Here is a 56,356-nt window from a genome sequence, read left to right on the forward strand (position 1 = left end):
CGGCCGCTCTGTGCGAGCGTCCGGGCCGTCGTCGTGCCGAGGTCAGCGAGCGAGGATCACTCCTCGATCTTGCCCTCGATCTGCCGCTGGTAGGTGTAGGTGTTGTCGGCGCCGTACTTGTAGATGCCGATGAACGCGGACGTCGGGTCGTTCGAGTCGTTGAGCGGCCCGATGCCGGACTTGCCGACGTAGTTGATGTCGTCGCCGGCCTCGAGCGCCTTGACGCCCTCCTCGAACGACGTGACCTCGGTGCCGCCGTCGGCACCCGACACCGCACGGATGTTCTTCGAGATCGTGGCGCCGTCGGTGCCGTCGCCCTTGACCGCCGCGAGCGCGGCGAGGACCACAGCGTCGTACGACTCGGCGGAGTAGGAGAAGTCGTTGAGCTCGCCGCTCTCGTTCTCCGAGTACCACGTCTGCAGCTGCTCGCGGAAGGCGTCGTCGGCCTGCGCGCCGGGCAGCGTGCCCTGGACGCCCTCGAGGGTGCCCGGGTCGAAGTCGTCGCCGTAGTTGGAGAGGTTGCCGTCGACGAAGTACGTGGTGCCGTCGAAGTCCCAGCCCTGCGCCACGAGCTCGTTGACGATGGCGGTGGTCTCCTCGAACGCGACGATCGAGATGGCGTCGGGCTTCTGCGCGAGCAGGTCGGTCACCTGGGCGCCGAAGTTCGTCTCGCCCGGCGCGAACTCGTGGCCCTCGCCGTTGCCGCCGTAGACCGCCTCGCACCCACCGGCCTCGAGCGCCTCCTGGATGTAGTCGCGCAGGCCGTTGCCGTAGGCCTCGTTCTGCACGAGGAAGCCGACCTTGCAGTGGCCGTCACCCATGATGAGGTCGGCGTGCGCCGGCCCCTGGACCGTGTCGGGCGGTGCCGTCCGGGCGAAGAACTCGCCGTACCCCGACAGGTCCGCCGCCGTGTTCGCGGGCGAGATCTGCATGACGCTGGCCTCGGCGAACTGGTCGACCACGCCGAGCGACACCGCGGAGGACGCCGCGCCGATGGCGACGGAGACGCCCTTGCCGATGAGGTCGGTCGCCGTGCTGGTCGCCACCGAGAGGTCGGTGCTGTCGCCGGAGTCGCCCCACTCGACGCTGACGTCGTTGCCGAGGACGCCGCCGGCGGCGTTGATGTCGTCGATCGCCAGACCGACGCCGGCGATCTCCGGCGGCCCGAGGAAGGCGAGGGTGCCAGTGACCGGCAGGATCGTGCCGATCTTCAACGGCTCGGCCGAGCCGCCGCCGCCCTCGCTGCTGTCGCCGCTCCCGCCGTCGGACGAGGCGCAGGCTGCGAGGCCGAGGCTGAGGACTGCCGCGAGGGCCAAGCCCTTGGCGGCCGTGGTGCGTCGGATCATGCTGTTCCCCTTTTGGAGGTAGGACATTCGCGGCTCAACACCGCATTCAGTGCCGCTGAACGTAGCGAGACTGTATGTCGCCGACGTGTCGCGCGGGTCACTCCCTGCAGATCGTGACGAACCTGTTATCTAGGTCACACTCGGCCTCCCGCGGCCCCGCATCAGGCGCGGAACTGCGTGAACGACGCGGTGGCCGGGTCCGCCCCCGTGCGCCCCTCGGCACCGGCCTCCAGGGCGTCGATCGACGCCACCTGCGCGGCCGACAGCTCGAACGAGAAGACGTCCAGGTTCGTGGCCTGCCGCTCGGCGGACAGCGACTTGGGGATGACGATCCGCCCCTGCTGCACCGCCCACCGCAGCACGACCTGCGCGGGCGTGACGCCGAGCTCCGTCGCGGCGGCGACGACGGCCGGCGCGTCCAGGTCGGCCCCGCGACCGAGCGGCGAGTACGCCTCGACGGCGACGCCGAGCTCGCGGCAGCGCTGCTGCACCGCGGCCTGCTGGAAGGTGGGGTGCACCTCGACCTGGTTCACCGCGGGCACGACGTCGGTCTCCGCGACGAGACGGTCGAGGTGCTCGACCAGGAAGTTGGACACCCCGATCGCGCGCACGGCGCCCTCGGCGAGCAGCTTCTCGAACGCGCGCCACGTCTCGACGTACAGGTCCTTGCTCGGCACCGGCCAGTGGATCAGGTACAGGTCGACCTGGTCGACGCCGAGCGCGCGGCGGGAGTCCTCGAACGCGCGCAGCGCCTGCTCGTACCCCTGGTCGCCGTTGCGGAGCTTGGTGGTGACGAAGACGTCCTCGCGGGGGAGGCCCGACGCGCGCAGCGCCGCGCCGACGCCCGCCTCGTTGTAGTAGCCGGCGGCGGTGTCGACGTGCCGGTACCCGAGCTCGAGCGCCTGCTCGACGTTGGCCTGGGTGCCGTCGTCGGGCACCTGGAAGACACCGAGACCGACCTGGGGGATCTCGACGTCGCCGGACAGGGGCAGGGAGGGCACGGGGGAAGTGGTCATGACACCTTTGTATCGGCCGCCCCCGACCTCGCGTCCACCGGGGTGACCACCCTGTGGACAGCCCGTGCGGCAACACTGGTGCCCGTGCTCGCGCTCGCGTACCGTTGTCCCCGTTGCAGTGCCTCGCTCGATCCGGACGGTTCCCGTCCGCGCCACGGCGATCGCATCGGAAGGACTGGTGCGGTCACCCGGCGGACCTTGGTCTCAAGAGTTGACGACGATTCACCGTGATGCGCGATCTCGACGGTCGAGGTCGTCGACACCTCTTGAAGGAGTAAGCATGGCCACCGGAACCGTGAAGTGGTTCAACAGCGAGAAGGGCTACGGCTTCATCGCCCCCGAGGACGGCTCGGCCGACGTGTTCGTCCACTTCTCCGCCATCCAGTCCCAGGGCTACCGGTCCCTGGACGAGGAGCAGCGCGTGGAGTTCGACGTCACGCAGGGCCCGAAGGGCCCGCAGGCGGAGAACGTCCGCCCGCTCTGATCTCGCTCCCGGCCGGCTGACGCCGGCCGCGGGAGTCGCACGGCCCGCACCTCGCTCGTCGGGGTGCGGGCCGTCGTCGTTGGCGGGAACGCCCGCCCCGACGCGATCGTTGGACCGTCATGGGATTCCTCGACCGACTCCTCGGCAGAACTCACGACGAGCGCACGTACCACGGCGTGCCAGGCCGGCCCGACGACGCCCGGCCGCACACGGGTGAGGCGCCGGGGAAGCACGGCTACGCGCCGTACCCCGGCCAGCAGCCCGCCGGCCGGCCCGGCGCCGGCGGCCCCGCCGCACACCGCGACCCCGACGAGGTGGCCGTCGAGCGCTACCGCTACCTGCTGCGCACCGCGCCGCCGGACGCCGTCGAGCAGGCGCACGCCGAGGCGTTCGCCCGCCTGACGCCGGAGCAGCGGCGCCGCGTGCTCGAGGACGTCGGCTCGGGCCTCCCCGCGAACGAGCGGGCCACCTCCGACGACCCGCAGTCCCTCGCCCGCATGGCCACCCGGGCCGAGATGCGCCGGCCCGGCACGCTGGAGCAGTCGTTCCGCGGCCAGGGCGGCTCCGGCGCGCGTGGTCCGGGCTTCGGCTCGATGGTCGGCTCCAGCCTGCTCGGCACCGTCGCGGGCGTGGTCATTGGCTCGGCCGTGGCGAACGCCCTCTTCGGCCCGGCCTTCGGCGACCCGTCGCAGGACTTCGCCGGCGACGCCGGCTCCGAGGCGGGAGCCGAGGGCGGCGAGGCCGGGGGCGACGCAGGGGCGGACGCCGGCGGCGACGCCGGGTACTCGGAGGCCTCGGGCGGCGACGCCGGGTACGACGGCGGCGGCGACGCGGGCAGCTTCGGCGACTTCGGCGGGGACTTCGGCGGAGGCGACTTCGGCGGGTTCTAGACCGCCCGCTCGCACAGCCCGAGGAAGGCGCCGAGGCGGCCGAGCCCCTCGGGGGTGTGCGGCAGGTAGTCCGTGAGCTCGGGCGACCGCACGACGATCGCGCACCACTGCCCGCGGGAGACGGCCACGTTGACGCGGTGCCGGGACAGCAGGAACCCGGTGCCGCGCGGGACGTCGTGCGGGGAGGACGCCGCGAGCGTGACGATCGCGACGGGCGCCTCGGTGCCCTGGAACCGGTCGACCGTGCCCACCCGCACGCCGTCGAGCCCGGCGTCGTCGAGCGCGCGCCGCACGGCCCACACCTGGGCGTTGTAGGCGGCGAGCACGACGACGTCACGCGGCTCCAGCGGGCGTGCGGGCTGCCCGGCACCCGGGGTCCAGGCACGCCCGACGACGCCTGCCGCCTGCCGCACCACCTCCTGCGCCTCCTCGGGCGACCCGACGCCGCGGCCCACGTGCCGGACGGGCACGTGGTGCACTCCGGGGGCCACGCCGTCGAGCCGGCGCCGGGCCGCGGTCTCGTGGGCCCCCAGCCGCCCCTCGTACGCGAGCTGGGACACCGCCTCGCAGAGGGCGGGGTGCATCCGCCACGACCGCGCCAGGAAGTAGCCGAGCCCCGGCGGCAGCACGTCGCGGCCGTCCGCGAGCCAGCCGAGCGCCGACCGGTCGACGGGCTCGGGGTGACGCCCGCGGCTGACCTGCGGCAGCTGCTGCGGGTCCCCCAGGAGCAGCAGGCGACGTGCGGACCGGGAGACCGCGATCGTGGACGCGAGGGAGAACTGGCCGGCCTCGTCCACGACCAGCAGGTCGAGGTCGTCGTCCGGCCAGCGGCCGGGGTGCGCGAAGTCCCAGGCCGTGCCGCCGACGACGCCCGGGCCGCGGCGGGAGAACTCGGCCAGGTCGTCGCCCGGCAGCTCCGCGCACACCGCGGCGTCCGACGGGGCGTGCGGGGCCGTGTCGGACGGCCGCTTCCTGGCTACCCGCTCGGCGGGGACGCCGGCCTTCTCGACGACGGCGCGCAGCATGTTCTCCACCGCCGCGTGCGACTGCGCGACGACGCCCACCCGCCAGCCCTCGGCGACCAGCGCTGCGACGACGTGCGAGCCGACGTGCGTCTTGCCGGTGCCGGGCGGCCCCTGCACCGCGAGGTAGGAGCGGTCGAGGTCGCGCGTCGCGGCGAGCACCGCGGTGGTGAAGTCGCCGTCGACGACGTCGGGCAGCGCCCCTCCCCCGGTCAGACGCGGTGGCCGGCGGCGCAGCAGGTCCGTGGCCGGGCCGTCGGGCAGCGCGCGATCGGTATCCCACGCCGCGAGCGCGCGCGTCGCCACGTCCTCGAGCGCCTGCTCCTGCGGGTCGGCGCGCGGCCCGCTCGACGGGGTGAGCGCCATCGGCAGGGCGTCGAACGTCTCCGCGCCGACACGGACCTGCTCGCGCAGCAGCAGGACGTCGCGCTCACCCGCCTCGGTCTGCCGCCGGACGGCGTCGACGATCGTCGCGCCGCCGTGGAACCCGCGCACGGCGTTCGCCGGCACGGTCACCGCGACGGGCGCGGGGTCGTCGTAGAGGACGAACGGCACCGCGCCGGCACCCAGCTCGGAGCCCTCCGACAGCCGGCCGACCAGCTCCAGCACCCGCGCCGGCGCGCGCCGCCCGTCCTCGACGAGCCAGTCCTGGACCACGGTCGCGCGTTCCACGTGAAACGTGTTCCGGCGGCCCTGCCACTCGTCCGGCGGCAGCTCGAGCCGCGAGTAGTGCTCGTGCCAGAACGGCTTGCTCTCCCGGCGCCAGTAGCCCAGCGACGCACCGATCATCGCGAGCGCCTGCGCCTCGTCGTCGCGGGCGCCGCGGTCCTCGCCGACCCGCTCGCGCACCTCGGCCTCCAGGCCCAGCCGTCGCTCGCGCGACTCGCGCGTCGCCGCCTGCCGCGGCGTCTCCGGGGCGGGCTCGACCGGCTCGGTGGGCTCGACCGGCGACGGGACCGCAGCCTCGGCCGAGGGGGCGCCCTCGGCGGCCCGGGCGTCGACCACGTCGGCCGCCCCGCGCAGCCAGTCGAACAGCCGCAGGGTGGAGACGCAGTCGTACCGGTTGTAGTCGGCGATGTCGCGCAGCAGGGCATCGGCCTCGCCGCCGCGGCCGGCGTCGCGCAGGGCCGTGTACTCGGCGTAGGCGACGATGGACGCCGCCGCGGTGGTGACGTCGCCCGACCGCAGCTCGTCGCCCATGTACAGCGGCTCGAGCTTCTTGATCGACTTGGAGCGGTCGGAGATCCGCAGCGACGACCGCACGACGGCGTAGAGGTCCACCAGCACGCCGTCGCGCAGCAGCTGGTCCACCTCCTCCTCGTAGACGCCGTGCCGGGCGGCGATGGACAGCAGGTGCACCCGCTCGTACGACGCGTAGTGGTAGACGTGCAGGTCCGGGTACCGTCGCCGCCGCTCGGCGAGGTAGTCCACGAAGTCGACCAGGGCCTGCCGTTCCTGTGCCAGGTCGTGGGCCCAGAACGCGCGGAACGGTGGGGCCTCCCCCGCGGCCTCGGGCCGCTCGACCAGGCCGAACAGGTAGTCGAGCCCGGTCTGCTGCCCCCACTGCTCGCCCTGCGGGTCGGACCACAGGGGGTCGCCCTCGAAGTCGAAGAAGACGTCGCCCGGGCTGGGCGGCGGCAGCCGGCGCACCGCGGACGTGTCGGGCAGCTGCCAGCGGATCGTGGCGGGCTCGCCGTGGTCGTCGTAGCCCACCTCGCCGTCCCACTCCCCCGTGCCGAGCTGCAGCCGTGCCTGGTCGCGCACGCGCTCGAAGCCGCGGGCCGGCATCCCGGCGGGCGGGTCCTCGGCCTTCGCGAGCTCGTCGATGGTGGTGATGCCGCCCGCGAGGAGGCGTGCACGCTGCTGCTCGTAGACACCCCCGACGAGCAGGACGTCGCGGTGCGCGGCAGCCTCCTCGGCACAGGCGGGGCACCGGCCGCAGGCGGTGAACCGCTCGTCGCCCCAGGCCAGGGGGCCGTCGTCGGCACGGTGCGCGGCGACGACCTCCCGCAGCCGGGCCCGCCGCTGCTGGAGCACGGGCAACAGCTCGGCGAGCCGGTGGGAGCTGGTGACGCGGGTGCCGAGCACCAGGTGGACGGTGTCCGTCGGGTCGACGTGCGCGGCGGCGAGCTGGTCGGCGTACGCCGCGAGCTGCAGCAGCGCGGTCACCTTGGCCCGCCGCGCCAGCTTGGTCTCGAGGACGGCGTAGCGCGGCAGCGCGGCGGCGGCATGCTCCCCCGGACGCCCCGGACCGACGTCCAGGTCGCCCAGCGGGTCGCGGACCAGGAAGTCGGCCCGGCCGTGGAACTCGCCGTCGAAGAACGTCGCCTGCGCGACGACGTCCGCGCCCGCCTCGATCGCCGCGAGGGTCGCGCCGTGCGCCGCCTCCAGCCCCTCCCGCGTGAGCCGGGCCGGCGGCCCGACCTCGACGACGCCGCCCGGCCCGCCGTCCGAGCGCCCGAACCGGGCCACGTACTCGTCCAGCACCCGCCGCTCGTGCGCGTCGCCCAGGGCCGCGGTCCGCTCGAGCATCACGTCGGCATCGAGCTCGCGCCGCGGCACCCGGCCGAGCAGCTCGTCGAGGCGGCGCAGCAGCCGGAACTCGCACTCGGCGGCCACGACCAGGTCGCTCGCGGAGTGCACGACGGCGGGTTCGCCGCCGCCGTCGGTGGTGCGGTCCGCGTCCAGGAGGAACATGCCCCCGGTCTACCAGCGGCGACCGACAGTCCTTGGCCCGGCTCGTGGCCGGCACCGCTCGATCGCTTGCATGCAAGTTGGATGCAAGCGTAGGTTGCCTCGGGTGACAGAACCCTCCGCGACCCCCGCGCCGCCGCTCAGCGCCGCCGAGCGCGCGTACCAGCACACCAAGGCGAAGATCCTCTCGGGGGAGGCGGCCGGCGGCGTGCTGCTGTCCGAGGGCGACGTCGCGGCGGAGCTCGGCATCAGCCGCACCCCCGTGCACGAGGCGTTCCTGCGGCTCGACGCCGAGCGGCTGCTCGCCGTCGCGCCGCGGCGGGGGGCCGCCGTCGTGCCGATGGCCCCCGACGAGGCGCGCGACGTGCTCGAGATGCGCGAGGCCGTCGAGCGTTCGACCGCCCGCCGCGCGCTGGCTCACGGGCGCCCTGCGGCCGCCGTCGTCGGCGAGCTGCGCACGCACCTCGACACGCAGCGACGCGCGGCCGCCGCGGACGACGTCCAGGCGTTCGTCGTGGCCGACTCGGCGTTCCACGGCGTGCTCGTCCGGGCGTCGCGCAACCAGACGGCGATCCAGTTCATGGGGCTGCTGCGCGACCGGCAGCTGCGGCTCATGTTCCAGCACCTGCACGTCGGGGCGGACGAGGTCGCGGCCGCGCTCGCCGAGCACGAGGCGATGCTCGCCGCCGTCGAGCAGGGCGACGCCGACACGTACTGCGACCTGCTGCACGACCACGTCCGCCGGCACCGGGGCATCCTGTGAGGCGCCCGTGGCTCGGCGCGTTCGCCGCGCTGTTCGTCTCCTCGTGGGCCGGCAACCAGTTCACGCCCGTGCTCCTCATGTACGAGGAGGTGCAGGGGTACGGCGACGCCACCGTCAACGCGTTCCTCGGCGTGTACGTGCTCGGCCTCGCGCCCGCGCTGCTCGTCGCCGGGACGCTCTCCGACCGGTTCGGCCGCCGCCCCGTGATGCTCGTGGGGACCGTCTGCGGCATGGTCGCGAGCGCCGTGCTCGCGCTCGGCGTCCTCGGCCCCGTCCCGATCTACGTGGGGCGGCTGCTCGCCGGCATCACGGTCGGGACGGCGACATCGGTCGGCACGAGCTGGATCAAGGAGCTCTCGCAGGTGCCCTACGACCGGGGGGCGGACGCCGGCTCGGGCGCGCGCCGCGCGTCCCTCGCGTTCACGCTCGGGTCCGCCCTGGGCGCGCTCGTCGCGGGCGCGCTGGCGCAGTGGGGCCCGTGGCCCGAGGTGCTGCCGTTCGTGGTGCACCTGGTCGTCACGGCGCCGTTCCTGCTGGTCGTGCTCCGCACGCCGGAGTCGAACGCGTTCGGCGGCGACGCCGGGCCGTGGTGGCGCGGGCTGCGGGTGCCCCCGGCGGGCCACCTCCGGTTCACGCGGGTGGTCGCGGTCGTCGCGCCGTGGATCTTCGTCGTCGCGGCGCTCACCTACGGGTACGCGCCGGTCCTGCTGCGCGACCAGACGCAGGGTTTCGGCGTGGCGTACGCCACGTTGCTCACCGTGGTGGCGCTCGGCGTGGCCGCCGTGGTGCAGCCCGCCGCCAAGCGGCTCGACGCCGTCGACTCCGCGCGCGGGCTGGCCGTCGCCGCCGGGGCCCTCACGCTCGCGGTGGCGTGCGTCGGCGCGGTGGTCGTGTCCGGCTCCCCGTGGTGGGGCGTCGGAGCCGCCGTCGTGGGTGGCGCGGGCATGGGGATCGGCCTGTCGTCAGGGCTCCTGGAGGTGCAGCGCATCGCCGGGCCGCGCCACCTCGCCGGCCTCACGGGCGTGTTCTACGCCGTCGCGTACGCCGGCTTCCTCACGCCCGCGATCATGGCCGCCATCACCCCGCCGTTCACGACGACTCAGCTCTTCGTCGTCCTCGTGGCGCTCGGCGCGGTGTCCACGGGCGTCGTGGTCGCGCACTACCGCAAGCACCTCCCGGGGGCCTGACCGGCCGTCGTCGACCCCGTCCCGGTCCCTGACGCATCGCGGGCGCATGGACCGGGGAGGGCGGTTTCCGACATAGTGGGTGCCGCTCGACGACCAAGGAGTGTCATGGCTGTGCGATTCAACCCGCCCCCGGGATGGCGGGTACCCCCGGGGTTCCGGCCCGACGCGGGGTGGGTCCCCGACCCCGCGTGGCCGCCCGCACCCCAGGGCTGGGAGTACTGGGTGGACGACGCCGCGCGTCCGGCCCGCCCCGAGACCCCGGCCGAGGCGACCACCGTCATGGCCCCCGTGCCCGCCTCCGTCACGTACGCACCGGCCGCCGTGACCACCGTCGCAGCCATGCCCCCGCAGCCCCCGCAGCCGCCGTCACCCCCGGCGCCCACGGCGACGTACGGCGCCCCTGTCGCGACCGTCTCGGCCCCGCCGCCCCCGCCGCCCGCGCCGCCCGCGGCGATCCCGGCCGCCGCTCCCCCGTACGGCCACCCCGGCGCCGAGGAGGAACGCGGAGCCGTCGCGACCGTCTCCGCCGCGCTCCGCACCGTCGGTGACCGGATCCGCACCAGCAGCGGGCGGCGGGCGGCGCGCCAGGCCGCGGACGAGGCCGAGCTCTCGGCCGGTCGCACGCGCGCCGGCTCCCGCGGGCGCGGCAAGCGGGGTGGCCCGCTGATCGCCGGCGTCGCCGTCGCGTGCCTGGCCCTCGGCTGCATCCTCGGCGTCTCCATCTCGATGGTGCGCAGCTCGGACGCCGCGCAGGCGCTCGTGGACGCCGACCGCATGGAGGCCGCGGCCGAGCAGGCCCAGGCCGAGGTGGACCAGCAGCGCCAGGACCTCAGCGCCCAGAAGGACGACCTCCAGAAGCGCGAGGAGTCGCTGAAGGAGCGCGAGCAGGCTGCCGAGGCCGCGGAGACCGAGCTCGCGAGCCAGAAGAAGGCGTTCGAGGACCAGCAGACCCAGAACCAGCAGCAGGCCGAGCAGCAGAAGCAGCAGGAGCAGCAGCAGCAGGACTCCGCGTGGTTCTACTGGGACTGCAACGCCGCCCGCCAGGCCGGCGCCGCACCCATCCAGAACGGCCAGCCCGCCTACCGTGGCGCGCTCGACCCCAACGGCAACGGCATCGCCTGCGAGGACGGCGAGTAGGCGCGACGGGCCGGACGGACCCGCGAGGGCTCATCGGCCGACGACGACCTCCGCGCGGGCGCCGTCGGTGAACGTGAGCTCCGCGGTGGGGCGCAGCGACGCCTCCCCGGGCGCCCAGACCGCCCACCAGCCGTCCTGGACGGTGGCCTCGACGCGCTCGCCCGAGGTGGTGGTGAGCGCGAACGACGCGACGTCGGACCCGGCGCGCCCGTAGGCGGAGGTGAGCGCGCCGTCGCCGGTGTCGCCCTCGGACCAGGACGCGGTGCCGGTCTGGACGGTCGTGACGTCGCGCGGCCCGGGCTCGCCGGGCACGGACCTCAGCACGGCGTCGCCCGCGACGACGTCGGTCGCGCCGGAGGCCTGCGTGGTGACCAGGCACTCGCCGATGGCGCTGTCGCCCGTGAGCAGCACGTACGTGTAGTCGCCGCGCTGCTCGGCCAGGACCGGGCTGATCGGCACGCTCTCGACCTGCGGGCCGTCGTCGCCCTCGGTGATCCGGTGCGCCACCGTGCCGCACGCCTGCGCGTCGGCCTCCATCGCGTCCGGAGCCACGGTGGCGGGGACGGAGGTCCACGACGCGTACGCGGCCTGCGACCCCGGCCACCACACCGTGGCGACGCCGGCCACCGCCACCACGGCGGCGGCCGCGGCACCCGCCAGGACGGCGGGGCGCACGGAGCGACGGATCGGGGTGGCCCGCCGCGCCGTGCCGAGGATCGCCTGGAGCGCCTCGTCGTCGGGGCGGCCGGGCGCGCGGAGGTCGCGCGCCGGGTCGAGGTCGGCGAGGTCGACCATCATGGGGGACTTCATCGCGCCTCCTGGAGGTTGCGCAGGACGTCGGCGGTGTCGGGCTTCAGGCCCGAGTAGGCCAGCAGCCGCTTCCGGGCCCGGGTCAACCGGACGGAGAACGTGGACGGCCGGATCCCGAGGACCTTGGCGCCCTCGACGGCGGTGAGCCCGTCCCACGCGACCAGCGCGATGACCTCCCGGTCCGCGTCGGAGAGCATCTCCCAGGCCCGGCGCAGGTCGGTCCGGTCGGCGGCGAGGTCGTCGGTGCCCTCCTTGCCCGCCTCCGGCTCCCGCTCGAGCCGGACGCCCAGGGCCCGCCAGCGGCCGTGCGTGCGCAGGTGGGTCGCGAGCACGTTGCGGGCGACGCCGAGCAGCCACGGCTTCGGGTCGTCGGGCACGTCGCCGAGACGGCGCCAGGCGACCAGGAACGTCTCCGACACGACGTCGTCCACCAGCCCCGCCTCCACCCGACGCGCCACGAATCGTGTGACCACCTCGTGCTGCTCCACCCAGATCTGCGTCAGCAGCTCACGGGCGCGGGCGTCGTCCACGATGAAACCTTTCCGTCCTACCAGTGGAGTTGCCGCCAACCCCCCGAGTGCTACACCGTAGTCACCGCGGGGGTCGACGACGACGCCGCACCAGCGCGCCGGAGCCCAACCGAGGAGCGACATGAGCCGAGGCAGGACCGTCAGGAAGAACATCGCCGCAGGTCTGGGCGTCGCCGCTCTCGCGCTGGGGGTGACGCTCACGGCGGTCGCCCCGTCGCAGGCCGCGCCCACGGAGGAGAACCTGCCCGGCGTGCCCGCACCCGGCAGCCCCGCGGACGAGTGGGAGGCGTGGGCCGCGCAGGAGCGCGCCGCCGCCGAGGCCACCGACTGGGCGGCCGACTCGGAGGCTCGCGGGTGCACCCTGCAGGACGTCACGATCTCCGACGAGGTCGACCGCGACTACAACGTCGCGATGGGCGCGCCCGCCGACCTCGCGACGCACCGCGTCGACCTGCTCGAGGACTGCGGCGACGCCGCGACCGCCGTCGCCGGCGACACGGCCTCGCGGTCCGCGGCGTCCGGGGCGAGCACCCTGGCGCTGCCGTCCGGCAACCGGTGCGCGTCCACGTCCGGCCCGGGCACCATGTGCCTCTCGAAGAGCGGCAGCCGCATCTACGCGTCGTGGCAGTACCGCGGGTCGGGCTCCGTGACCGGGTTCCTGCGCATCTACCGCGTCTCGTCCGGCGCGAGCGGCTGCCCCACCGGCACCACCTGGCTGACCGGCGGCACCAGCACGTGGAGCAACGGCGACACCCGCACCATCTCCAAGACGCGCACCTCGGCCGGCGGCTACTCCGCGCACATCTGGAAGAAGGTCACCATCGGCCACACCGACTGGGGCGGCGTCTGCTCGGTGCTCTGACGCCCCGACCGACGACGGAAGGTGCCCGATGACGAGCGACCGGCTGGGCGTGGCGGTCTTCGTCGTGTGGACGGTGCTGCTGGTCGCCGTCCCCGTCGTCACGATCGTCGTCGCCGTGCGCCGACGCCGGCACGTCGGCGGCGGGCTCGTCGCCGTCACGGTGCTGGCGTTCGCCGTGCTCGGCGTCGGCTGGTGGCTGGTGCTGTCCCCCGTCCTGATCGACGGGGTCACCTGCATGTCGGGGTCGGCGGCTGCGGGACTCCTCGACGACAGCCTCGACATGACGGACGAGGGTGTCGCGCTCGCCGACCGCCTGGCGTGCCGCGACCTCGCGCGCCAGGTCGTCGGCGGGTGGGCCCTCGCCGCGGCGGCCGCTCTGGCCCTGTGGGTCGTCGCCGTGGTGCGCGCCCCGCGCCTGGCCCGGCCGGGCCCGCCCCCGTGGACGCCGGCCGTCTGACGGCGCGACCGTCCCGCCAGTGCCCCGTCAGAGTCCCGCCAGAGCCCCCGTCAGAGCACGTGGGCGAGGAAGTCCCGCAGGCGCGGCTCGGACGGGTTGTCCAGCACGTCGGCGGGCGCACCCTCCTCGACGATGACGCCGTCGTCCATGAAGACGACATGGTCGGCGACCTCGCGGGCGAACCCGATCTCGTGCGTCACGACGATCATCGTCATGCCGGAGCGCGCCAGGTCCTGCATGACGGCGAGCACCTCGCCCACGAGCTCGGGATCGAGCGCGGAGGTGGGCTCGTCGAAGAGCATGAGCTCGGGATCCATGGCGAGCGCCCGCGCGATCGCGACGCGCTGCTGCTGGCCGCCCGACAGCTGCGCCGGGTAGAACTGCGCCCGCTCACCGAGGCCCACCCGGTCGAGGAGCTCCAGACCCTGGCGGCGGGCCTCCGCCCTGGACAGCCCGCGCACCTGGACAGGCGCCTCCATGACGTTCTCCAGCGCCGTCTTGTGCGGGAACAGGTGGAAGCGCTGGAACACCATCCCGATGCGGGAGCGCTGCTTCGCGATCACCTTGGGGTGCAGGCGGTGCAGCACGCCCTTGTCGTCGCGGCGGTAGCCCATGAGGTCGCCGCCCACGTGGATGGACCCGGCGGTGATCTCCTCGAGCTCGTTCACGCAGCGCAGCAGCGTGGACTTGCCGGAGCCGGACGGCCCCAGCACCACGGTCACCGAGCCCCGCGGGACGTCGAGGGAGACGCCCTTGAGCACGTGCACGCCGTCGTGGCCGCGGCCGAACACCTTGTGCACGTCGCGGACCTCGACCATCACGGTGCCGGTCGCGCCCGCGCTCTCGCTCGTCGCGGTCATGGGGTCACCTCCAGGAAGGGGTCGTCCTTGGTGGTGCCGGACGCGCCGATGAGGTCCTGCTTGCGCGGCTTGCGGCCGGCCCGGGGGCCACGCCCGCCGGGCCCACCACGACCGGTGCGGCCGCCGTCGAACCCGCGGCCGTAGTACCGCTCGAGGTAGTGCTGGCCGATCATGAGCACCGACGTGATGAGCAGGTACCAGAGCGCGGCGACGATGAGCAGCGGGATCGGCTGGAAGATGCGGCTGCCGATCTGGTTGGTGGCGTACGTGAGCTCGAGCGTGAACGGGATCGCCAGCACCAGCGACGTCGTCTTGAGCATGGAGATGGTCTCGTTGCCCGTGGGCGGCACGATGACGCGCATCGCCTGCGGCAGCACGATGCGGCGCAGGATCTTGGCGTCCTTCATGCCGAGCGCCTTCGCGGCCTCCGTCTGGCCGGGGTCCACCGACGACAGGCCGGCGCGGACGATCTCCGCCAGGTACGCGGACTCGTTGAACGCCAGTCCGATCAGCGCCGCCCAGAACGCCGTGATGACGTCCTGGGTGGTGAAGGTCCAGAACTCAGGACCGAACGGGATGCCGAGGGACAGCCGCGGGTACAGCACCGACAGCAGGCCCCAGAACACGAGCTGCGTGTAGATCGGGGTGCCGCGGAAGAACCAGATCCAGAACCACGACACCGACCGCATCACGGGGTTGTCGCTGCGCCGCATCACCGCCAGCAGCACGGCCAGCACGATGGCGATCGCCATCGAGCCGAACGTGAGGACGAGCGTCCAGCCCACGCCCCGCACGACGACGACGTCGCGCAGGTAGAGCCAGACCGTGTCCCAGCGGAAGTTGGGGTTGGTGACGAGCGCGTTGACGGCCATCGCCACGAGGACGAGGACGACCACGGCCGACACCCACCTGCCCGGCCGGGGCACCGGCCGGGCGTGCAGGGGCTCCGGCAGCTGGCCGGACGGTCGGTCTTCCATGCGGTTCAGCCTGCCGGGTTCAGCTCGGCCGTGTCGAGCACGGCCGCGCCGGAGCCCCAGGTGTCGGCGACCTGGGCGAGCACGCCGTCGTCCATGAGCTTCTGCAGCCCGGCCTGGACGGCCTTCGCGAGCTCCTCGTCGTCCTTGGCGACGACGACGCCGTACGGTGCGGCGTCCGTGATCTCGCCCAGCGCCTCGACGGAGCCGCCGGTCTGCTCGACGGCGTAGGCGATGATCGGCGAGTCCGCGTACATGGCCTGGAGCTTGCCGCCGGCGAGGTTGGTCGTGACGTCGGACTGCGAGTCGTAGGGCAGCACGTCGACGGCCTCCTTGCCCTCGTCCGTGCACGCCTTGCTGAGCTCGGCCAGCTCGTCCTGCTGGATGGTGCCGGTCTGTACGCCGACGCTCACGCCGCACAGGTCGTCGGGCGAGACGCCCTCCGGGTTGCCCTTCGCCACGGCGTACTGCGAGCCCGCGGTGAAGTAGCTGACCATGTTGACGGTCTCGAGGCGCTCGGGCGTGACCGAGAACGCCGACATGCCCGCCTCGTACTTGCTGCCGATGGCGGGGATGATCGAGTCGAAGCCCGCGTTCTCGACCTGCAGCTCCAGGCCCATCGTCCTGGCGAGCGCCGTCGCGATGTCGATGTCGATGCCCACCGGCGTCGTGCCGTCCGCGTCGAGGAACTCGACCGGCGCGTACTGGAGGTTCGAGCCGAGCGTGAGCTTGCCGTCCTCGGCCACGGCGTCCGGGACCAGCGCGGCGACGGCGTCGTCCTTCTGGATCGCGTCGAGGTCGACGGCGGCGGAGGTGCTGTCCTCGGACGCGCCCGGCGTCTGGCCGAGGTCCTGCGAGGCCGTGGTGCAGCCGGTGAGGGCGAGGACGGCGACGGCCGAGGTGACGACGGTCGCCGCGAGGGTGTGGCGGGTGCGCATGGTGGGCTCCGAGGATCGTGCGGGGGGTCGATGCATGAGTATGCAGCCCGAGGAATTATTCTCCAAACCGCCTGGTGACGAACCCGACTCGCGGGGCCCGTTCCGGGGCATGCCTCCACCCTTACACTCGGACCGCACCCCGGCTCCCGCCTCCTGCGCGGTCCGGACCGGCGACGTCGCCGGTCGAGCGGGTGCCCCCCTTGTCGGCCGCGCTGCCGCGGCCCCGTCTCGCCTGCCCGATCTCGTCCCAGGAGTGATGCATGCCGCGCACCCGTCCGTCATCCCTCGCCACGCCCGCCTCGAGGCTCGCCCTCGGCGGCCTCGCCGTCGCCGTCGGCCTGTCGGGCTGCGCGACGTCGGCCGGCGGCGGGGGCGACGACGGCGGCGACGGCGCGCGCGTGGTGCTCGCCGACGCGCAGCCGCTGGGCGGCTACAACCCGGTCAACGGGTACGGCGAGCTGGGCGTCTCCCCGCTCTACGACGGGCTGCTGCGCCCCGCGTCGTCGGGCGACGACCGCCTGCCCGAGCTGGAGCCCGCGCTGGCCGCCGAGGCGCCGGCCGTGAGCGACGACAGCACGGTGTGGGACGTGACGCTGCGCGAGGGCGTGACCTTCTCCGACGGCACGACCCTCGACGCCGCCGACGTGGTCGCGACGTACGAGGCGGTGCTCGACCCGGAATCGGCGTCCGAGGTGGCGGGCGCGTACCGGATGATCGGGTCGGTCGCGGCGACCGACGACCGGCACGTCCAGTTCACGCTCACGCACCCGTACTCGGCGTTCGCGTCGCGGCTGACGCTGGGGATCGCGCCGTCGGAGCGGCTCGACGGCGGCCCGGCCCGCGACTCCACGCTCAACACCGAGCCGGTGGGCACCGGCCCGTACCTGCTCACGCGCCTCGACGCCGACCAGGCGGTGTTCGCCGCCAACCCCGGCTACTGGGACGGCGCGCCGCAGGTCACCGAGCTCGTCACGCTGTACCTGCCGGACGACAACGCGCGCGCCCAGCGGGTCCGGGCGGGCGACGTCGACGGCACGGTGCTGCCGCCCGTGCTGGCCGCGTCGTTCGAGGACGAGTCCGGGCTGCGGGTGCAGCCGGTGCGGACGGCGGACTGGCGCGGCGTCTCGCTGCCGGTCGAGAACGCGTTCGCGAGCGACCCCGCCGCGCGCCGGGCGATGAACCTCGCCGTCGACCGGGCCACGATCGTGGACGGCGTGCTCGCCGGCCACGGCAGCCCCGCCGCCACGCCCGTCAGCGCCGTCTACGGGGACGCGTTCGCCGCCGACGCCACGTTCCCCTTCGACCGGGCCCGCTCGGAGCGGCTGCTCGACGACGCGGGCTGGCGGCCCGCCGCCGACGGCGTCCGCGCCCGGGACGGCGAGCGGGCGGAGTTCGACCTCTACTACCTGGCGTCCGACAGCCTGCGCCGTGACATGGCGGCCGCCTTCGCCGCCGACATGGCGACGATCGGGGTCGACGTCACGCTGCGCGGCGGCGACTGGCCCGAGCTGGACCGGCACCTCACGGACGCCGCGATCCTGCTGGGCGGCGGCGAGCGCCCGTACGACCTCGACACCCAGCTGTTCGACGTGCTGCACACGCGCGCCGACGACACGTCCCCCTACGACAACCCCGGGGACGTCGAGATCCCCGGCGTCGACGCGCAGCTCGACCGCGCCCGCGCCAGCCTCGACCCCGGCGAGCGCACCGCCGCGTACCGGGCCGTCCAGGAGGCGTACGTGCAGCACCCGACGCACGTGTTCCTCGCGTTCGTCGAGCACACGTACGTGACGCGGGACGACGACGCCGGAACCGGCTGGGACCGCGGACCGCTGGTGCTGGAGCCGCACGCGCACGGCGTCTCGTGGGGCCCGTGGTGGCACGTCGCGGGCTGGCGGCGGTGAGCGGCCGGGGCCCGCGATGAGGGCCGGGGCCCTCGCGCGCCGGTCGGGCGACCTGCGCCGCGTCACGCTGCGCGCCGTCGCGTTCGGGGTGCCCGTGCTGCTCGCCGTCTCCGCGCTGGTGTTCGTGCTGGCCGAGCACTCGCCGCTCGACCCGCTCGCCGCGTACCTCGGCGCGCGCTACCAGGAGACGTCGGCGGCCGACCGGGCGGCGCTGAGCAGCACGCTCGGCCTCGACCTCCCGTGGTGGCAGGGCTGGCTCGCCTGGGCGGGCGACCTGCTGCACGGCGACCTGGGCTGGTCGCGCGTGTTCACGATGCCGGTCGCGGACGTGTTCGCGCAGCGGGTCGGGTGGACGCTGCTCCTGTCCGGGACGGCGCTGGCGATCGCCCTCGTGCTGGGCGTCGTGCTGGGGCTGGTCGCGGGCACGCGACCCGGCGGGCGGCTCGACGCCGCGCTCAGCGGGCTCGCCGTGCTGCTGCAGTCCGTGCCGCCGTTCGTCGTGGCGCTCGGCGCGGTGCTGGTCTTCGCGGTCACCCTCCGGGCGGCACCCGTGGCAGGCGTCGCCGAGCCCGGCGCCCTGCCGACCGTCGCGGGCGTGGCGGCGCACCTCGCCCTCCCGGCCGCGGTGCTCGCCGCGACGATGCTGCCCTGGATGCTGCTCGGCGTCCGCACCGCCGCCGCCCGCGCCGCGGCGTCCGACGCCGTGCGCGGCGCGCGTGCCCGGGGCCTGCCCCCGCGCACGGTGCTGACCCGGCACGTGCTGCCGGTCTCGCTCGGCCCGCTCGTCATGGTGGTGGGCGCGCGCGTGCCGGAGCTCGTCGTCGGGGCCGTGCTGGTGGAGGAGGTCTTCGGCTGGCCCGGCATCGCCGGCGCCGTCGTGTCGTCCGCGCAGGCGCTCGACCTGGCGCTCCTCGCGGCGCTGACGGTCGTGACGACGGCGGCCGTGCTGATCGGCTCCTGCCTCGCCGACGTCGCGCAGCTGCTGCTCGACCCGCGGGTGGTCGTCGATGCGTGACGCCCGCCGGTTCCTGCCGCCCGCGATCCTCCTCGCGCTCCTGGTCGCGTACGCCGTCCTGGTGCCCCTGCTCGCGGGCCCGACGTCGGTCGACTTCGGCGCCGCGCTGCGACCGCCGAGCCTCGCGCACCCGTTCGGCACCGACCACTCCGGCCACGACCTGTTCGTGCGCGTGGCGCAGGGGCTGCGCGTGTCGCTGGTTGTCGCGCTCGGGTGCGCCGCCGTCGCCGTCGCGGTGGGCGTGAGCGTCGGGGCAGCCGCCGCGGCGCGCGGCGGTCTGGTCGACGCCGCCGTGATGCGGGCGACGGACGGCGTGAACGCGCTGCCGCACCTGCTGCTCGGCATCGTGGTCGTCGCGTTCTTCCCGGGCTCGCTCGTCGCGATCATGGCGTCGATCGCGGTGACGCACTGGCCCCAGGTCGCGCGCGTGGTGCGGGCCGAGATGCTGGCGGTGCGGTCGTCGGCGTACGTCGACGCCGCGTACCTGGCGGGCGCCACCCGCAGGCAGGTGGCCCGCGAGCACCTGGTCCCCGCCGCGTCCCCGCAGGCGCTCGTCGCGCTGGTCATGCTGGTGCCCCACGCCGTCTGGCACGAGGCCACGCTGAGCTTCCTCGGCCTGGGCCTGCCGCCCGACCGTGCGAGCCTCGGCACCCTGCTCGAGATCGCCCGCGGCGACGTGCTCACCGGCGCCTGGTGGACGCTCGCCTTCCCCGCCGGCGTGCTCGTGCTGACCACGCTGGCCGTGTCCGGCGTCGCGCGCGCGGCCCGGCAGCCGGTCGAGCGCCGCGAGCGGGCGTCCGGCCCCCTGTCCGGGCCTGGAGGACGCCGGACGCCCGCTCACCGCCCCACGGCGACGGCGGACGACGCGCCCGTCGTGCGGGTGCGCGGCCTCACGCTGCGGCTGCCCGCGGGCGGGCGGTGGGTGCACGCCGCCACCGACGTCGACCTGACGCTGCGCGCCGGCGAGATCACCGCGCTGGTCGGCGAGGCGGGCTGCGGCAAGTCCGTGCTCGCGTCGGCGCTGTGCGGGCTGCTGCCGCCCGGCACCCGCGCCACGGGGTCGGTCCGGGTGGCGGGCGACGAGCTGCTCGGCGCGCCCGAGCGCCGCTGGCGGGACCTGCGGGGTCGGGTGGTGGGGCTGTCGATGCAGTCCGCCGCCGCCTCGTTCACCCCCGTGCGCACCGTCGGCGCGCAGCTCGCCGAGACGCTCGCGGCGCTCGGGGCGGCGTCCGAGGACCCGGAGTCGACCGTGCCCGACCTGCTGGCCCGCGTCGGGCTCCGTCCGGACGACGGCGACCGGTACCCGCACGAGCTCTCCGGCGGGATGGCGCAGCGCGCCGCCCTCGCCGCGGCGCTGGCCGGCGACCCGGCCGTGCTCCTCGCCGACGAGCCCACCGCGGGCCTCGACCCCGAGCTCGCCGCGCAGGTGCTGGGCCTGCTGCGCGAGGTCGCCGACGCCGGCGCCGCCGTCCTGCTCGTCACCCACGACCTGCAGGCGCTGGAGACGTCGGGCGTCGCGGACCGGCTCGCGGTCATGTACGCGGGCCGGGTGGTCGAGGAGGGCGGCACCGGCGCCGTGCTGCGCGCGCCGCGCCACGACTACACGGCCGCGCTGCTCGGTGCGCTGCCGTCGCGCGGGCTCGTGCCCGTCCCCGGCACCCCGCCCGAGCTGACGGACCTCGACCCGGCGACGTCGTTCGCCGACCGGCTCGGGGCCGACGGTCAGGCCGCGCACGTCGTCGAGGAGGGGGTGCCTGATGGCGCTCGTCGCTGACGGCGTGAGCTGCTGGTACCCCGCCGGCGCCCCGCGCCCGGCCGGCGCCCTCGTGCTGGACCGCGTGAGCCTCGCCGTCGAGCCGGGGCGGATCGTCGGGCTGACCGGCCCCTCGGGGGCGGGGAAGTCGTCGCTCGGGCGCATCCTGTGCGGGCTGCAGCCGGCGCAGGAGGGCGCCGTCCTCGTGGACGGCGAGCCCGTGCCGACGCGGCGGGGCCGCATGACCGGCGTCGTCGGGCTGCTGCACCAGTCGCCGCGGGCGGCGACGAGCCCGCGGCTGACGCTCGGCGCGATCGTCGCGGAGCCGCTGCCGCGCCGCGAGCGCGGTGCCTCGGCCGGGCGGGCGCGGGTGGCGGGCGCCGCGCGCCGGGTCGGCCTGACGCCGGACCTGCTGGGCCGCCTCCCGGCGCAGGTCTCCGACGGCCAGCTCCAGCGCGCCTGCCTCGCCCGCGCGCTGCTGGCCGCGCCGCGCTACCTCGTCGCCGACGAGCCCACCGCCATGCTCGACGCCGCCACCACCGCCGCCGTCGCGCAGGTGCTGCGGGAGCTCGCCGCCGCCGGCGCCGGCGTGCTGCTGGTCTCCCACGACCACCCGCTGGTCGACGCGCTCGCCGACGAGCGGGTGCTGCTGCCAGGTGACGTAGCCAGGTGACGTAGCGAATCGTCGTCGTCCTGCGCGCTGACGGCGACGAATCGCTACGTCGGCGGCGCGAGCCGCGCCGCGGCGAGGCGGGCGGCAGCGCGGAGCTCCTCGCGGCCGGCACCCAGCTCGGCGCGGACCGCGAGGCCGTGCCAGAGCGTCTGGACCAGCCCGGTCAGGGTCCCCGCGTCCGTGCCCGCCGGCGCGTCGCCGTCCACGACCGCCCGCTCGACCCGGGCGCGGAGCAGCGCCTCGTCGGCCCCCTGCGCCTCGACGACGAAGGCCCGGACGTCCAGCGTCGCCGACGTGTCCGCCATCGCGGCGCTCGTCGTGAGGCACCCGGGCTGGTCGTCCGGCCGGGTGAACTCGTCGACGGAGCCGACGAGGACCCGCTCGATCACCCCGGCCAGGTCCGGTTCCTGGACGGCGCGCGCGTAGACGTCCCCGTACCGGCCCGTGTGGGCGCGCACGGCCTCGTCGAACAGCCGCTCCTTGGAGCCGAAGGCGGCGTAGAGGCTCGAGCTGGAGATCCCGAGGGCCGTGGTGAGCATGCGCGTCGACGTGCCGGAGTAGCCGTGCCGCCAGAAGAGACGCGCCGCGTCCCGCAGCGCGAGGTCGCGGTCGAAGGTACGGGGGCGTCCGGCGGCTCGGGTGGGCACCTTGTGATTCTAGAGCGATCGATGCAGAATCCGAGTTATGGAGCGAACGCTACAGAAATGGGTGACCGTGCGGGACGGCGGCCGGGTCGCCGTCGACGTCTACGGGGAGCCCGACGACGACGCGATCGTGCTGGTCCCGGGGGTCCTGAGCGACGCCGCCGCCTGGGGCCCGGTCGCGCGGGCCCTGGAGAGCTGGGCGACGGTCGCCGTCGTGAACCGCCGGGGCCGGCACCCGTCGAGCCCCCTCCCTACCGGCTACTCGCTGCGGACCGAGCTCGACGACCTCGCCGCCGTGCTCCGCGGGTTCACGCGCGTCCGCACGCTGTTCGGCTGGAGCTACGGGGGCCTGATCGCGCTGCACCTCGCGGGCAACGAGCCGGTGCCGCACGTCGTCGCCTACGACCCGGTCGCCCGGCCGTTCGGGGCCGACGCGCTCGCCGCGCTCGGGCAGGCCGCGGCGGACGAGGACGACGACGCCACCGTCGAGATCGTCCTCGGCCGGGTCTCCCGCCTGGAGGCCCGGGACGTCGCGGCCCTGCGGGCCGACCCGACCGCCTGGGCGACGATGACGCGGCTCGCCGCACCGGTGCACGCCGAGACCGCAGCCCTGAACGCCACGGCCCTGCCGGAGGGGCTGGCGGGCCGGGCGGGCCGGGTCGACCTCGTCGTCGGCGGGGCCCACCGGGGCCGACCGCCGTACGGGACGACGTTCGACGACGTCCGACGGGTCGTTCCCCACGCGACGACGCACGTGCTCCCCGGGCAGGGTCACCTGGCACACCTCGACGCGCCGCGGCAGCTCGCCGCGTGGATCACCGGCACGGCGACGGTCACGACGACGTAGCGAGCAGGGTCGGCGGGTACGGTCACCCGGTGACCCCGGCCTCCATCGCGCTCGTGCTGACGGCGGCGGTGCTGCACGCGATCTGGAACGTCGCCGCCAAGAGCGTCACCGGCGACTCGCGCGTCTTCGTCTGGCTCTACGCCACCGCGTCGGCGGTGCTGTGGGTGCCGGTGGGCCTGGTGATCCTGGCCCGCGACGGCTGGCCCGACCTCGGCGCCCTCCTGCTCGCCGGTGCGGTCTCCGGCGTGCTGCACAACCTCTACGGTGTGGCCCTCAACACCGGCTACGCCCGCGCCGACCTGGGCATCGTCTACCCCACGGCCCGCGGCACGGGCCCGCTGCTGACGATGTTCGTGGCGCTGGTGGTGCTCGGCGAGCACGTCGACGCCGTCAACGTGGTGGGCGGCCTCGTCGTGATCGCGGGCGTGGCGGTGGTCGCGAGCTCCGGCGCGTCGGGCGTGGACGCGTCGCGAGGCCTCGCGGGGGTCCGCTGGGGTCTCGCGACCGGCGCCGCCATCGCCGCGTACACGCTCTGGGACGGGCACGCCGTCACGACGCTCGCCCTCGACCCGGTGGCCTACTTCGCGTGCAACGCCGTGTGGCAGTCGCTCACGCTGGCGCCGGTGCTGCGCGACCGCGGCCGCCGCGCGGAGGCGGTCCGCATGAGCCGGCAGCACGTCCGGGCGATCGCGCTGGTCGCGGTGCTGTCGCCGCTGGGGTACATCCTCGTGCTGGTCGCGATGCAGACGTCGCCGATCGCCCTGGTGGCGCCGGCCCGCGAGTCGAGCATCGTCGTGGGCACGCTGCTCGCGTGGTGGCTGTTCAAGGAGCCGCGGCCGGCCGTGAAGATCGTCGGGTCGCTCGTCGTCGTGGCCGGCATCGCGCTGCTCGCGCTCTGAGAGGTCGCGTCGTACCCGGTGTCAGGCCGCGACGAGCGGGCGCCACCGCGCCCACGTCGCGTCGACGACGGCGTCCGCCTCGTGCGCGTGCGGCGCCAGCACGCGCCCCAGCGCGCCCGGGCCGGCGAGGAGCGTCTCGCCCTCCCCGTCGGCGGCGTCCGGCCGCGTGCCGAGCAGCATGACGGAGGCGACGACGCGGTGCGCGCCGACGACGCCGGGCGAGGCGGCGAGCCACGGGTCGCGCAGGTCGAGGTCCTCGACCAGCAGCGGTCGGCCGTCCAGCCGCGCCCGGAACCGGGACCGCAGCGGCCCTCCACCGGGCTCGTCCGCGCGGCCGAGCACCAGCGTCTCGCTGATCAGCGCCCGGGCGCCGGCGGCGAGCTCGACGGCGGTGCCGCGCTCGACGTCGGCCCCCGCCGTCACGACGAACGGCGCGCCCTTCCACACGAACGCGCCGCCCTCGGCCACCGTCGCGTGCACTGCCCAGGACGCGCCGTCGCCGCCGCGCACGTCGTACGCGACGACGCCGGACGGCTCGATGAGCTCGAGCACGACGCCCGCGCCCACGCGCAGCTCGACCCGCACGTCGTCCCCCGCGAGCAGCAGGGCGAACGTGCCGACCAGCGCGACGCGCGCGAGCGGGCCGTCGACCAGCACCGGCCGCGGGCGCAGGTGCACGCTGCCGACGAGCTCGACGAGGCGGGCGCGCCCGTCCACGAGCTCGACGGTCACGCGCGCCGTGCCCGCCGTGCCTTCCGCCGCATCACGCGCCGTGCCGCGGTCGGTGCCGGTCGACGCGGTCACGCGTGCGCGTGCGTGGTGCCGTCGGCGTGGGTGTGGGGCGCCATCGGGCCCGGGTCCTGCGCCACGTGCCGGCCCGCGCGGAAGCTGCGCAGCACCTCGCGCGCCCAGTCGCCCAGGCGCGTCACGGACTCCGGGTCGCGCTGGCTCAGCGCGAGCACCTGGCGGCCGTCGCGGGCCGACGTCGCGTCCGCGACCATCTGCTCCGCGTCCACGCCGACGTACGGGGCGAGGTCGGTCTTGTTGACGACCAGCAGGTCCGCGCGCTCGATGCCGGGGCCGCCCTTGCGGGCCACGTCGCCGCCGCCCGCGACGTCGAGCACGAAGATCTGCGCGTCCACCAGCGCCGGGCTGAAGGTCGCGGTGAGGTTGTCGCCGCCGCTCTCCACGACGACGAGGTCGAGCGGCGCGAACCGCTCCTCGAGGTCCTCGACCGCCAGCAGGTTGGGCGTGACGTCGTCGCGGATGGCGGTGTGCGGGCACGCGCCGGTCTCGACGGCGTGGATCCGCTCGACCGGCAGCACGCCGGCGGACCGCAGGTAGCGCGCGTCCTCGTCCGTGTAGATGTCGTTGGTAACGACGGCCATGCTCAGCTCGTCCGCGAGCTCGCGGCACAGCGTGGCGAGGATCGTGGACTTGCCGACGCCGACCGGGCCGGCGACACCGAGGCGCAGCGCCCGGGCGGGTGCGGCGTGGTCGTGGGTGGGGGTGTGGTTCTCAGGCAACGAAGATTCTCCTGGTTCTGTGCTGATGGGTGAGCGACCAGCCCTCCGCCTGGGGGGCGGTGGTCGCGGGAAGGTCGTCGGGGTGCGGGACGGCGACGGCGGCGCGCACCAGGGCGGCGACGTCCGGCTCGGCGGCGAGCACCCAGCCCGCCGCGTCCGCCGGGTCGCCGGGCTCGAGCTTGAGCGCCGCGGACGCCACGGCCTGCGCGTCGTCGTAGAGGCTCGCCCGTGCGGTCGCCTCCGCGTCGACGCCGAGTGCGGCGGCCACGCACCCGAGCGCGACGGGCCGCAGCGGCGCCCGGCCCAGCGCGCGCAGCGCGACGGTGGCCGGGTGGTCCGGACGGAGCCGCTCGCCGAGGCGCGCCAGGCCGCGGCCGAGCACGCCCTGCACGTCGCGCAGGGGCGCGCTCGGCGTGCGGGCCGCGAGCGCCTCCTGGACGTCGTCGAGCCCGAACCCGGCGTCCGACGTCGCGGCACGGTGCGCGAGCACCGCCGCGGCGGCGTCCACGAGCCCGACGGTGCGCAGCCGGGCGCGCAGGTACCGGGGCACGTCGGCCTGCGTCATGCCGTCCGCGAGGCCGGGCTCGAGGCCCGCCGAGTACACGAGACCGCCCACCGGGAGCCGGCCGTCGGCGAGCAGCAGCGCGCCGAGGCCGGCCGCCCCGGCGGGGGCAGCGGCGGTCGCCATCTAGAACATCGAGTACCGCTGGGCCAGCGGCACCACGTCCACGGGCTGGGCCCGCACGGGCTCCCCGTCGATGCTGATGGCGAACGTCTCCGGGTCGACGTCGATGCGCGGCAGCGCCGTGTTGTTCGGCATGTCGAGCTTGGTGACGTCGCGGGTGGGCCGGATCGCCTCCAGCCGGCGCCGCAGCCCCAGCCGCTCCTCCAGCCCGTCGTCCAGCGCCGCCTGCGCCACGAACGTCACCGCCAGGCCCGGCGCCGACGACGCCTGGGCGGCGAGCGCCGGGCGCATGAACACCGGCTGCGGGGCGGGCACCGCCCCGTTCGGGTCGCCGAGAGGGGCCGCCACGATCGCGCCGCCCTTGATGACCGCGGCCGGGCGGATGCCGAAGAACGCCGGGTCCCACAGCACCAGGTCGGCCAGCTTGCCCGCCTCGACGGAGCCGACCTCGTGGTCGATGCCGTGCGCCACGGCCGGGCAGATCGTGTACTTCGCGACGTACCGGCGGGCTCGCTCGTTGTCGGCCGGCAGGCTGGAGCCGAGCGTGCCGAACCGGTTCTTCATCACGTGCGCCACCTGCCAGGTGCGGCAGATCAGCTCGCCGATGCGGCCCATGGCCTGCGCGTCCGTCGACGTGATCGACAGGGCACCCATGTCCTGCAGGACGTCCTCGGCCGCCATCGTCGACGCGCGGATCCGCGACTCGGCGAAGGCGAGGTCCTCCGGCACGCGCGGGTTGAGGTGGTGCACCACCAGCAGCATGTCGAGGTGCTCGTCCACCGTGTTCACGGTGAACGGGAGCGTCGGGTTGGTCGACGCCGGCAGGATGTTGCGCTCCCCCGCCGTGACGATGATGTCGGGCGCGTGCCCGCCGCCCGCGCCCTCGGCGTGGAAGACGTGGATCCCGCGCCCGCCGATCGCCTCCAGCGTGTGCTGCACGTACCCGGTCTCGTTGAGGCTGTCGGCGTGCAGGGCCACCTGGAGGCCGAACTCGTCCGCCGCGCGCAGCGCCGCGTCGATCGCCGCCGGGGTGGCTCCCCAGTCCTCGTGCACCTTGTAGCCGCCGGCGCCCGCGAGGGCCTCCTCGGCCAGCGCGTCCTGCGAGACGGTGCTGCCCTTGCCGAACAGCAGCACGTTGAGCGGCAGGTCGTCCAGGGCGCGGTGCATCATCGTCAGCGACCGGGCGCCCGGCGTCACCGTGGTGGCCTTGGACCCCTCGGTCGGGCCGGTGCCGCCGCCCACCACCGTCGTCGTGCCGGTGACGAGCGCCTCGCGCATCTCGATCTCGCTGAGGAAGTGCACGTGCGTGTCGACGGCGCCGGCGGTGAGGATCTTGCCCTCGCCCGCGATCACGTCCGTGCTCGGCCCGATCCGCAGGTCGGGGTGCACGCCGTCCATGACGTCGGGGTTGCCGGCCTTCCCGATCGCCACGATGCGGCCGTCGCGCACGCCGACGTCGGCCCGCACGATGCCCCAGTGGTCGAGGATCAGGACGTTGGTGATCACCAGGTCCGGCGCGCCCTCGGAGCGCAGCGTGACGCCCTGGCCCATGGACTCGCGGATGGTCTTGCCGCCGCCGAACGTCGCCTCGTCGCCGCCCGCGGTGAGGTCCTGCTCGACCTCGATCCACAGGTCCGTGTCCGCGAGGCGCACCTGGTCGCCCGTCGTCGGGCCGTACAGCTGCGCGTACGCGCGCCGGTCGATCTGGGTCACCGGTCCTCCTCCGTGGTCGTCGGGCCGTTCGTCGGGCCGTTCGTCGGGTGGGTGGGCGGGCTGGACTCAGGATCGGTGGGCTCGACGTCGGCCGGGTCGCCGTCGTGCGCCTCGACCTCGCCCACGCGCATCGGCGTGGCCGACGCGTTCTGCGGCTCCGGGACGTCCACGCCGGGCGTGCCGAACGGCACCACCGGTCGCGGCTCGCGCTCGACGGACTCCGGCTCGCGCGACAGGTCGCGGATCTGCAGGCCGGGCACGAAGCGCCGGCCACCGAGGGCGACGAGGTGCACCGTGCGGCTCACGCCCGGCTCCAGCCGGACCGACGTGCCCGCGGGCACGTCGAGGCGGAACCCGCGGGTGGCCTCACGGTCGAAGCGCAGCGCCGGGTTCGCGTCGGGCAGGTGCAGGTGGGAGCCGATCTGGACGGGGCGGTCGCCGCCGTTGAGGATCACGACGCTCTGGCGCTCGCGGCCCGCGTTCAGCTCGAGCGGCTCGGGGCGGGTGCGGATCTCGCCCGGGATCACTGGATCGGCTCCGTGATCGTCACGAGCTTGCGCCCGTCGGGGAAGGTGGCCTCGACCTGGAGGTTGGGGATCATCTCCGGGATCCCGTCCATCACCTCGTGGCGGCCGAGCACGGTGCGGCCGTCGTTCATCAGGTCGGCGACCCGTGCGCCCTCCCGCGCGCGCTCGATCACCCAGCAGGACAACAACGACACGGCCTCCGGATGGTTGAGGAGGACCCCTCGCTCTCGGCGGTCACGGGCCACCATGCCCGCGACGCTCAGCAGGAGCTTTTCCGTGTCGGACGGCAACAGCTGCATCAATCACCTCTCTGGAGTTCTCTCCTCTCTTACACGTTCGGTATACCCCCCGGCAAACCCCCGAGGTGCCGTGTGGCCAGCGTCTCCATATGCTCCGAAGATGATCAGGTTCCTGCTCCGCACGGCCGTGTTTCTGCTGGCGGCGACGGTAGGGGTGCTCGTCGCCGCAGGGATCTTCGCCGCCTTCGACCTGCAGACGTTCTCCATCAACTGGTCGGAGCCGCTCGGCTTCATCCTCGCCATCGTCATCTTCGCCGTGGCGCAGGCGATCATCTCCCCGTTCCTCACCAAGGCAGCCCGGAACAACGCCCCCGCGCTCGTCGGCGGCGTCGGCCTGCTCTCGACCTTCGTCGCCCTCATCGTGGCGGTGGTCTTCACCGACGGGCTCGACGTCGGCGGCGTCGCCGGCTGGATCATCGGCCCGGTCATCGTGTGGCTGGCGGGCATGCTCGCGGCCTTCGTCCTGCCGCTCTTCCTCCTCAAGGAGGGCGTGGAGAAGGTCCGCGAGAACCGCGACGACGACTGACCTGCCGGGCAGGTCAGGACGCGAGCAGGCGGCCCACCAGCCCGCCGTGCAGGCGGCCCTCGGGGTCGAACCGCGCGGCGAGGCGCCGGAAGTCGTCGAACCGGGGGAACATCGCCGTCGTCGTCGGCGCGTCGAGCGTGCTGACCTTGCCCCAGTGCGGCCGGGCCCCCAGCGGCACCAGCGCCTGCTCGACGGCGGGCAGCACGGCCCGCACCTCGTCCTCGCGCGGCAGCCACGTGAAGTGGAAGCCCACCGAGGGCTCGTCGAACGGGCTGAGCCACAGGTCGTCGGCGGCGACGGTGCGGATCTCGCTGGTCTGCAGCAGCGGCGCCACCGTCGGGCCGAGGCGGCGCATCGCCTCGATCGCGGCGGCCGCGTTGCGGCGCGGCAGCAGGTACTCCGACTGCACCTCGTCGCCGGCCGACGGGGTGAACTCCAGCCGGAAGTGGCTCAGCCGCTCGTGCCACGGCCCGTCCACGCCGAGCTGCTCGGTGCACGCCGACGGGTCCACGCCCGGCAGCGGGTGGACCGGCACGTCCGACCAGCGCAGGAAGTCGGGGGCGAGCCCGCGCACCTCGGGCCGGTCGGCGCGGGCCACGGACTTGAACCACACGTGGCGGACGGCCGGCTCGTCCCAGCTGGTGAAGGCGCTCACCGAGTACGCGGCGGACGTGATCGCGTCGAAGCTCGCGACGAACGTGTCCCACGGGACCTCCGCCGCGACGTCCTGCCGCACCAGGTACGCCGGGACCGTCCGCAGCTCGACGCGCGTCACGACGCCCAGCGCCCCGAGCGACACGACCGTGCCGGGGAAGACGTCGGGGTCGCTCGCGCGCGTGATGCGCCGCAGCTCGCCGCCCGGCGTCATGATCTCCAGGCCCTCGACCGCGCTCGCGAGGCTCTGGTTCGTGTCGCCGGAGCCGTGCGTGGCCGTGGCGACCGCACCCGCCACCGAGATGTGCGGCAGGGACGCCAGGTTCCCCAGCGCGCGTCCGGTGGCGTGCAGGGCGCGGGACACCTCGCCGTAGCGCAGGCCCGCGTTCACGGACACGACGTCGCCCTCGGCCCCGTCGTCACCGGTCAGCGGCTCCACCGCGGGGCGGCCGTCGTCGAGACCGTCCACCTGGACGTGCACGCCGTCCGTGTCGGCGACGTCGTTGAACGAGTGGCGCGACCCCAGCGCGCGCACCGGTCCGCCGGCGGTGAGCACGTCGGCGAGCTCCTCCAGCGACGCGGGGCGCACGACGGAGCGTGCGGAGTACGTGAGGTTGCCGGCCCAGTTGAGATGCACGGCACCACCCTGCCATCCGGACGGCGCGCGCGGCGGCCCGGTCCAGGTTCAGTCCAGGTACGCGTCGAGGTCCGCGACGGCGGCGTCCAGCGCGGCCCGCTCGGCCGGGGCCGGGTCACGCAGCCACTGCACGTCGACGCGCTGCCCGACGCCCGCCGGCCAGCGCCAGCGCCCGGCGACGACGCCGTCCACCGCCGCCGAGTGCACGTACGCCCCGGCGCGGTCCTGCGGCGGCAGGGCCGGGTCGAGCACGACGTGCCGGGTCTCGCGGTACGACATCAGCAGCTCGTCGTAGGCCTGCAGCAGGTCGGCGACCGGACCGTCCTCGGCCGCCCGGTCGGCCCCCGGGTCGGCCCCCTGGTCGGCCGGGGGCGCCCCGCCGGCCCACCGGGCGGCGGTGGCGGCCGTCGCGACGAGGGTCAGGCCGTCGAGGTCGCCCGTGCCCGCCACCTGGACCACCTCCCCCGCGTCCGTCAGCGCCGCGAGCGCCGGCGCGAGGTCGCGGACGGTGACGTCGGCCCACAGCCGCAGGTCGTTGAGGGTCGCGAAGCCGCGGCCGGGCAGGTAGCGGCGCCACAGCTCGACGACGGCCGCCTCGGCGTCGAACCGCTCGCCCAGCGGGCCGTAGCCGGCGGGCACGCGGTCGTCGAAGGTCGCGTACGACTGGTGCTGCAGCTCCTTGCCGACGGGCGGCGGCCCGCTGATCACGAGGCGCTGCAGCTCCGCGTGCATGAGCATCTGGGTGAACGCGAGGCCGGGCGCGTCGGGGTCGAGCACGCCACGGGCGACCAGCTCGGCCTTGATCTGCGCGCGCGTGCGCGGCCCGTCCGCGACCGCGGCGGCGACCGCGTCCGTGCCAGGGCCCAGGTCGCCGAGGTCCCACGACCGCTCGGTCGACGCCATCAGCCTCTCGACGCGCGGCGCGCTGAGCTCGAGCAGCCACCGCGCGTCGCGCGGCCGCACCAGGTGCCAGGTGGGGCGCAGCAGGTGGGTGCGCAGCAGCTCGCCGTCGGCGAGCGCCGCGTTGAGGGCGGCGCGGCCGGGGCGCGCGGACGGCGTCACCCGCCGCGAGAGGCCCCACAGCGCGGGCTGCAGCTCCTGCCCCTGCACCGCGAGGAGCGCGTCCACGACGGCGGGCGCGTCGGGCAGGCGCTGCTCGCGCAGACCGGTGGCGGCGAGGCGCGCGGCCCGGACGGTGCTCTCGTCGACGCCGCTGTCGACCTGGGCGGCCACCCGCTCAGCCGGCCCGGCCGGCGGGCGCCGCCTCCGCGAGGGGGATGCGGCCGCCCATGCCGACCATGTCCAGCACCTCCGCGACCGCCTCGGACGGTTGGTACAGGCTCACGGACGTGCCGGTCTCCTGGCCCAGCATGTACACCTGCAGGATGAACGCGACCCCGGACGAGTCGATGAACGTGACGTCCCGGGTGTCCAGCACGATGGGGTGCGCGCTGCCCCGCGCCGCCAGCGCCGCCATGGCGTCGCTCGCCGCCTCGCGCAGCGCCGCGTCGACCTCGCCCCACAGGGTGAGGACCGTCGCCTGGTCGGTGGTACGGGACGCGATCCCCGAGCTCGGGCCCGGATCGCTGCTGCTGTCGATGTCCATGTGGTCGTGATGCTCCCGTGCGTGGGGCCGTGCGGCCTGGGGACGCCGTCTGCGTCCTCTCTGTACAGCGAACGGCCCGCGTCGAGTGTTCCCCCGTCAGGCGGATTCGTCCAGCATCCTTTCAATCCTGGCGGGTCGACGCCGGTCCGGCCGGCGCCGCGCGGGCGGGGCCCGCCGGTCCAGGGTCGTCCAGGTCGGTGACGTCCGCGACCCGGGCGTCGAGGACGTGCACCAGCTCACCGCCGTCGACCGTCGCGGAGACCCCGTGCCCACCGCCCCCGACCGACACCGGCCCCGCCTCCGGGATGCGCGAGTCCGCGACCACCGGCCAGGCCGTGAGCGAGCCGAACGGCGTGATGGTGCCGCGCTCGTACCCGGTGACGTCGCGCGCCACCTCCTTGTCCGGCATCGACAGCCGCGACACCCCGAGCAGCGACCGCAGCCGCGGCCACGCGATGGTGCGGTCGCCCGGCACCAGCACGAACAGGAAGTCGCCGTCCCCGCGGCGCACGACGATCGTCTTCACCACCTGCGCCGGCGTGACGCCGCGCGCGGCCGCGGCCTCCGCGAGCGAGCGCACCGGGCCGTGCCGGACGATGTCGAACGCGATCCCCGACGCCTCCAGCGCCTCGCGCGTCCGCCGCTCTCCGGGGGTCTCGGTGGGCGGCTCGGCGGGCTCCCCGACCGTCACCCGGCGTCCGTCGCGTCCGCGGACTCCTCGGTGTCCTCGGCGTCCGGGTCCTTCGAGGAGCCGTCGACGGTGACCACGAGCGTGACGGTCGAGCCCGTCAGCACCACCGTCCCCGCGCCCACGGTCTTCGCGACCACGTCGTCGTCCCCGACACCCTCCACGGGGTCGGTGCTCACGTCGAACCCGAGCGCCTCGAGCTCCGCCCGCGCGTCGGCGACCGACTTCCCGGCGACGTCCGGGACGGACTCCGCGTCGCCCCAGGACAGGACGACGGTCGAGCCCTTCGGCACCGCGCTGCCCGCTCCCTTCGTGGCGACCACCAGGTCGCCGTCCTCGACGCCGTCCGCCGGGTCCAGGGCCACCACGAACCCGAGGCCCTTGAGCTTCGCCCGCGCGTCGGCGACGGTCCACCCGGTGACGTCCGGGACCTTCACCGTGGCCGGTGCCGGCGGGCCGCTCGAGACCACGAGAGTGACGGTCGACCCCTTCGACACCTTCGTGCCCGCGCCCCGCGTCTCGACGACCGTGCCCTCGGGCGCCTTCGGGTCCGGCTTCTCCTTCGTCGTCACCTTGAGCCCGAGCGCCTTGAGCTTCTTCTCGGCCGTGGCGAGCGTCTCGCCGGCGAGGTTCGGCACGCTCACCTTCGCGGGCGTCTCCGACCCGGAGCCCGACCCGCCGTCGCCCTTGCCGGAGCCCTCACCGTCGTCGGACCCCTTGCCCTTGCCCGAGCCCTTCGGGTCGGTGCCGGACGACTTCCCTGGCTCGTCGGCAGCCTTGTCCTTGTCCTTGGACCTGTCCTTGGACGTGTCCTTCGCGTCCTTCGAGCCGCCCGTGGACCCTGCCTTCGAGCCCTTGCCGGACGCGGCGCCCTTGTCCGCGCGCTCGGCGGGGGACGGGCCGCCGCCGGTCGCGACGTCGTCGGACTCCCACGCCCGGTCGGGCACGGGGCCGGCGGCGAAGAACTCGAAGTGCCACGGCTCGGGCTTCGAGCCCGTGAGGCGCGCCCACGACGGGTTGTCCCAGCCGTAGTCCGGGGCGTGCACGCGCATCCACGCGTGCTCGGCGGACGTGAAGGTGGAGATCGGGTAGCCCAGGTCGACGGCGAGGCCCCAGCCGTGGTTCGACGTGCCCGGCGTCGCCGCGAGCCAGCCCTTGGTGGCCTTGACGCGGATCTGGAGCTCCAGCGAGCGGTACGAGTCGGTCATCGGGATGGGCACCCCGAACTCCTTCTCGTACTCCTTGCTGAGCGCGGAGAGCTGCTCGGCGGCGTCGCAGCGCAGCATGTGTCCGGGAGCGAAGTCGAGCGGGCAAAGCGCCGACGTCGGGATGCGCCCGTTGGCGTAGCCCGCCGTGCTCCGGCCGTAGCGGTCGACGACCTCGAGCAGGCTCGCCGTCAGCGTGGCGCGCGCGGCGACCGTGCCGTCCGCCCCCGCCGGCAGGATGCCCGCCTCGAGCGTCGTGGTCGCCGGGTCCAGCAGCGTCGCCAGGCGGGTGGCGGCGACGACGAGGTCGTCGAACGTCACCTCGTCGCCGTCGTGCGCGCTCTCGTCGGCCGGCTTCCCGTCCGGCTGCGCGGCGTCCGGCTGCGCGGCGTCCGGCTGCTCCCCCGTGGCCAGGGGGGAGGGCTCGTCGGCGGGGTCGATCGCGACCTGGCGTGCGACGGCCACCGCCTCCGGCTCGGTCGCGTCCGGCTCGGTCGCGTCCGGCTCGGTGGCTGGGGCCGGGAGCACCGGCGAGGGCGTCTCGACGTCCGCGGCCGCGAACGGGCGGTCGGACGACCTGGCGGCCTGCTGCGCGAGGTACGTGCTCAGCAGCATGCCGAGCTCGGCGGCGGCCTGGTCCACGGCGGGCGTCACCCTCCGGCCCGCGTCCTGGCTGGCGAGCTCCGCACGCTCGAGGACGCCCAGCACCTCCTGGAGCGTCGTCGGGCCGGTCGACGTCGGCGTCCCGACCACACCCACGGAGACGCCCTCGCCCACCGGGCTGCCGGCCCCGACGTCGGGGGTGTGCTGGTCGGCGGCGAGGGTCTGGAGGCGGCCGTCGTTCCACGGGAGGCCGGCCACGGGGGCCGCGAGGAACCCCGTCGCGAGCACGCACGTCGCCGTCGCCGTCGCGAGCAACCTGCCGACACGCACGCCCCGTCCGGTGTCCTTCGGAGACCTCACGACGACGAACCTCCCCCATCGGCACTGCTCAGCGCTCGGATCCTGTCACACCCCGGGGTCGTCGTGTGACACGGGCGACAGGACCGTCCCTTTACTGTGCGTCACGCTCCACGCTCCTGCCACCCCTGCGACAAGAGTTCACGCACCGCTCATCCGCACACCATGACCGGAGCAACCGTCCGGCGCGGTGATACGGCCCCGCCCGCGGAGGTGCCGCGCGGCAGACTGGACGCATGACCACCGTCGACCTCAACAGCGACCTCGGCGAGGGCTTCGGCCGCTGGACCCTGGGCGACGACGAGGCGATGCTCGACGTCGTGTCGTCGGCCAACGTGGCGTGCGGCTTCCACGCCGGCGACCCGGCCACGATCCGGCGCACGGTCGGCCTGGCCGCCGTCCGCGGCGTGGCCGTCGGGGCGCACGTCGGGTACCGCGACCTCGCGGGCTTCGGACGACGCGACATCGACGTCCCGTCGGCCGAGCTGCGGGCCGACGTCGTCTACCAGATCGGCGCGCTGCAGGCCCTGGCCGCCGCCGAGGGCACCCGCGTCACCTACGTGAAGCCGCACGGCGCGCTGTACCACCGAGCGGCCGTGGACCGGCGGGTGGCGGACGACGTCGCCGCCGCCGTCGCCGCCGTCGACCCGGCCCTCGTGCTGCTCGGGCTGCCGGGCACGCTCTCCCTCGCCGCGGCCGAGGCCGCGGGCCTGCCCACCGCCGCGGAGGCGTTCGCCGACCGCGCCTACACGCACGCCGGCACGCTGGTGCCCCGCGGCGAGCCGGGCGCCGTCCTGCACGACCCGGACGTCGTGGCCCGGCGGATGCTGCGGCTCGTCACCGAGGGCGTGGTCGAGGCCGTCGACGGCAGCGTGGTGCGGGTGCCCGCGGACTCCGTGTGCGTGCACGGCGACACCCCGGGCGCGGTCGCGATGGCGCGGCGGGTCCGCGCGGTGTTCGACGACGCGGGCGTCACCCTCGCCCCGTTCGCCCCGGCGACGACGGGTGCCTGAGTGAGCGGGCCGGCGCGCGTCCTGCCCGTGCGTGTCCTGCCCGTGCGCGACGACGCCCTGCTCGTCGAGGTGGACGACCTCGCGCACGCGCTCGCGCTGGACGCGTCGCTGCGCGACGACCCCGTCGCCGGCGTCGGGCAGCCCGTGCCCGGCGCGCGCACGCTGCTGGTCCCGTTCGACCCGTGGCGGCTGCCCGCGGCACGCCTCGCGGACGAGCTGCGCGCGCGGGCGTCCGCGGCCGGTCGCCCGGCCGGGGACGGGGCCGGGGACGGGGCCGGGACGACGGCCGGCGGGCGGCTCGTCGAGATCCCCACGGTGTACGACGGCGAGGACCTGGCCGACGTCGCACGGCTGCTCGGGTGCGCCCCGGAGGAGGTGGTGCGGCGGCACACGGGGGCGTCGTGGGTCGTGGGGTTCGTCGGCTTCGCCCCGGGGTTCGCCTACCTGACCGGTGACGACGCCGGGCTCGTCGTGCCGCGGCGCGAGTCGCCGCGCACCCGGGTGCCCGCCGGCTCCGTGGCGCTCGCCGGCCCGTACTCGGGCGTCTACCCCCGCGCCAGCCCGGGCGGGTGGCAGCTGGTCGGTCGTACCGACGTCGTCACCTGGGACGCCGACCGCGACCCGCCCACCCCGTGGGCTCCCGGCGACCGCGTCCGGTTCGTCGCCGTGCGCGAGTCGGTCCGGGGCGCCGGGCCGGTCCACGGCGGCAGCTCCGGCCCGGCGCGGCGGACCGGACCGCCGATGCGAACCGGGGCCGCCGCGCCGACGTCGGCCACGGCGCTGGAGGTCGTGACACCGGGGCTGCTGGCGCTGGTGCAGGACCTCGGCCGCCCTGGGCTGGCGCACCTCGGCGTGTCCGCGTCGGGCGCGGCCGACCCGCGCAGCCTGCGCGCCGCGAACCGCGCGGTGGGCAACCCGGCCGGGGCGTCCGCCGTCGAGGCCGTGGGCGGCGGGCTGCGGCTGCGTGCCCGCGCCGACGTCGTCGTCGCGCTCGCCGGGGCGGACGCGGGCGCCGTCGTGCACCGCGGCGACCACCCGGACGACGCCCGCCGCGCACCCCTGGCGCGGGCGTTCCGCCTGCGCGACGGCGACGAGCTCGCGCTGGGCGCCCCCGCCCGCGGTCACCGCACGTACGTCGCCGTCCGCGGCGGGATCGACGCGTGGCCCGTGCTCGGCTCGCGCGCCACCGACACCCTCGCCCACCTGGGCCCCTCCCCCCTCGCCCCGGGCACGCCTCTGCGCGGTGGGCGCGCCTCCGGCCCGGGTGTCGGTGTCGGGCGGGGCCGGACGCCCGCGCACGGGATCCCGGCGGTGGCGGTGGACGACGTCGGGGCGCCGGAACCGGCGACGCTGCCCGCGCCGGGCGAGGTCACGACGCTCCCCGTCGTGCGGGGCCCGCACGACGACTGGTTCGCGGACCACGCCACGCTGCTCGACCAGGAGTGGCGGGTGACCGACCGCTCGGACCGGGTGGGCCTCCGGCTGGACGGCGCGCCCCTGACCCGGACGGCCGACGCGCGGGCCCGCGAGCTGCCCAGCGAGGGCTGCGTGACGGGCGCGCTGCAGGTGCCGCCGGACGGCCTGCCGGTGCTGTTCGGCGTCGACCACCCGCTCACGGGCGGCTACCCCGTGATCGCGGCCGTGGCGTCGACCCACCTGTGGCTGCTGGGCCAGCTGCCGCCGGGCGCGCTGCTGCGGTTCGTGCCTGCGCGCCCGCGCCGGTGAGGTCCCGCGGCTGCGGGCCTCAGAGCCGCAGGAGGTCCCGGGCGAGCGTCTCGCGGAGCCCGGCGGGCGGGTCGACGTAGCCCTCGTCGCGCAGCTCCTCCGGGAAGCCGCCGGCGGCGAAGGCGGTGTTGAGGTCGTCCACGAACCAGAGGGCCGGCCCCACGCGGCCGTCGACGCCCTCGCCGGGCAGCAGGATCCCGTAGGGGCCGTCACCGCTGATGTTCGCCTTGTGGAGCGCGTCGGGGGCGAAGTCGACCTGGAAGGCCTGCACCGGGTCGGGGTCGGCGCGCCACCGGCTCCACTCCTGCGCGTAGTACCCGCGCGCGCCACCGCCATGGGTGGAGTGCTCCAGCTCGACGACGAGCGGGTCGGCCAGCACGCTCTCGGGCCACCGCGGGTGGTCCCCGACGAGCCACACGTCGCCGACGTGCCGCACCCAGGCCGCGACCGTCATCGGGAACGGCGCGAGCTCCTCCTCCATCCAGGCCGCCAGGGCCTCCGCGTCGGGCCCCGGGGGCACGTGCGCGGGGCGGGGCGTCGCGTCGTCGTCGTTGCAGGCGGCGGCGAACCCGTCCGCCTCCAGCCGCTCCACCAGCACCTCGACGTTGCGTCGCGCGCGCAGCGCCATCTCGCGCGCCACGGCGAGCGCGTCCTCGCGGTGCGGCTCGTCGAAGACCCGGAGGCCCAGGGCCCGCAGGTCGCGCCACACGTCGTCCTGCTCCCCGGCCCGGTACCGCGCCACATGGCTCACCACGGGCGACATCCTGGCAGACCGGCGGAGCGCTCCCGCCTCATCCGTTCGGCTGATCTCCGTCGAGCCCGCCAGGCGATGTGGGCGGCCGGCGCCCGGAACCACGATGGATCCGACGCACCGACCTCCCGGGACGCGCACCACGGCCCCGGCCACGAGAGAAGGACAGCCCTCATGAAGCTCACGAAGTCGACGAAGCCCGCCACGCTCGCCCTCTCGGCGCTGATCGCGCTGGGTGCCCTCACCGCCTGCAGCACCGGCGAGGCCGACGCGGCGGGCTCCGGCACCGTCGCGGCGGACGAGGCCGCGACGGCGGACGAGGCGCAGACGCCGTCGGACGTGCTCGCGTCGACCGCGTGGGAGACCACCGGCGCGACCGACGCCGACGGCGAGGACGTCGCCCTCGACGATAAGAACGTCAGCACCTTCGTGGGCTGGGCCTACTTCGACGCCGACGGCACGTTCACGATGTACAACCTGGACGACAGCCCGAAGATGCAGGGCGACTGGACCGTCGACGAGGAGGGCACGACCCGCCACATCGTCGCGAAGGACGACGCCGGCGAGGTGCAGTTCGAGCGCGACTCCGACATCGTCACCCTGACCGACGAGGAGTTCACCTACCGGGTGTTCCCCGAGGAGGGGAACGCGGACGTCTACTACGACATCGTCCACACCCCGACCGACCACGAGGAGCCGGCGGCCTCCTGAACCGCCCCCGCCGCGCCCGCTGCCCACCAGGGGGGCGGGCGCGGCGTCGTGCTCACGGCCTCCGCGCGAGCAGGCTGAACGCGTTCGGGACGCGGCCGTCCCAGGCGGCGGCGTCGATGCCGTCGGGGCGCCAGAAGGGCTCGGGGTGCTCCTCGAGGTGCTCGATCTCGAACCCCGCGCGGAGGCAGTCCATGACGGTCTCGGCGAGCGTGCGCTGCCGCTCCACCGCGCCGTGGCCGGGGAACGTGTCGTTGACGTGCGACGCCTCGAAGTACCCCCGGTCCGGGCGCAGCCGGGCCTCGTCCTCGTCCCACGCCCACAGCGGCACCAGCGGGTGGGCCTCGTACACGAAGAACCACCCGCCCGGCCGCAGCGGCCGGCGCACCTCGGCGAGGAACACCGGCAGGTCCGCGACCCAGATGAGCGCGCCCTTGCCGGTGTAGACGAGGTCCGCGCACCCGTCGTCGAGCCCGCTGTCGGGGAGCGTCGCGCGCGTGTAGCGGCAGGGCAGGCCCAGCTCGTCGGCCCGGCGCTGCGCGCTCGCCACCGGCGCCGGGCTGTAGTCCAGCCCGTGCACCGACCGCGCCCCGAGGCGCGCGAGGGCCACGTCGTCCAGGCCGTTGCCGCTCATCGGGTGCACGACGTCGGCCCCGGGGACGATCTCCCCCAGCACGGCGACCTCCACGGGCAGCAGCTCGACCGTGCGCGCCAGCTCGAGGTGGTCCTCGTACTCGTCGGTGTACTTGCGTGAGGCGATGGCCCACGCGGCCCGGGTGTCGTCGTCGACGGAGTCCATGCGCGCACCCTGCCACGGCCGACCGGCGCGCGGCCCCGTTTTTCCGCGGCGGCGCCCTCGCCCGTAGGGCTTCCGTCAGGGTGCGCCCGGGCGCCGTATGGATCCCGTGAGGACGGGCCTCAGGCGCCTCCGGCAGGTGTTGCATCGACGTCGGCACCCGGGACGGGCGCCCGGCCCGACCCCCTTCCGGAGGCCGGCCGTCGAACTCGAAGTGGGGACGTGCTGGTGCTTGACGTCGTCTACGTGCTGGGCGTGATCGCCCTGTTCGCGCTGGTGGCCGGGATCGCGAAGGCGGTGGAGAAGCTGTGATCGTCGTCGAGCTCCTCGCCGCGGCGCTCGGCGTGGCCGCGCTGGTCTACCTCGTGGTGGCCCTCGTGAAGCCGGAGAGGTTCTGATGGGCTGGGTCGGGGCGGTCCTCGCGCTCGGGACCGTCGCCCTCGTCCTGGCCGCCGTCCACCGGTCCTTCGGGGACTACATGGCGACCGTGTACACCACCCCCCGCGACTGGCGCGTCGAGCGGGGCCTCTACAGAGTCCTGGGCGTCGACCCGCGGTCCGGCCAGACCTGGCAGGCGTACGCGCGCGGCGTGCTGGCGTTCTCCGTCGTCGGGCTGCTGATCGTCTACGCGCTCCAGCGCACGCAGCAGTGGCTGCCGACCTCGCTGGGGCTGCCGGCGCCGTCCCCGGACCTCTCGTTCAACACGGCCGCGTCGTTCGTGGGGAACACGAACTGGCAGTCGTACTCCCCCGAGCAGACGCTGGGGTACACCGTGCAGCTCGCCGGGCTGGCGGTGCAGAACTTCGTCTCCGCGGCGGTCGGCATGGCCGTGGCCGTGGCGCTGGTGCGCGGGTTCGCCCACCGCCGCACGGGCACGATCGGCAACTTCTGGGTGGACCTGGTCCGAGGCTGCCTGCGCATCCTGCTGCCGATCTCGGTGGTGGGCGCGGTGGTGCTGATCGTCGGCGGCGTCGTGCAGAACTTCGCCGGCTTCACCGACGTGACGACCGTCGCCGGCGGGGCCCAGAGCATCCCGGGCGGCCCGGTCGCCTCCCAGGAGGCCATCAAGCTGCTCGGCACCAACGGCGGCGGGTTCTTCAACGCGAACTCGGCGCACCCGTTCGAGAACCCGACGGCGTGGACGAACCTCGTCGAGGTCCTCCTCATGCTGGCGATCCCGTTCTCGCTGCCCCGCACGTTCGGGCGGATGGTGGGCGACCTCCGGCAGGGGTACGCGATCCTCGCCGCGATGGGCGTGATCTTCGTGGCCTCGTTCGCCGCGCTGACGGCGCTCGAGTCGGCCGGCAACGGCACCGCCCCGCAGCTCGCCGGCGGCGCCATGGAGGGCAAGGAGGCGCGGTTCGGCATCGTCGGGACCACGCTCTTCGCGACGACCAGCACGACGACGTCGACCGGCGCCGTCAACGCGATGCACGACTCGTTCACCGCGCTGGGCGGCATGGTCCCGATGCTCAACATGATGCTCGGCGAGGTCGCGCCCGGCGGCGTCGGGTCGGGGCTCTACGGCATGCTCGTGCTGGCCGTCATCGCGGTCTTCGTGGCGGGGCTGCTGGTGGGCCGCACGCCCGAGTACCTGGGCAAGAAGATCGGGCCCCGCGAGATCAAGCTCGCGAGCCTCTACATCCTCGTCACGCCCACGCTCGTGCTGGCGGGCACCGCGCTGAGCTTCGCGATCCCGCCGCTGCGCGAGAGCGTCACCTCGACGTCGATCTGGAACCCGGGCGTGCACGGCATGTCCGAGGTCCTGTACGCGTTCACCTCGGCCGCCAACAACAACGGCTCGGCCTTCGCCGGCCTGACGGCGAACACGCCGTGGCTGAACACGGCGCTCGGCGTCGCGATCCTGCTCGGGCGCTTCGTGCCGATCGTGCTCGTGCTCGCCCTTGCCGGGTCGCTGGCCCGGCAGGACAAGGTGCCCGCCACCGCGGGGACGCTGCCCACGCACCGCCCGCTGTTCGTCGGGCTGCTCGTCGGGGTCGTCGTCGTCCTCACCGCGCTCACCTACTTCCCCGTTCTCGCGCTGGGTCCCCTGGCGGAAGGGCTCGTCTGACCATGTCCACCCCACTGACCACTCCCCTCACCACCGCGACCGACTCCCCGTCGTCACCCGATCCCTCGTCCTCGACGACCTCCCGCACGCCGGGCGGGGCCTTCTCCTGGGCCCAGGTGCGGACCGCCCTGCCGGGCGCGTTCCGCAAGCTCGACCCGCGCCAGATGTGGCGCAACCCCGTGATGTTCGTCGTGTGGGTCGGCGCCGCGCTGACCACCGTGCTCGCCGTCGTCGAGCCGTTCCTCGGCGGGCCCGTGACCTCGGGCGGCACCGTCGTCCCCGGCTCCTTCACCGCGGTGATCGCGCTGTTCCTCTGGCTCACCGTGGTGTTCGCGAACCTCGCCGAGTCGGTCGCGGAGGGCCGCGGCAAGGCCCAGGCGGACACGCTCCGCCAGACCCGGACGGCGACCGTCGCGCACCGCGTCGCCGGGTACGACACCGCCGCCGACCCGGGTGCCCTGCGCGCCGCGCTCGACGACGTGTCGTCGGCCGACCTGGACCTCGGCGACGTCGTCGTGGTCTCCGCGGGCGACCTGGTGCCGGGCGACGGCGAGATCGTGCACGGCATCGCGTCCGTGGACGAGTCCGCCATCACCGGCGAGTCCGCGCCCGTGATCCGCGAGTCCGGCGGCGACCGGTCCGCCGTCACCGGCGGCACGCGGGTGCTGTCCGACCGGATCGTCGTGCGCATCACCTCGAAGCCCGGCGAGACGTTCGTCGACCGGATGATCGCGCTCGTCGAGGGCGCCAGCCGACAGAAGACGCCGAACGAGGTCGCGCTGAGCATCCTGCTCGCGTCGCTGTCGATCGTGTTCGTCGTCGTGGCGCTCACCCTGAACCCCATCGCGTCGTACGCGGCGAGCCCCGTGAGCGTGGCGGTGCTCGTGGCGCTGCTGGTGTGCCTGATCCCGACGACGATCGGCGCGCTGCTGTCCGCCATCGGCATCGCCGGGATGGACCGCCTCGTGCAGCGCAACGTGCTCGCGATGTCCGGCCGCGCCGTCGAGGCCGCCGGCGACGTCACGACCCTGCTCCTCGACAAGACCGGCACCATCACCTACGGCAACCGGCAGGCGAGCGAGTTCCTGCCGCTGGCCGGCGTCGACGCCCGCGACCTGGTGCGCGCCGCCGCCCTCTCGTCCCTCGCGGACCCCACCCCGGAGGGCGCGTCGATCGTCGCGCTCGCCGTCAAGGCCGGGGTGGACGTGGGCAGCGGCCACGAGAGCACCGCGGTGCCCGGCGAGGTCGTGCCGTTCACCGCGCAGACCCGGATGTCCGGCCTCGACGAGCCCGACGGCACGCAGATCCGCAAGGGCGCCGGCAGCGCGGTCATGGCGTGGCTGGCCGACGGCGGCGCTCCCTCCGCGCCGGTCGTCGCGGAGGTGGAGGACGCGGTGGAGCGGGTCGCGCGGTCCGGCGGCACGCCGCTGGTCGTCGCGGTCCGGGCGCCGGGCGGGGCCGGGCGCGTGCTCGGCGTCGTGCACCTCAAGGACGTCGTCAAGGAGGGCATCGCCGACCGCTTCGCCGAGCTGCGCGCGATGGGCATCCGCACCGTGATGGTCACCGGCGACAACCCGCTGACCGCCGCGGCCATCGCCGCCGAGGCCGGCGTGGACGACTACCTCGCCGAGGCGACGCCCGAGGACAAGCTGGAGCTCATCCGGCGCGAGCAGGAGGGCGGCAGCCTCGTCGCGATGACGGGGGACGGCACCAACGACGCCCCCGCGCTCGCGCAGGCCGACGTGGGCGTCGCGATGAACTCGGGCACGTCGGCCGCGAAGGAGGCCGGCAACATGGTCGACCTCGACTCCGACCCCACCAAGCTCATCGACGTGGTCCGGATCGGCAAGCAGCTGCTCATCACCCGCGGCGCGCTGACGACCTTCTCCATCGCGAACGACATCGCCAAGTACTTCGCGATCATCCCCGCGATGTTCATGGGCGTGTTCCCCGGGCTCGAGGCGCTCAACGTCATGGGCCTCAGCTCGCCGTCGTCCGCCGTCGTGTCGGCCATCGTGTTCAACGCGCTCGTCATCGTGCTGCTCATCCCGCTGTCCCTGCGCGGCGTGCGGTACCGGCCCATGGACGCGTCGAAGACCCTCGGGCGCAACCTCCTGGTCTTCGGGCTCGGCGGCATCGTCGCGCCGTTCGTCGGCATCTGGCTCATCGACCTCGTCGTGCGCCTCGTCCCGGGATTCTGAGCAGGACCGAGCAGGAAGAAGAAGAGGCACCCATGAACGCCACCACCCGCAGCACCGGCCGCACCCTCGGGGTCGCGGTCCGGGCGATGATCGCCCTCACGCTGCTGCTCGGCGTCGGCTACACGGCGGCGATCACCGGCGTCGGGCAGCTCGTGCTGCCGGCGCAGGCCGACGGCTCGCTCGTGCGCGACGGCGACGGCACCGTCGTCGGGTCCGCGCTGATCGGCCAGGGCTTCGCCGACGCCGACGGCGAGCCCCTGCCGCAGTACTTCCAGCCACGGCCCTCGGCCGCGGGCGACGGCTGGGACGGCACCGCGTCGTCCGGGTCGAACCTCGGCCCCGAGAACCCCGACCTGGTCGCCGCGATCGAGGAACGGCGCTCGGCCGTGGCCGCGCTCGAGGGCGTGGACCCGGCCGACGTCCCGGCCGACGCCGTCACCGCGTCCGGGTCCGGGCTGGACCCGCACATCAGCCCGGAGTACGCCGACCTCCAGGTCGCGCGGGTCGCCGCCGCCCGCGACCTGCCGGAAAAGGAGGTCACGGCCCTCGTGGCGAGGCACACTGAGGGTCGCGCCCTGGGATACCTCGGGGAGCCCGTGGTCGACGTGCTGGAGCTCAACGTGGCCCTCGACGAGCGCACGGCCGAGCTCGGGAGGTGAGCATGGGTCGCGGACGGTTGCGCGTCCTCCTCGGCGCGGCGCCGGGCGTGGGGAAGACCTACGCCATGCTCGAGGAGGGCAAGCGGCTGCGCGACGACGGCAGGGACGTCGTGGTCGCGCTCGTGGAGACGCACGGGCGTGCCGCGACGGCCGCGATGGCGCGGGGGCTGGACGTCGTGCCGCGCGCGACGGTCACCCACCGCGGCGTCGAGCTCACCGACCTGGACCTCGACGCCGTCCTCGCGCGGCGGCCGGAGGTCGCGCTGGTCGACGAGCTGGCGCACACCAACGCCCCCGGCCTGCGGCACGCGAAGCGGTGGGAGGACGTCGACGCCCTGCTCGACGCCGGCATCGACGTCCTCTCGACCGTCAACATCCAGCACATCGAGTCGCTCAACGACGTCGTCCAGAAGATCACCGGGGTGGCGCAGCAGGAGACCATCCCCGACGCCGTGCTGCGCGCCGCCGACCAGATCGAGGTCGTGGACCTCGCCCCGCAGGCGCTGCGCGACCGGCTCTCGTCCGGCGTCGTCTACCCGGCCGAGCGGGTGGACGCGGCGCTGTCGAACTACTTCCGCCTCGGCAACCTCACCGCGCTGCGCGAGCTCGCGCTGCTGTGGCTGGCCGACGAGGTCGACGCGGCGCTGCAGCACTACCGCACCGAGCACGGGATCGACTCCACGTGGGAGGCCCGCGAGCGCGTCGTCGTGACGCTCACGGGCGGCCCCGAGGGCGAGACGCTGCTGCGGCGCGGGGCGCGGATCGCGGCGCGGTCGGCGGGCGGCGACCTGCTCGCCGTCCACGTCACGAGCCAGGACGGGCTGCGCGGCGCGACCCCCGGCGCGCTCGCGCGGCAGCGGATGCTGGTCGAGGAGCTCGGTGGCACCTACCACCAGGTGGTGGGCGACGACGTCCCGACGGCGCTCGTGGAGTTCGCGCGCGGCGTCAACGCGACCCAGCTCGTCATCGGCGTCTCCCGCCGCGGCCGGGTCGCCGCGGCGCTGAGCGGGCCCGGCATCGGCGCGACCGTGACGCGCGAGGCCGGAAACATCGACGTCCACATCGTCAACCACGCCGCCGCCGGAGGGCGCGCCCGCCTGCCCCGGATGGGCGGCGCGCTGTCGGCGAAGCGTCGCCTGGCGGGCTTCCTGCTCGCGATCCTCGGCGGGCCGCTGCTGACGTGGGGCCTGGTGACGCTCCGCAGCGCGGAGTCCATCGTCTCGGACGTCCTCGCCTACCAGCTGCTCGTCGTCGTGGTGGCGCTGGTCGGCGGCGCGGGGCCCGCGGTGTACGCCGCGATCCTGTCCGGCATCACGCTCGACTACTTCTTCGTGGAGCCGATCCACACCATCACCGTGGGCGAGCCGCTGCACGTGGTCGCGCTCGTCCTGTACGTCGTCACGGCCGTGCTGGTGAGCGTCGTCGTGGACCGCGCCGCCCGCACGACGCGCGCCGCCCACCGGGCCGCGGCCGAGTCGGAGGTGCTGGCGACGGTCGCCGGCAGCGTGCTGCGCGGGCAGGACGCCGTCCAGGCGCTGGTGAGCCGGGCGCGGGAGGCGTTCGGCCTCGCCGGGGCGCGGCTCGTCGCCGGCGGCACGGTGCTGGCCGCGGACGGCGAGGACGACCCGGCGGGCCCGCGCACCACCATCGACGTCGGCGACCGCGCCGTCCTCGAGCTGTCGGGCGGCGACCTCGCGGCCTCCGAGCGCCGCCTGCTGCACGTCATCGCGGTCCAGCTCCAGGCCGCACTGGAGCGCAGCGACCTGGCCGAGGTGGCGAGCGAGGTGGACCAGCTCGCCGAGTCCGACCGCGTGCGCAGCGCCCTGCTGTCCGCGCTGAGCCACGACCTGCGCCGCCCGCTCAGCTCCGCGGCCGCCGCCGTGAGCGGGCTGCGCTCCGCCCGCGGCGCCCTGAGCGAGGCGGACCGGGACGAGCTGCTGGAGACGGCCGACGAGAGCCTGACGGCCCTGGCCACCCTCATCACCGACCTGCTCGACGTGAGCCGCCTGGAGGCGGGCGTCCTCGCCGTCTCGACGGCGCCCGTCGAGACCGCTGACGTGGTGCTGCCCGCGCTCGACGAGCTCGGCGTCGGCCCCGGCGAGGTGGAGCTGGACCTCGACCTCACGGCGCCGAGCGTCGCCGCCGACCCCGTGCTGCTCCAGCGCGTGCTGGTGAACCTGCTGGCCAACGCGCTGCGGCACTCGCCTGCCGGGCGGCGCGTGCGCGTCTCCACCAGCACGTTCGCCGGCACCGTCGAGATCCGGGTGGTCGACCACGGCCCCGGCATCCCCGCCGACCGGCGCGAGGACGTGTTCGTGCCCTTCCAACGGCTCGGCGACACGGACAACACGACCGGCCTGGGGCTCGGCCTCGCGCTGTCCAAGGGGTTCGTCGAGGGCATGGGCGGCACGCTCACCCCGGAGGACACCCCCGGCGGCGGCCTCACCATGGTCGTCGCGCTCCCCGCCGCGGGGACGACGCACCACCCCGAGGACCCCGACCAGCCCGACCACCCGGAGGCGAGCGCCCCGTGAAGATCCTCATCGCCGACGACGACCCCCAGATCCTGCGCGCCCTGCGGATCACGCTCACCGCGCAGGGGTACGAGATCGTCACGGCGACCACCGGGACGCAGGCCATCGCCCGCGCCATCGACCACCGGCCGGACGTCTTCATGATCGACCTGGGCATGCCGGAGCTGGAGGGCATCGACGTCATCCACGCCGTCCGCGGCTGGTCGGACGCCCCGATCCTCGTGGTGTCCGGGCGCACGGGCGCGGCCGACAAGGTCGAGGCGCTCGACGCCGGCGCGGACGACTACGTGACGAAGCCGTTCTCCATCGAGGAGCTCCTGGCCCGGATCCGCGCCCTCACCCGGCGCGTGGCGCACGAGGACTCCGACCCCGTGGTGCGGTTCGGCGACGTCACCGTGGACCTCTCCGCGCACAGCGTCACGCGCGACCGCGAGGGGCGGTCGGAGCACGTGCGCCTCACGCCCACCGAGTGGCAGATGCTCGAGCGCCTGGTGCGCAACCCCGGCAAGCTGGTCACCCGCCAGACCCTCCTCACCGAGATCTGGGGGTCCGAGCACGTGACCGACACCGGCTACCTCCGCCTGTACGTCGCGCAGCTGCGCAAGAAGCTCGAGCCCGACCCCGCCGCGCCGCGCTACCTCGTCACCGAGGCGGGCATGGGGTACCGCTTCGACCCGGACGGCGGACGGTCGTGAGGATCGGCCCCGTCCCCGTATGCGTTCCGTGAGGTCCGGGTCCCGCGCGCCCGAGCCGCAGTAGACCGGAGGCATGAGCCTCACGACGCTGTTCACCACCCTGGTCCACCCCCGGCACGCAGCGCTCGAGGGGTGGCCCGACGGCACCGAGCTCACCGGCGACGACGTGCTCGTCGACCGCACCAGCCTGGCCCGGCTCGCCGAGCACTACCCCACCCCGCGCGTCTACGTCCCGGTGGGCGCGGACGTCACGCGGGTCGACCGCTACTGGGGCGACGCCGCGCCGCGGACGGTCGTGCTGGCGCACGTGGTGGACGCCGTCCCCAGGCTCGGGGACGACGCGCGGCAGGCCTGGCTCGACGCCGACCTCGGCGGGTGCGCCGTCCTGCTCGACCGCGCGCGGCTCGTCGGCCGGTCGTCGCCGGAGCCGCTGCGCCCGTTCACCGTGCACCCGGCCCCGGGCCGCGGCGGGCCGGTCGTCCGCCTGCCCCGCGACCTGCGGCGCGGTGACGTGCTCGCGATCCCGTGCGCGGGGCTGGTCGAGGCGGCCGACCTCCTGCGGTAGCCCGTCCCGGGACACGACGGAGGCCCGGCAGGTGTCCCCTGCCGGGCCTCCGTCACGTGCTGTGGGGCGTCAGGCCTTCGCGCCGGCGCCGACCGGCTCGCGGGAGTCGTCCTGCACCCCGTCCTGCTCGGCCTCGTCCTCGTCGAACAGGTGCTCCGACGACGCGGCGCGGTACTGCTCGAGGTCGAGGATGCCCTCGCGCTTGGCGACGATGGTCGGGACCAGCGTCTGCCCCGCGACGTTCACCGCGGTGCGGCCCATGTCGAGGATCGGGTCGACGGCCAGCAGCAGGCCCACGCCGGCCAGCGGCAGGCCCAGGGTGGACAGCGTGAGGGTCAGCATGACCATCGCGCCGGTGAGGCCGGCGGTCGCGGCGGAGCCCACCACGGACACGAACGCGATGAGCAGGTAGTCGGTCACCGACAGGTCGATGCCGAAGATCTGCGCCACGAAGATCGCGGAGATCGCCGGGTAGATCGAGGCGCAACCGTCCATCTTCGTCGTCGAGCCCAGCGGCACGGCGAACGACGCGTACTCGCTCGGCACGCCGAGGTTGCGCTCGGTGACGCGCTGCGTCACGGGCATCGTGCCCACCGACGAGCGGGAGACGAACGCGAGCTGGATCGCGGGCCAGGCGCCCTTGAACCAGGCGACGACGCCGAGGCCGTTGGCCTTGAGCAGCACCGGGTAGACGACGAACAGCACGAGGGCGAGCCCCACGTAGATCGCCACGGAGAACGAGGCGAGCGAGCGCAGCGACTCCCAGCCGTAGGTGGCGACGGCGTTGCCGATGAGGCCCATCGTGCCCAGCGGCGCCAGGCGGATGATCCACCACAGGACCTTCTGCACGATGGAGAGCGCGGACCTGTTGAACGCGAGGAACGGGTCGGCCTTGGCGCCCGACTTCAGCGCGGCGATGCCGATGACCAGCGCGACGACGAGGATCTGCAGCACGTTGAAGCTGATGCCGGTCTCGGCGCTCAGCGCGCCGTCGGCGCCGGCCTCGACCGACGTCGAGGCACCCAGGCCGAGCACGTTGGTCGGGATGAGGCCGTTGAGGAAGTCCATCCACGTGCCGGTGCTGGACGGCTCCGCGCCGTCGGCCACCGACAGCGTGGTGTTGTGGCCGGGCTGGAACACGAGGCCCAGGCCGATGCCGATCGCCACGGAGATCGCGGCGGTGATGGCGAACCAGAGCAGCGTCTGACCGGCCAGGCGGGCCGCGTTCGTGACGGTGCGCAGGTTGGCGATCGACGCGACGATCGCCGTGAAGATCAGCGGCGGCACGATCGCCTTGAGCAGGGTGACGAACGACGAGCCGATGGTGTCGAGCGTCGTGGTCAGGCCGTTGGGCGTCTCGCCGTCGGCCTGCGGGCCGAGGGACAGCGCCAGCCAGCCGAGCAGCACGCCGAGCGCGAGGCCCAGCAGGATCTGGACCGAGAACGACGGGAAGCGCAGCCCCTTGCGTTCGCGCGGCTGCGCGCCGGGGACCTTGGTTGCGGAGGACACGGGAGGAACCTTTCGCCTCGGGCGCCGGAGGGCGCCGGGGTGTGGACGGCGGCAGCACGCTGCCGTCCGGGTGATCGGGGGGATGCACGGAGGTGCGGTGACACGCCACGGGCCCGTGACTCTCGGGCGGGTGCGTGTTGCGGGGCGTCGTCGGCGGCGACGACGGTCAGCGCGCGGTCAGCGACGCGGAGGGTTCACCGACACAGCGCACTGGCGACGCGACGGAAGTCGACGTCGAGACGCGCGGTGAGGTCGGTCCTCTCGGGGACGCTGACGGTCACGGGAGCTCCATGCACGATCGAGGAAGGGGAGGATCAGGCGATCGAATGATCGACATGATCGAACGAAGGTATCGAACCTACGAATATCGCACCCTAGCAGCGGCCCACCACGAATCACAGAAGATGCCCTGGGTATGTGAGGCACCTCATCGTGGTCGTACGGTCGGCAGGTGACCTCCGTTCCCCTGCCCCACGACCCGCTCTGGCCCCGCGCGGGCGGCTGGCCTGCACCGACGGGCTCGCGCACCGACCTGGCCCTGGTCGGCGTCCCCACCTGGCGCACCTCGCTGTCGACGACGGGCGCGCACGCGACGCCCGCCGCGGTGCGCGACGCGCTGCGCCGCTACAGCCCCGCGCTGATCACCGGGCCGGACGGCGTGCCGGTCGACCTCGGCGAGCTCGACGTCGTCGACCACGGCGACGTCGACGAGCCCGACGGCCCGGAGGGCGAGGCCCGCGCGCGGGCCGCGGTGGGGGCAGCGCTGGCGGGCGCCCGCGCCGTCGTCGCGCTGGGCGGAGACAACGCGCTCACCGTGCCGGTGGCCCTCGGCGCGTGGGGCGACGACCTCCCGACGGCCGGGCTGGTCACGTTCGACGCCCACTACGACCTGCGCGACGGCGTCTCCAACGGCTCGCCGGTGCGGCGGCTGGTCGAGGCCGGGCTGGACCCGGCGCGCGTCGTCCAGGTCGGCATCGCGGACTTCGCCAACAGCGCCGCCTACGCGCGCCGGGCGCGCGACCTGGGGATCACGGTCGTGACGCTCGACGACCTGCGCGCCCGCGGCAACGGCGCCGCCGGGCTGGCCGACGTCGTCCGCGAGGCCCTGGACGTCGCCGGCGCCGCGGGCGGGCCGGTGCACCTGGACGTCGACGTGGACGTCTGCGACCGCTCCGTCGCCCCCGGCTGCCCCGCGTCCGTGCCGGGCGGGCTCGCCGCCTGGGAGCTGCGTGCCCTCGTCCGCGCCGCGGCCGCCGACCCGCGCGTCCGCTCCGTCGACCTCGCCGAGGTGGACGCCACCGCCGACGCCCCCGACGGCCGCACCGTCCGCCTCGCCGCCCTCTGCGTGCTGGAGGTCCTCGCCGGCGTCGCCCTCCGCCCGAGGTAGCTCCCTTCCCGCCGAGGTAGTCCAGATCCTCGCGAGGTAGTCAGGTTCTCGCCGAGGTAGTTCGATCCGCGCCGAGGTAGTTCGGACTCAAGGGACAAAACCTCCCTTATCTTCCACGAACCGGGCTACCTCGGCGGGAAGGGAGCTACCTCGCGAGGATCTGGACTACCTCGGCGGGAAGGGAGCTACCTCGGCGGGTGCACGACGTCCCGGCCGGCGTGCCACACCCCGTGCACCAGCGGGACGCCGGGGCGGTAGGCGAGGTGCGTGCGGCTGGGGGCGTCGAGGACGACGACGTCGGCGCGGGCGCCGGGCGCGAGGTGCCCCACGTCGTCGCGCCGCAGGGCGCGGGCGCCGCCGGACGTGGCGGCCCAGACGGCCTCGGCGACGGTCATGCCCATCTCCCGTACCGCGAGCGCCACCATGAGCGGCATCGAGCTCGTGTACGACGAGCCGGGGTTGCAGTCGCTGGCCAGCGCGACGACGGCGCCGGCGTCGAGGAGGCGGCGCGCGTCGGGGTACGGCTGGCGGGTGGAGAACTCGACGCCCGGCAGCAGCGTCGCGACGGTCCCCTGCGCGTCACCGGACCCCGACCACGAGCCCGCGAGCGCCGCGACGTCGTCGTCGGACAGGTACGTGCAGTGGTCGACGGCGGCGGCGCCCAGGTCGACGGCGAGCCGCACGCCCTCCCCCGGGCCGAGCTGGTTCGCGTGCACGCGCACGCCGAGGCCCGCGGCGGCGCCGGCCTCCAGCACGCGACGCGACTGCTCGGGCGTGAAGGCACCCGTCTCGCAGAACACGTCCACCCAGCGCGCGTGCGGGGCGCAGGCGGCGAGCATGTCCCCGACGACGAGGTCGACGTAGGCGTCGGCCCCTCCGGCGTCGCCGGCGAACTCGGGCGGCACCACGTGCGCGCCGAGGAACGTCACCTCGTCGGTGACCTCGCGCGCGAGGCGCACGCCACGCTCCTCGTCGGCGACGCTCAGCCCGTAGCCGCTCTTGGTCTCGAGGGTCGTGGTGCCCTGCGTCAGCGCCTGGTCGACGTGCCGGCGGAGCCCGGCCCGCAGCGCGTCGTCCGACGCCGCCCGCGTCGCCGCGACCGTGGTGCGGATACCGCCCGCCGCGTACGGGCGGCCGGCCATCCGCGCCTCGAACTCCGCGGACCGGTCGCCGGCGAACACCAGGTGGCTGTGCGAGTCCACGAAGCCGGGGACCACCGCGCGCCCGTCCACCCCGACGACGCGGTCCGGCGCGCGGCCGAGCGCCTGCTCCACGCCGTCGGCGCACGCGCTCTCCGGGCCCGCCCAGGCCACGCGGCCGCCGTCGAGCAGCAGCGCGGCGTCGCGAAGGAGGCCGGTCGGGTCGCCGGCGTCGCCGAGCGACGGGTCGTTGGTCGTCAGCTCGCCGATCCCCAGGATCAGCGTGGCCGGGTGCGACCCGCCCGGGTGCTCCACCTCGCGCATGCCTACGACTCTCGCATCGGGACGCGCAGCCCGCCCCGCGACGCGGCGGCCGCGGCGTCCTCGTAGCCGGCGTCGACGTGCCGCAGCACGCCCAGCCCCGGGTCGTTGGAGAGCACCCGCGCGAGCTTCTGCGCCGCGAGGTCGGTGCCGTCCGCGACCGACACCTGCCCGGCATGGATCGACCGCCCCATCCCGACGCCTCCGCCGTGGTGCAGCGACACCCAGGTGGCCCCCGACGACGCGGCGGTGAGCGCGTTGAGCAGCGGCCAGTCGGCGATGGCGTCGGAGCCGTCGGCCATGCCCTCCGTCTCCCGGTACGGGGAGGCGACGGAGCCGGAGTCGAGGTGGTCGCGGCCGATGACGACGGGCGCGCTCACCTGGCCGGACGCGACGAGGTCGTTGAACGCCAGCCCCGCGCGGTCGCGCTCGCCGTGCCCGAGCCAGCAGATGCGGGCGGGCAGCCCCTGGAACGCGACGCGCTCCTGGGCGGCGCGGATCCAGCGGTGCAGGTGGTCGTCGTCCGGGAAGAGGTCGAGTACGGCCCGGTCGGTGGCGGCGATGTCGCGCGGGTCGCCGGACAGCGCGGCCCAGCGGAACGGACCCTTGCCCTGCGCGAACAGCGGCCGGATGTAGGCGGGGACGAAGCCCGGGAAGTCGAAGGCCCGGTCGAAGCCGCCGCGGCGCGCCTCGTCGCGGATCGAGTTGCCGTAGTCGAACACCTCCGCGCCCGCGTCGAGGAAGCCGACCATGCCCTCCACGTGCCGCGCCATCGACTCGCGCGCCCGGTCGGTGAACTCCTCCGGCTTGGCGGCCGCGTAGTCGTGCCACTCGTCGACGGGGACGCCGACGGGCAGGTACGACAGCGGGTCGTGCGCCGACGTCTGGTCCGTGACCACGTCCACCGCGACGCCCCGGCGCAGCAGCTCCGGCACGACCTCGGCGCTGTTGCCCTCGACGCCGACGGACAGCGCCCGGCGCTCCGCCTTCGCGGCCTCGACGCGCCGGACGGCGTCGTCCAGGTCGTCCGCGACCTCGTCGAGGTAGCGCTCGCGCACCCGCCGGTCCAGGCGCGACCGGTCGACGTCGACCACCAGGCACACGCCGCCGTTGAGCGTGACGGCCAGCGGCTGCGCGCCGCCCATGCCGCCGCAGCCGCCGGTGAGCGTGAGGGTCCCGGCGAGCGTGCCGCCGAACCGCTTCGCGGCCACCGCGGCGAGCGTCTCGTACGTGCCCTGGAGGATGCCCTGCGCGCCGATGTAGATCCACGACCCGGCCGTCATCTGGCCGTACATCGTCAGGCCCTGCGCCTCGAGCCTCCGGAACTCCGGCCACGTGGCCCAGTCGCCCACGAGGTTGCTGTTCGCGATGAGCACGCGCGGCGCCCACTCGTGCGTGCGCAGCACGCCCACCGGCTTGCCGGACTGCACCAGCAGCGTCTCGTCCTCGCCCAGCGTCGTGAGCGTGCGGACGATGGCGTGGAAGCTCGGCCAGTCGCGCGCCGCGCGACCGGTGCCGCCGTAGACGACCAGGTCGTCGGGGCGCTCCGCCACCTCCGGGTCGAGGTTGTTCATGAGCATCCGCAGCGGCGCCTCGGTCTGCCAGCTGCGGGCGGTGAGCGTCGTGCCGCGCGGCGCACGGACGGGGACGGGGGTCCCCCGGTCGTAGGACATGGCGTGGGACATCGTCGTCTCCTTCGGGAGGTCGTGCGGGGCGGTCAGCGGAGCGGGCCGACGGCGGCGCTCGCGACGGCGGTGACCTCGCCGTCGGCGACGAGCCGCGTCACGGCCTCGATCTCGGGGGCGAGGAACCGGTCCGGCCCGGGCCCGCGGACGGCGGTGCGCAGCAGCGCGTGCACGGCGCCGGTGCCCGCGGCGGGCGCCAGGCCCGTCTCGGGGGTGCAGCGCAGGTCGAGGGCGCGGGCGGTGGTCATGAGCTCGACGGCGAGCACGCGGCCCAGGCCGTCGACGGCGCGGCGCAGCTTGCGCGCCCCGGCCCAGCCCATGGACACGTGGTCCTCCTGCATCGCCGACGAGGGGATGGAGTCGACGCTCGCCGGCGCGGCCAGCCGCTTGAGCTCCGAGACGATCCCGGCGGCCGTGTACTGGGCGATCATCAGGCCCGAGTCGACGCCCGGGTCGTCCGCGAGGAACGCGGGCAGTCCCTCGTTGCGCGCGACGTCGAGGAACCGGTCGGTGCGGCGCTCGCTCATGCTCGCGACGTCGGCCACGGCGATCGCGAGGAAGTCCAGTACATAGGCGACGGGCGCGCCGTGGAAGTTGCCGTTGGACTCGACCCGGCCGTCCACGGTGACGACGGGGTTGTCGATGGCCGACGCGAGCTCGCGGCCCGCGACCGACGCCGCGTGCTCGACGGTGTCCCGCGCGGCGCCGTGCACCTGCGGCGCGCAGCGCAGCGAGTACGCGTCCTGCACGCGGGTGCACTCGGGCCGGCCCTCGGCGTCGAAGGTGCGGTGGCTCGCGACCACGGGCGACCCGGCGAGCAGCGCCCGCAGGTTCGCGGCGGACGCCGCCTGCCCCGGGTGCGGCCGCATCCCCACCAGGTCCTCGGCGAACGGCGCGTCCGAGCCGAGCAGCGCCTCCACGCTCGACGCCGCGGCGACGTCCGCCGTCGTGAGCAGGCGGTGCAGGTCGTCGAGCGCGAGGCACAGCATGCCGAGCATGCCGTCGGTGCCGTTGATGAGGGCCAGGCCCTCCTTCTCGCGCAGCTCCAGCGGCGCGATCCCCGCCGCCGCGAGCGCCTCGGCGGCGTCGACGCGCTCGCCGTCCGCTCCTCGCACCGGCCCCTCCCCGAGCGCAGCGAGGGCCACGTGCGCCAGCGGCGCGAGGTCGCCGGAGCAGCCGAGCGACCCGTACTCGTGCACGACGGGCGTGATGCCGGCGTTGAGCATCGCCGCGTACGTCTCCGCGACCACCGGGCGGGCGCCCGTCCGGCCGGTTGCGAGGGTGGCCAGCCGCAGCAGCTGCAGCGCACGCACCACCTCGCGCTCCACCTCGGGCCCGCTGCCCGCGGCGTGCGAGCGCACCAGCCCGAGCTGCAGCTGCGCCCGCTTGTCGGTGGGGATGTGGCGGCGGGCGAGGGCGCCGAAGCCGGTGGAGACGCCGTAGTGCGGGCGCGCGTCGTCGGCGAGGTCCTCGACGACGGCGCGGCTCGCGGCCATCCCCGCCAGCGCGCGGTCGGTGAGGTGGACCTGCGCGCCGTGGCGGGCGACCGCGACGACGGCGTCGACGGTCAGGGGGTCGCCGCTCAGCTCGACGACGGCACGGGTGGTGGTGACGGTCATGCGGCCAGCACACACCGTCGATGCCTCGTTGGACACGGGTTCCGGCGAGGTTCAGTCTGAGATCCCAGACACCTACCGCACCGAGGTAGTTCCGTTCTCGCCGAGGTAGTTCGAGGAGGGCGCACGATGGCGGACGTCCCCGCGGCGCGCAGCACGCTCCGGGTGCTGACGTACCTGGCCGCACAGGCGGGCCCCGTTCCCGCGGCGGCGGTCGCGCAGCACCTGGCCCTGCCGCGGTCCACCGTCT

At 75.0% G+C, this 56,356-nt stretch carries 52 protein-coding genes (1 of these 52 cut by a window edge); 26 read left to right on the top strand and 26 right to left on the bottom strand.

What is annotated here, in order from left to right; translation table 11 throughout:
• Positions 1-56: 56 nt before the first annotated feature.
• Both ACFQ80_RS03250 and ACFQ80_RS03255 read right to left on the bottom strand, forming a co-directional pair.
• Positions 57-1,346, bottom strand: coding sequence for an ABC transporter substrate-binding protein (locus ACFQ80_RS03250; RefSeq protein WP_430550920.1), 1,290 nt, complete (start codon positions 1,344-1,346; stop codon positions 57-59).
• A gap of 161 nt (positions 1,347-1,507) precedes the next feature.
• The gene (locus ACFQ80_RS03255) at positions 1,508-2,362 is read right to left on the bottom strand and encodes an aldo/keto reductase (protein ID WP_430562533.1); all 855 of its coding nucleotides are present in this window, start codon (positions 2,360-2,362) and stop codon (positions 1,508-1,510) included.
• Positions 2,363-2,642: 280 nt separating this feature from the next.
• Between ACFQ80_RS03255 and ACFQ80_RS03260 the strand changes: the two genes are divergently transcribed.
• Positions 2,643-2,846, top strand: a complete 204-nt coding sequence (locus tag ACFQ80_RS03260) for a transcription antiterminator/RNA stability regulator CspE (protein ID WP_079576569.1) — start codon at positions 2,643-2,645, stop codon at positions 2,844-2,846.
• 119 nt (positions 2,847-2,965) lie between these two features.
• Positions 2,966-3,736, top strand: coding sequence for a hypothetical protein (locus ACFQ80_RS03265; protein ID WP_430562534.1), 771 nt, complete (start codon positions 2,966-2,968; stop codon positions 3,734-3,736).
• Here the strand turns inward: ACFQ80_RS03265 and ACFQ80_RS03270 are convergent.
• Positions 3,733-7,455 carry a TM0106 family RecB-like putative nuclease gene (locus ACFQ80_RS03270; RefSeq protein ID WP_430562535.1) on the bottom strand — a complete coding sequence of 1,241 codons (3,723 nt, stop codon included), beginning with the start codon at positions 7,453-7,455 and terminating at the stop codon, positions 3,733-3,735. The two genes, ACFQ80_RS03265 and ACFQ80_RS03270, sit on opposite strands and share 4 nt — an antisense overlap.
• A gap of 103 nt (positions 7,456-7,558) precedes the next feature.
• Between ACFQ80_RS03270 and ACFQ80_RS03275 the strand changes: the two genes are divergently transcribed.
• The 3 genes from ACFQ80_RS03275 to ACFQ80_RS03285 all read left to right on the top strand — a co-directional run bounded on the left by ACFQ80_RS03275 (position 7,559) and on the right by ACFQ80_RS03285 (position 10,539).
• Positions 7,559-8,215, top strand: a complete 657-nt coding sequence (locus ACFQ80_RS03275) for a GntR family transcriptional regulator (protein ID WP_430562536.1) — start codon at positions 7,559-7,561, stop codon at positions 8,213-8,215.
• A complete protein-coding gene (locus tag ACFQ80_RS03280; protein WP_430562537.1) occupies positions 8,212-9,402 on the top strand; it encodes an MFS transporter in 1,191 nt (396 codons plus the stop codon). Before ACFQ80_RS03275 ends, ACFQ80_RS03280 begins: the two co-directional genes overlap by 4 nt.
• A 105-nt stretch (positions 9,403-9,507) precedes the next feature.
• Complete coding sequence (locus tag ACFQ80_RS03285) at positions 9,508-10,539, top strand: excalibur calcium-binding domain-containing protein (RefSeq protein WP_430562538.1); 1,032 nt, start codon at positions 9,508-9,510, stop codon at positions 10,537-10,539.
• A gap of 30 nt (positions 10,540-10,569) precedes the next feature.
• On the opposite strand, the gene ACFQ80_RS03290 is transcribed toward ACFQ80_RS03285, so the two are convergent.
• Complete coding sequence (locus ACFQ80_RS03290) at positions 10,570-11,349, bottom strand: hypothetical protein (protein WP_430562539.1); 780 nt, start codon at positions 11,347-11,349, stop codon at positions 10,570-10,572.
• A complete protein-coding gene (locus tag ACFQ80_RS03295) occupies positions 11,346-11,879 on the bottom strand; it encodes an RNA polymerase sigma factor (protein ID WP_430562540.1) in 534 nt (177 codons plus the stop codon). Before ACFQ80_RS03295 ends, ACFQ80_RS03290 begins: the two co-directional genes overlap by 4 nt.
• A 121-nt stretch (positions 11,880-12,000) precedes the next feature.
• Between ACFQ80_RS03295 and ACFQ80_RS03300 the strand changes: the two genes are divergently transcribed.
• Positions 12,001-12,741 (top strand): hypothetical protein, encoded by a 741-nt coding sequence (locus ACFQ80_RS03300; RefSeq protein ID WP_430550911.1) that lies wholly within the window; start codon positions 12,001-12,003, stop codon positions 12,739-12,741.
• Positions 12,742-12,769: 28 nt separating this feature from the next.
• On the top strand, positions 12,770-13,198 hold the full coding sequence (locus tag ACFQ80_RS03305; RefSeq protein WP_430550910.1) for a hypothetical protein: 429 nt from the start codon (positions 12,770-12,772) through the stop codon (positions 13,196-13,198).
• A 50-nt stretch (positions 13,199-13,248) separates the two neighbouring features.
• On the opposite strand, the gene ACFQ80_RS03310 is transcribed toward ACFQ80_RS03305, so the two are convergent.
• Genes ACFQ80_RS03310 through ACFQ80_RS03320 form a run of 3 tightly spaced genes read right to left on the bottom strand, consistent with a single transcriptional unit; the run spans position 13,249 to position 15,970 of the window.
• Positions 13,249-14,058 (bottom strand): amino acid ABC transporter ATP-binding protein, encoded by an 810-nt coding sequence (locus ACFQ80_RS03310; protein WP_430562541.1) that lies wholly within the window; start codon positions 14,056-14,058, stop codon positions 13,249-13,251.
• The gene (locus ACFQ80_RS03315; RefSeq protein WP_430550908.1) at positions 14,055-15,035 is read right to left on the bottom strand and encodes an amino acid ABC transporter permease; all 981 of its coding nucleotides are present in this window, start codon (positions 15,033-15,035) and stop codon (positions 14,055-14,057) included. Before ACFQ80_RS03315 ends, ACFQ80_RS03310 begins: the two co-directional genes overlap by 4 nt.
• A 5-nt stretch (positions 15,036-15,040) precedes the next feature.
• Entirely contained in the window at positions 15,041-15,970 is a 930-nt protein-coding gene (locus ACFQ80_RS03320) for an ABC transporter substrate-binding protein (protein ID WP_430550907.1), read from the bottom strand.
• A gap of 260 nt (positions 15,971-16,230) precedes the next feature.
• On the opposite strand from ACFQ80_RS03320, the gene ACFQ80_RS03325 reads away from it, so the two are divergent.
• From ACFQ80_RS03325 to ACFQ80_RS03340, 4 genes are read left to right on the top strand one after another with little or no spacing between them, the layout of a single operon-like run.
• On the top strand, positions 16,231-17,874 hold the full coding sequence (locus ACFQ80_RS03325) for an ABC transporter substrate-binding protein (RefSeq protein ID WP_430562542.1): 1,644 nt from the start codon (positions 16,231-16,233) through the stop codon (positions 17,872-17,874).
• A 16-nt stretch (positions 17,875-17,890) separates the two neighbouring features.
• Complete coding sequence (locus tag ACFQ80_RS03330) at positions 17,891-18,889, top strand: ABC transporter permease (protein WP_430562543.1); 999 nt, start codon at positions 17,891-17,893, stop codon at positions 18,887-18,889.
• Entirely contained in the window at positions 18,882-20,663 is a 1,782-nt protein-coding gene (locus ACFQ80_RS03335) for a dipeptide/oligopeptide/nickel ABC transporter permease/ATP-binding protein (protein ID WP_430562544.1), read from the top strand. The genes ACFQ80_RS03330 and ACFQ80_RS03335 overlap by 8 nt, the downstream gene beginning before the upstream one ends.
• Positions 20,647-21,315: an ATP-binding cassette domain-containing protein gene (locus ACFQ80_RS03340; protein ID WP_430562545.1), complete on the top strand. Its 669-nt coding sequence runs from the start codon at positions 20,647-20,649 to the stop codon at positions 21,313-21,315. Before ACFQ80_RS03335 ends, ACFQ80_RS03340 begins: the two co-directional genes overlap by 17 nt.
• Before the next feature lie 44 nt (positions 21,316-21,359).
• Here ACFQ80_RS03340 and ACFQ80_RS03345 read toward each other — a convergent pair whose 3' ends face one another.
• On the bottom strand, positions 21,360-21,962 hold the full coding sequence (locus ACFQ80_RS03345) for a TetR/AcrR family transcriptional regulator (RefSeq protein ID WP_430550902.1): 603 nt from the start codon (positions 21,960-21,962) through the stop codon (positions 21,360-21,362).
• Between the two features lie 37 nt (positions 21,963-21,999).
• Between ACFQ80_RS03345 and ACFQ80_RS03350 the strand changes: the two genes are divergently transcribed.
• The gene (locus ACFQ80_RS03350) at positions 22,000-22,806 is read left to right on the top strand and encodes an alpha/beta fold hydrolase (RefSeq protein WP_430562546.1); all 807 of its coding nucleotides are present in this window, start codon (positions 22,000-22,002) and stop codon (positions 22,804-22,806) included.
• 29 nt (positions 22,807-22,835) lie between these two features.
• Complete coding sequence (locus ACFQ80_RS03355) at positions 22,836-23,705, top strand: EamA family transporter (protein ID WP_430550900.1); 870 nt, start codon at positions 22,836-22,838, stop codon at positions 23,703-23,705.
• Positions 23,706-23,726: 21 nt separating this feature from the next.
• Here the strand turns inward: ACFQ80_RS03355 and ACFQ80_RS03360 are convergent, their stop codons facing one another.
• From ACFQ80_RS03360 to ACFQ80_RS03385, 6 genes are read right to left on the bottom strand one after another with little or no spacing between them, the layout of a single operon-like run.
• The gene (locus ACFQ80_RS03360; RefSeq protein ID WP_430562547.1) at positions 23,727-24,509 is read right to left on the bottom strand and encodes an urease accessory protein UreD; all 783 of its coding nucleotides are present in this window, start codon (positions 24,507-24,509) and stop codon (positions 23,727-23,729) included.
• The gene (gene ureG / locus ACFQ80_RS03365) at positions 24,506-25,231 is read right to left on the bottom strand and encodes an urease accessory protein UreG (RefSeq protein ID WP_430562548.1); all 726 of its coding nucleotides are present in this window, start codon (positions 25,229-25,231) and stop codon (positions 24,506-24,508) included. The genes ACFQ80_RS03360 and ureG overlap by 4 nt, the downstream gene beginning before the upstream one ends.
• Positions 25,224-25,919: an urease accessory protein UreF gene (locus tag ACFQ80_RS03370; protein WP_430562549.1), complete on the bottom strand. Its 696-nt coding sequence runs from the start codon at positions 25,917-25,919 to the stop codon at positions 25,224-25,226. Before ACFQ80_RS03370 ends, ureG begins: the two co-directional genes overlap by 8 nt.
• Positions 25,920-27,629 carry an urease subunit alpha gene (locus tag ACFQ80_RS03375; RefSeq protein WP_430562550.1) on the bottom strand — a complete coding sequence of 570 codons (1,710 nt, stop codon included), beginning with the start codon at positions 27,627-27,629 and terminating at the stop codon, positions 25,920-25,922.
• Positions 27,626-28,156, bottom strand: a complete 531-nt coding sequence (gene ureB / locus ACFQ80_RS03380; RefSeq protein ID WP_430550895.1) for an urease subunit beta — start codon at positions 28,154-28,156, stop codon at positions 27,626-27,628. Before ureB ends, ACFQ80_RS03375 begins: the two co-directional genes overlap by 4 nt.
• Positions 28,153-28,455: an urease subunit gamma gene (locus ACFQ80_RS03385; protein WP_430550894.1), complete on the bottom strand. Its 303-nt coding sequence runs from the start codon at positions 28,453-28,455 to the stop codon at positions 28,153-28,155. Before ACFQ80_RS03385 ends, ureB begins: the two co-directional genes overlap by 4 nt.
• A 100-nt stretch (positions 28,456-28,555) precedes the next feature.
• On the opposite strand from ACFQ80_RS03385, the gene ACFQ80_RS03390 reads away from it, so the two are divergent.
• On the top strand, positions 28,556-28,981 hold the full coding sequence (locus tag ACFQ80_RS03390; RefSeq protein WP_430550893.1) for a hypothetical protein: 426 nt from the start codon (positions 28,556-28,558) through the stop codon (positions 28,979-28,981).
• A 13-nt stretch (positions 28,982-28,994) separates the two neighbouring features.
• Here ACFQ80_RS03390 and ACFQ80_RS03395 read toward each other — a convergent pair whose 3' ends face one another.
• The 5 genes from ACFQ80_RS03395 to ACFQ80_RS03415 form a co-directional block, all read right to left on the bottom strand.
• Complete coding sequence (locus ACFQ80_RS03395) at positions 28,995-30,272, bottom strand: FAD-binding protein (RefSeq protein WP_430562551.1); 1,278 nt, start codon at positions 30,270-30,272, stop codon at positions 28,995-28,997.
• A 48-nt stretch (positions 30,273-30,320) separates the two neighbouring features.
• The gene (locus tag ACFQ80_RS03400) at positions 30,321-31,505 is read right to left on the bottom strand and encodes a winged helix DNA-binding domain-containing protein (RefSeq protein ID WP_430562552.1); all 1,185 of its coding nucleotides are present in this window, start codon (positions 31,503-31,505) and stop codon (positions 30,321-30,323) included.
• Positions 31,506-31,509: 4 nt separating this feature from the next.
• Positions 31,510-31,878, bottom strand: a complete 369-nt coding sequence (locus tag ACFQ80_RS03405; protein WP_430550890.1) for an STAS domain-containing protein — start codon at positions 31,876-31,878, stop codon at positions 31,510-31,512.
• 121 nt (positions 31,879-31,999) lie between these two features.
• A complete protein-coding gene (locus tag ACFQ80_RS03410; protein WP_430562553.1) occupies positions 32,000-32,569 on the bottom strand; it encodes an aminoacyl-tRNA deacylase in 570 nt (189 codons plus the stop codon).
• The gene (locus ACFQ80_RS03415; protein ID WP_430562554.1) at positions 32,566-34,734 is read right to left on the bottom strand and encodes a PASTA domain-containing protein; all 2,169 of its coding nucleotides are present in this window, start codon (positions 34,732-34,734) and stop codon (positions 32,566-32,568) included. The genes ACFQ80_RS03410 and ACFQ80_RS03415 overlap by 4 nt, the downstream gene beginning before the upstream one ends.
• Positions 34,735-34,967: 233 nt before the next feature.
• Here ACFQ80_RS03415 and ACFQ80_RS03420 point away from each other — a divergent pair, with 233 nt between their 5' ends.
• A complete protein-coding gene (locus ACFQ80_RS03420; RefSeq protein ID WP_430562555.1) occupies positions 34,968-35,744 on the top strand; it encodes a LamB/YcsF family protein in 777 nt (258 codons plus the stop codon).
• Positions 35,745-37,469, top strand: coding sequence for a carboxyltransferase domain-containing protein (locus tag ACFQ80_RS03425; RefSeq protein ID WP_430562556.1), 1,725 nt, complete (start codon positions 35,745-35,747; stop codon positions 37,467-37,469).
• A 19-nt stretch (positions 37,470-37,488) separates the two neighbouring features.
• Here ACFQ80_RS03425 and ACFQ80_RS03430 read toward each other — a convergent pair whose 3' ends face one another.
• Entirely contained in the window at positions 37,489-38,223 is a 735-nt protein-coding gene (locus tag ACFQ80_RS03430) for a hypothetical protein (RefSeq protein ID WP_430562557.1), read from the bottom strand.
• 171 nt (positions 38,224-38,394) lie between these two features.
• Here ACFQ80_RS03430 and ACFQ80_RS03435 point away from each other — a divergent pair, with 171 nt between their 5' ends.
• Complete coding sequence (locus ACFQ80_RS03435) at positions 38,395-38,931, top strand: DUF4822 domain-containing protein (RefSeq protein ID WP_430562558.1); 537 nt, start codon at positions 38,395-38,397, stop codon at positions 38,929-38,931.
• A 52-nt stretch (positions 38,932-38,983) separates the two neighbouring features.
• Here ACFQ80_RS03435 and ACFQ80_RS03440 read toward each other — a convergent pair whose 3' ends face one another.
• Complete coding sequence (locus ACFQ80_RS03440) at positions 38,984-39,727, bottom strand: class I SAM-dependent methyltransferase (protein ID WP_430562559.1); 744 nt, start codon at positions 39,725-39,727, stop codon at positions 38,984-38,986.
• 305 nt (positions 39,728-40,032) lie between these two features.
• Between ACFQ80_RS03440 and ACFQ80_RS03445 the strand changes: the two genes are divergently transcribed.
• The 7 genes from ACFQ80_RS03445 (at position 40,033) to ACFQ80_RS03475 (ending at position 48,449) form a co-directional block, all read left to right on the top strand.
• Positions 40,033-40,122, top strand: coding sequence for a potassium-transporting ATPase subunit F (locus ACFQ80_RS03445; protein ID WP_430550882.1), 90 nt, complete (start codon positions 40,033-40,035; stop codon positions 40,120-40,122).
• On the top strand, positions 40,122-41,795 hold the full coding sequence (kdpA, locus tag ACFQ80_RS03450; RefSeq protein WP_430562560.1) for a potassium-transporting ATPase subunit KdpA: 1,674 nt from the start codon (positions 40,122-40,124) through the stop codon (positions 41,793-41,795). The genes ACFQ80_RS03445 and kdpA overlap by 1 nt, the downstream gene beginning before the upstream one ends.
• Positions 41,796-41,797: 2 nt before the next feature.
• Positions 41,798-43,996 carry a potassium-transporting ATPase subunit KdpB gene (gene kdpB / locus ACFQ80_RS03455; protein WP_430562561.1) on the top strand — a complete coding sequence of 733 codons (2,199 nt, stop codon included), beginning with the start codon at positions 41,798-41,800 and terminating at the stop codon, positions 43,994-43,996.
• A 32-nt stretch (positions 43,997-44,028) separates the two neighbouring features.
• The gene (gene kdpC, locus ACFQ80_RS03460; protein WP_430562562.1) at positions 44,029-44,655 is read left to right on the top strand and encodes a K(+)-transporting ATPase subunit C; all 627 of its coding nucleotides are present in this window, start codon (positions 44,029-44,031) and stop codon (positions 44,653-44,655) included.
• A gap of 2 nt (positions 44,656-44,657) precedes the next feature.
• Positions 44,658-47,189, top strand: coding sequence for an ATP-binding protein (locus ACFQ80_RS03465; protein ID WP_430562563.1), 2,532 nt, complete (start codon positions 44,658-44,660; stop codon positions 47,187-47,189).
• On the top strand, positions 47,186-47,884 hold the full coding sequence (locus ACFQ80_RS03470) for a response regulator (RefSeq protein ID WP_430550877.1): 699 nt from the start codon (positions 47,186-47,188) through the stop codon (positions 47,882-47,884). The genes ACFQ80_RS03465 and ACFQ80_RS03470 overlap by 4 nt, the downstream gene beginning before the upstream one ends.
• 73 nt (positions 47,885-47,957) lie before the next feature.
• On the top strand, positions 47,958-48,449 hold the full coding sequence (locus tag ACFQ80_RS03475; protein ID WP_430562564.1) for a hypothetical protein: 492 nt from the start codon (positions 47,958-47,960) through the stop codon (positions 48,447-48,449).
• Positions 48,450-48,518: 69 nt separating this feature from the next.
• On the opposite strand, the gene ACFQ80_RS03480 is transcribed toward ACFQ80_RS03475, so the two are convergent.
• Positions 48,519-49,958, bottom strand: a complete 1,440-nt coding sequence (locus ACFQ80_RS03480) for a dicarboxylate/amino acid:cation symporter (RefSeq protein WP_430562565.1) — start codon at positions 49,956-49,958, stop codon at positions 48,519-48,521.
• 451 nt (positions 49,959-50,409) lie between these two features.
• Here ACFQ80_RS03480 and ACFQ80_RS03485 point away from each other — a divergent pair, with 451 nt between their 5' ends.
• The gene (locus ACFQ80_RS03485; RefSeq protein WP_430562566.1) at positions 50,410-51,345 is read left to right on the top strand and encodes an arginase family protein; all 936 of its coding nucleotides are present in this window, start codon (positions 50,410-50,412) and stop codon (positions 51,343-51,345) included.
• A gap of 185 nt (positions 51,346-51,530) precedes the next feature.
• Here ACFQ80_RS03485 and hutI read toward each other — a convergent pair whose 3' ends face one another.
• Genes hutI through hutH form a run of 3 tightly spaced genes read right to left on the bottom strand, consistent with a single transcriptional unit; the run spans position 51,531 to position 56,109 of the window.
• Positions 51,531-52,808: an imidazolonepropionase gene (hutI, locus tag ACFQ80_RS03490; protein ID WP_430562567.1), complete on the bottom strand. Its 1,278-nt coding sequence runs from the start codon at positions 52,806-52,808 to the stop codon at positions 51,531-51,533.
• A gap of 2 nt (positions 52,809-52,810) precedes the next feature.
• Positions 52,811-54,490: a urocanate hydratase gene (gene hutU / locus ACFQ80_RS03495; protein WP_430562568.1), complete on the bottom strand. Its 1,680-nt coding sequence runs from the start codon at positions 54,488-54,490 to the stop codon at positions 52,811-52,813.
• Positions 54,491-54,522: 32 nt separating this feature from the next.
• Positions 54,523-56,109, bottom strand: a complete 1,587-nt coding sequence (gene hutH / locus ACFQ80_RS03500) for a histidine ammonia-lyase (protein ID WP_430562569.1) — start codon at positions 56,107-56,109, stop codon at positions 54,523-54,525.
• Between the two features lie 126 nt (positions 56,110-56,235).
• Here hutH and ACFQ80_RS03505 point away from each other — a divergent pair, with 126 nt between their 5' ends.
• Positions 56,236-56,356, top strand: partial view of an IclR family transcriptional regulator gene (locus tag ACFQ80_RS03505; RefSeq protein WP_430550870.1) — the 5' portion only. It continues 638 nt past the right edge of the window; 121 of the gene's 759 nt are visible here — the first part of the coding sequence; the start codon lies at positions 56,236-56,238; its stop codon lies off the right edge, out of view.

This window comes from Isoptericola sp. NPDC056578, from assembly GCF_042793275.1.
Taxonomy (GTDB): domain Bacteria; phylum Actinomycetota; class Actinomycetes; order Actinomycetales; family Cellulomonadaceae; genus Isoptericola.

Coding starts and splice junctions, on each gene's coding strand:
- ACFQ80_RS03340 (WP_430562545.1), top strand. CDS start 20,647: ATGGCGCTCGTCGCTGACGGCGTGAGCTGCTGGTACCCCGCCGGCGCC.
- ACFQ80_RS03440 (WP_430562559.1), bottom strand. CDS start 39,727: ATGGACTCCGTCGACGACGACACCCGGGCCGCGTGGGCCATCGCCTCA.
- ACFQ80_RS03320 (WP_430550907.1), bottom strand. CDS start 15,970: ATGCGCACCCGCCACACCCTCGCGGCGACCGTCGTCACCTCGGCCGTC.
- hutI (WP_430562567.1), bottom strand. CDS start 52,808: ATGCGCGAGGTGGAGCACCCGGGCGGGTCGCACCCGGCCACGCTGATC.
- hutH (WP_430562569.1), bottom strand. CDS start 56,109: ATGACCGTCACCACCACCCGTGCCGTCGTCGAGCTGAGCGGCGACCCC.
- ACFQ80_RS03420 (WP_430562555.1), top strand. CDS start 34,968: ATGACCACCGTCGACCTCAACAGCGACCTCGGCGAGGGCTTCGGCCGC.
- ACFQ80_RS03300 (WP_430550911.1), top strand. CDS start 12,001: ATGAGCCGAGGCAGGACCGTCAGGAAGAACATCGCCGCAGGTCTGGGC.
- ACFQ80_RS03305 (WP_430550910.1), top strand. CDS start 12,770: ATGACGAGCGACCGGCTGGGCGTGGCGGTCTTCGTCGTGTGGACGGTG.
- ACFQ80_RS03475 (WP_430562564.1), top strand. CDS start 47,958: ATGAGCCTCACGACGCTGTTCACCACCCTGGTCCACCCCCGGCACGCA.
- kdpA (WP_430562560.1), top strand. CDS start 40,122: ATGGGCTGGGTCGGGGCGGTCCTCGCGCTCGGGACCGTCGCCCTCGTC.
- hutU (WP_430562568.1), bottom strand. CDS start 54,490: ATGTCCCACGCCATGTCCTACGACCGGGGGACCCCCGTCCCCGTCCGT.
- kdpC (WP_430562562.1), top strand. CDS start 44,029: ATGAACGCCACCACCCGCAGCACCGGCCGCACCCTCGGGGTCGCGGTC.
- ACFQ80_RS03335 (WP_430562544.1), top strand. CDS start 18,882: ATGCGTGACGCCCGCCGGTTCCTGCCGCCCGCGATCCTCCTCGCGCTC.
- ACFQ80_RS03290 (WP_430562539.1), bottom strand. CDS start 11,349: ATGAAGTCCCCCATGATGGTCGACCTCGCCGACCTCGACCCGGCGCGC.
- ACFQ80_RS03385 (WP_430550894.1), bottom strand. CDS start 28,455: ATGCAGCTGTTGCCGTCCGACACGGAAAAGCTCCTGCTGAGCGTCGCG.
- ACFQ80_RS03405 (WP_430550890.1), bottom strand. CDS start 31,878: ATGGACATCGACAGCAGCAGCGATCCGGGCCCGAGCTCGGGGATCGCG.
- ACFQ80_RS03250 (WP_430550920.1), bottom strand. CDS start 1,346: ATGATCCGACGCACCACGGCCGCCAAGGGCTTGGCCCTCGCGGCAGTC.
- ACFQ80_RS03315 (WP_430550908.1), bottom strand. CDS start 15,035: ATGGAAGACCGACCGTCCGGCCAGCTGCCGGAGCCCCTGCACGCCCGG.
- ACFQ80_RS03330 (WP_430562543.1), top strand. CDS start 17,891: ATGAGGGCCGGGGCCCTCGCGCGCCGGTCGGGCGACCTGCGCCGCGTC.
- ACFQ80_RS03260 (WP_079576569.1), top strand. CDS start 2,643: ATGGCCACCGGAACCGTGAAGTGGTTCAACAGCGAGAAGGGCTACGGC.
- ACFQ80_RS03310 (WP_430562541.1), bottom strand. CDS start 14,058: ATGACCGCGACGAGCGAGAGCGCGGGCGCGACCGGCACCGTGATGGTC.
- ACFQ80_RS03465 (WP_430562563.1), top strand. CDS start 44,658: ATGGGTCGCGGACGGTTGCGCGTCCTCCTCGGCGCGGCGCCGGGCGTG.
- ACFQ80_RS03265 (WP_430562534.1), top strand. CDS start 2,966: ATGGGATTCCTCGACCGACTCCTCGGCAGAACTCACGACGAGCGCACG.
- ACFQ80_RS03370 (WP_430562549.1), bottom strand. CDS start 25,919: ATGGCGACCGCCGCTGCCCCCGCCGGGGCGGCCGGCCTCGGCGCGCTG.
- ACFQ80_RS03350 (WP_430562546.1), top strand. CDS start 22,000: ATGGAGCGAACGCTACAGAAATGGGTGACCGTGCGGGACGGCGGCCGG.
- ACFQ80_RS03255 (WP_430562533.1), bottom strand. CDS start 2,362: ATGACCACTTCCCCCGTGCCCTCCCTGCCCCTGTCCGGCGACGTCGAG.
- ACFQ80_RS03325 (WP_430562542.1), top strand. CDS start 16,231: ATGCCGCGCACCCGTCCGTCATCCCTCGCCACGCCCGCCTCGAGGCTC.
- ACFQ80_RS03390 (WP_430550893.1), top strand. CDS start 28,556: ATGATCAGGTTCCTGCTCCGCACGGCCGTGTTTCTGCTGGCGGCGACG.
- ACFQ80_RS03285 (WP_430562538.1), top strand. CDS start 9,508: ATGGCTGTGCGATTCAACCCGCCCCCGGGATGGCGGGTACCCCCGGGG.
- ACFQ80_RS03270 (WP_430562535.1), bottom strand. CDS start 7,455: ATGTTCCTCCTGGACGCGGACCGCACCACCGACGGCGGCGGCGAACCC.
- kdpB (WP_430562561.1), top strand. CDS start 41,798: ATGTCCACCCCACTGACCACTCCCCTCACCACCGCGACCGACTCCCCG.
- ACFQ80_RS03435 (WP_430562558.1), top strand. CDS start 38,395: ATGAAGCTCACGAAGTCGACGAAGCCCGCCACGCTCGCCCTCTCGGCG.